The sequence below is a fragment of the Micromonospora sp. SD12 genome, assembly GCF_052068495.1.
Lineage (GTDB): Bacteria > Actinomycetota > Actinomycetes > Mycobacteriales > Micromonosporaceae > Micromonospora > Micromonospora echinofusca.
Window position 1 is genome coordinate 1 of the sequence record NZ_JBQHDF010000011.1, and the last position, 55689, is coordinate 55689.

Here is a 55689-nt window from a genome sequence, read left to right on the forward strand (position 1 = left end):
AACCCGGAAGCTAAGCCCTCCAGCGCCGATGGTACTGCACTCGGGAGGGTGTGGGAGAGTAGGACACCGCCGGACAATCTTTCGGTTCAGGGTCACCCCGCAGGGGGTGGCCCTGAACTGCGTTACGGGCCTTTTCGCGGCTCACGGGCAAGCCGAGAGAAGAGGAAACCGACCACCACGAGGAAACCGACCACCGCCAAGAAACGGAACGCGTAGACCTGTCGACCAGCGACAAGGACGCGTGGCCGTCTCGGGGAGGGCGCTGTGCGGACCGTCGTGGAACCCATGAAGGCCCGGCCCCGGCCCGACGACCAGATGCAGCGGCTGTTCTCCGGTGGCTGGCCGGCCTTCATCGGCGCCGACCGGCAGGCGAGTCGTCATCTCGGTCGCGTACGGGAGGTGTTCGCCGACCTGGAGCCGGTGCTGCTCGACGGCGACGAGCTGGTGGCCGCGGGGTGGGGTGTGCCGATCCGCTGGGACGGCGACCCGGCGCATCTGCCCGAGGGATACACCGACTCGCTGCGGCCCCTCTCGGCAGCCACGACCGGGACCGTCGCCGAGTGGGCAGGCGTAGGGACCGGCGGTCACACCACCGGGGCCGCGAGGCGGTGCGCGTACGACAGGAGGAAGCCCCGCCGGCGACTGGCCGGCGGGGCTTCTCCGAGCGTGAGTCGGGCGGCCGTCAGGACGGCTCGGGACCGCAGATGAAGCGCGGCTCGGCGGAGTAGCGCCAGGTGAACTTCTCCCGCTTCACGACCTTGCCGTCCTTCTTGAACACCCGGAAGGCGTCCTGGGTGAAGCCCTGGCTGCCGCTCGCCGGGATGCAGGTGGGGCCGGGTTCCAGGTAGACCGTCTTCGGCTGGGTGATGTTGCGGCGCGGGGTGTACTCGGTCTTCACGCTGTCCCAGATCTTGGTGCTCCAGATCGACACGGTGATCGAATTCGACGTGTAGGAGGTGTCGATCAGTACGCCGTGCTCGGTGTTGTTGCGGAACTTGAAGTCCAGGTCCGGCCAGAAGATGGTCGACTCGATGACCGCCGGGTACCGGCTGAACCAGTACGAGTGCGGCTTGTGCTCGACGTCCTCCAGCCCGGCGTAGTACGTCGCGTTGAACAGCGTGGTGGTGAACTGCGAGGTGCCGCCGCCCACCCCGGGGACCAGCTTGCCGTCGAGGATGACCGGGGCGTCCCGGTAGCCCTGGGCGTAGCCGCGCTCGCCGGTGTGCCCGTTGAGGGAGAACGTCTCGCCGGGCAGCACCACCGTGCCGTCCACGTCCTTCGCGATCGTGACGATGTTCTGGCTGCGCGGCGAGGAGAGCCCACCGGTGAACCGCGTGGTGAAGGTGGAAACCCGCTCCTTGATGCCCAGCCCGGCCAGCTTCGCCGCGGTCAGCTCCGGCTCCGCCGGCTTCAGCTCGCCGGTGACCTTCCGGTCGTCCGCCTTCGGCAGGACGGCGAGCAGGTCGCGGCCGAGCGCCTCGCTGTCGAGCTGCTGACCGGGCTTGCCCTCGACGACCTTCGGCTTGCCGCCGGAGATGGTCATCCGCGCGTCCTTCGGCGGCACCTCGATGGCGGCCAGCTCGCCGCCGAGCGCGGCGCGCAGCCGCTTCACGTCGACCTGCGGGGTCAGCTTGCCGGCCTTGTCGGCCGTGAACCGCAGGCTCTTCGCGATCGCCTTCGGCGGGACCTGCACCGAGCCCTTGCCGGTGGTCAGCGTGACGGGGGCGGCCACGGCCGGCTTCGCCAGCTCGGCCACGAGCCGGTCCACCTCCTCGGCGCTGGTCGCCGGGTGCGTCTCGACCAGCGGCACGGTCACCGGCTGCCCGGCGAGCCAGCCCTCCCGCACCACCTGCGCGGAGCGTTCCGGATCGAGCGCGAGGCTCGGCTTCGGGTGCACCGCCTTCGGCGTCGTGCCCTTCCAGGTGATCGCCGGCATGGTCATCTTCCGGCCCTGGTCGCCGACGACCTTCTCGAGGGCGGCGTCGAGGCGGGCCGTGTCCACGGCCACCACGGGCTGCACCGCCCGGGACCCCACGAGCCGGTCGACCGCGTGCGCCTCGGCCTCTGCCGCCGCCGCCACCGTGGCGTCGACGTCGATCGCCAGGCCGACGGCGGCCGGGTCGATCGTGGCGGTCCGCTCACCGACGCGTACCGACAGCGGGGCGTTCAGGGCGGCGGCGCGGCGTTCGAGCTCCGCCCGCAACTCCCGGGCGGCGTCCGCGCGGCTCCGGCCGCCGAGCTCCGCGCCGAGCACCGTCGTCCCGCGCGGCACGTCACCGGCGTACGCGTAGGCGCCCGCCCCGGCCAGGGAACCCAGCACCGCCGTGGCGACCCCGGCGGCCAGCAGCAGCCGGAACCGGCGGGACCGTGAGCCGCCCGGCCCGGCTGCCGGCGCGACCGGCTCCGGCTCGTCACCGGGCCAGGTCACGGCTGTCACCTGCACGGTGGGCCGGTCGTCGGCGGGTGGGGGCTTCTCGCCGTACAGCGTCACGGTCACCTCGATCGGACGTACCACAACGGGGGAGCACACCTCCGCCCGGAAGACACCTACGGTAACCGGCGCCCCGGCGGGGCGGCAGCCTCCGCCCGTACCGTCGCGTACGGCGTGTCGTCCGGCGTGTCGGGGAACACCGGCCGGCCGCCGGCCGGGCCGGCGGGCATGGCACGGTAGGGGCATGAAAGCGGACGAGGCGGTCCTCGCGTACGGGGGCGGTTGGCTGGACCGGGCGGGGGAACTGCGTACCGACCAGCAACGGCTCGCCGCACTGCTGGCGGACCCGGCGAGCACCCTGCTGCCGCTCTGGCGGGACCGCTGCCTGGTCGCGGGGGACGCGCCGGTGCGGCTGAACGGGGAACGGGCGGCCGGGGCGCTCGCCGTCGCCGACGAGACGGTCTTCCTCGGCATGGACGAGGGCTCGGCCGTCTTCGCCGTGGACCTCTCCGGGCTGCCCGAGGCCGCCGCCGTCGAGGTGGCGGGGGCGGAGGCGGCCGTGGACGTCCGGGCGCTCGTCGGCCGGCTCGACCCGGCCGGGGCAGCAGTCCAGGCGTACGCGCGGGGCCTGCTGCACTGGCACCGGCAGCAGCGCTTCTGCGGCACGTGCGGGGCGTCGACCGTGGCCCGGGGCGGTGGACACGTGCGCTCGTGCGCGCGGGCGGACTGCGGCCGGCTCCTCTTTCCCCGGATCGAACCGGCGGTCATCGTGCTGATCGAGGCGCCCGGCGCCCCCGACCGCTGCCTGCTGGCCCGGCACGCGGGCGCACCCGAGGGGTCGTACTCGACGCTCGCCGGCTTCGTCGAGGTGGGCGAGAGCCTGGAGGACGCCGTCCGGCGGGAGATGGCCGAGGAGGCCGGCGTGACGGTGACCGACGTGACGTACGTGGGATCTCAGGCGTGGCCGTTCCCGGCCGGCCTGATGGTCGGCTTCCGCGCCACCGCCGCCTCCGAGCAGGTGCGGGTCGACGGCGAGGAACTGCTGGAGGCGCGCTGGTTCACCCGGGACGAGCTGCGCGAGCGGGCGGCCGCCGGACGGCCCCTGGGCCGCGTCGACTCGATCGACCACCACCTGCTGCACTCCTGGCTCGCCGCCGGAACCTGACCGCCGCGGCCGGCATCTCAGGAGCCGCCGGGTGGGGCAGGGCCGGCCGAGGGGCGGCGGAAGGCCAGCCAGGCCATCAGGGTGGCCGTGGCGACGGCGGTGGCGAGCGCGCAGACCAGGACGCCCTCGACCGTGCGCGGCGCGACAAGCAGGGCCGTCCCGGCGAGGACGGCGGTGGCCGCCCAGAGCGGCGCGGCGGGCCACCGGGCACCCGTCGCCACCTGGTCGTTGACAAGCATGAAGACCACCGCGTAGAGGGCGCCAACGGCGGCGAAGAGCGGTGCCGCGCCGGCCAGGTGCAGGTAGTCCGCCCCACCGGCGAGGCGGAACGCCAGCTCGCCGGCGAACGCGGAGGCGCCGACCAGGACCGCGCCGCAGGCCAGGATCAGCCCCAGCGCGGCGACCCGGGCCCGTCGGTCGCCCCGGGCGAGGCGGGGCAGCACCAGCACGGTGACCACCTGCGGCGCCCAGAGCGCGCCCTTGGTGAGCACCGACCCGACCGCGTACCCGCCGGAGGCGTCGTCGGGCAGCAGCTGGCGGGCGAGGATCAGGTCGGCGTACGAGATGGTGAGCATCGCCAACGACGCGCCGCACGCCGTCATGACGTGCCTGGCGGTCAGCCGGCGGTCCACCACGGCGGCCGGGGTGCCCGTGCGCGGGGCCGGCCGCACCGGGCGGGCGAGACGGGCCAGCAGGGGCAGGACGGCCAGCCCGGTGAGCGTGGCGAGCAGCAGGCAGGCGACCGGCCCCCGGCCGAGGGCCAGCCCGAGCACGAGCCCGCCGTAGCGGCCGGCGGCGAGTACGGTCATCGCGGCGGCAAGGTGCAGGAACCGCTGGTCGCCCTGGAGTTCACCGAGCCACCGGCCGGCCAGCACGGTGGCGAACGTGGTCGCCGCGAGCAGCAGGGTCAGCGCCACCGGCAGGCGCAGTGCCGCGCTGAGCACCGGGGCGGCCAGCGCGGTGACGCCGGCGGTGAGCGCGGCGGTGCGCAGCGCGAGGCGGGCGACGCTGGTGGCGCCCCACCGGGCGCGGTGCGCGGCCACCGCGATCTGGAGCCCGAAGCCGGGCACGGCCGCGATGGCGGCGAGGGCGAGCGCGGTGGCCAGCGCGCCCAGCTCGGCGGCGGCCAGCCGGCGGGCCCCGAGGACCGGGACCAGGTAGGCCAGCGCGTTGGTCAGCATGGTGGCGACGATGACGGCGGTGCCCGCCGCGCCGAGCCGGACGGCTCCGGCCTCGCTGCCCGTCGTCCGGGTCATGTCACCCCATGTCGCGCTGCTGTCCGGCGCGGGCGGTGCGCGTCGCGGCCGGCGGAGCGGCCGGAACGGGCCCGACCCCGGGTGACGGTACCGGTCAGTAGGGTCTTGCGTCAGCCCCCTGCCCAACGGGCCGGGAGGCGTCTAGTGTGCTGGCCCATGGCGTCGACGCACGTGGCCTCCGCAGCCACCTCCGGTTTGGCCTCGGTCCTTCCCGAACGGTTCGTCGCGGCCGCGATCCGGCGGGTCTACCCCCGGGTGGAGCCGGAGCTGGCCCGGTTGGCCGGTTTCGTCCCGCGCGGTGGCACGGCCGTGGACGTCGGTGCCTGGTACGGCCCGTGGACGGCGCGACTGCTCAGGCGCGCCGACCGGGTGGTCGCGGTGGAGCCCACCCCGCCGCTGGCCCGACAGTTGCGGGCGGCGTTCCCGGCCGTCGAGGTGGTCGAGGCGGCCGTGTCGGACCACGAGGGCACCGCGTCGCTCTACCTGCCCGAGGGCGGGGCGATCGTCGGCACCTCCTCGCTGGAGGACCCGCGGCAGGGCGACCCGGTGCAGGTCCGGCGGATCACGCTCGACTCGCTCGGCCTGACCGACGTGCGCTTCGTGAAGCTGGACATCGAGGGACACGAGCTGCCGGCGCTGCGGGGCGCCGCGGAGACGGTCCGCCGGGACCGGCCGGTGCTGCTCATCGAGGTGGAAGAGCGCATCCAGCCGGTCGGCCCGCTGCTGGAACTGCTCGCCGGCTGGGGCTACCGGGGGTACGTGCTGCCGGGGCGGGACTGGGTGCCCCTGGCCGACTTCGACCTCGGCGGGCACCAGCGCGCGGCGATCGCCCGGGTCGGGCAGAGCTTCGCCCGCCGGGTGCTCTGGCCCCGCCCCCGCTACGTCAACTCGGTGCTGTTCCGTCCCGAGTGACCGTGCCCGGCAGGCTCACTGCTGCGGCACCGCAGTGCCGACGACGACCTCGTTGGTGCAGATCGTCACGCCGTGGCGCGGGACGGTCAGCTCGACGGTGTCGCCGCCGCCGGTGAACTCGAAGAAGTACTGGTGCAGGCCCTGCTTGACGGGGAACTCCCGGGCGCTGCTGCCGAGCCGGAAGACGGCGGTGGAGTCGGCGGAGCTGAGGTAGCCGACCCGGACCACCCAGAACCAGTCGTCGCGCGGTGCGCTGAGCGGCAGCCGTATCGTCTGCCCCCCGAGGATCTTGTAACCGCAGCCCTCGTCGGGGCCGGGCGGGACGGCGGGACCGTCGACCCGGACCGGGGTGATGCGTCCCTGGTCGTCGAAGATCGCCGGCTCCTCCGCCCCGGTGACGAAGACCGGGCCGTCCTCCAGCGCCTGGAAGAACTTCGACTGCCGGTTGTACGGCGCGGACAGGTTGGGCACCACGCCTTCGGGGACGGGCCGGTCGAGGAAGACCGTGCCGGGCGGGGCCGCGGCCAGCTCGGCACGCGCGGTCTTCAGGTAGGCCAGGCCCCGCTTCACGGCCCACTCGTCGCCGTACCGTGCGGTGCTCCAGGCCGTGCCCAGACCCCCGGCGAGCAGCACGACGACGATCAGGGTGCTGGCCGTCTCGCGGTACCGGGTCAGCCACTCCGGCCGCCGGTCGCCCGCCTCTCGCTCCCCGTCCGCGGGGTGCCCCGTCGTACCGTCCGCCGGCCCCGTGACCGGGGCAGCCAGGCCGAGCAGCGCGACGCCGACGCAGAGCGCGGCCACCACGACCACGTCGGTGACGTACCGGGGCACGGAACCGGCCACGTCGCTGTAGACCGAGCCGAGCCGGGTCGCGCCCAGCAGGGCCACCACGAGGGCCAGGTACGCCCCGAGCAGCACCCAGGCGCGCCCGGCGGTGCGCCGCAGGCGTACGGTCAGCACGACCAGGGCCAGGAAGACGGCCCAGGACAGCCATCGGCCCAGCTCCGGTGGCGCGGTCACCGGGGCGCCGTCGCCCGCCGCCATCCATGCCCACGGCCCGCCGAGCAGGCCCGGGACGACGGTCGAGCCGAGCATCTGCCACAGAAACGAGAACACCTCGTTCAGCGAGTCCGGCTGGCGCAGCGAAGATTCCGAGCGGGTCAGGTAGAGCCCGGCGAAGCTCAGCGAGACGGCGGTGAGCACCGCCCACGACGGCCAGTAGCGGCGCACCGTGTCCCACACCGCCCGTACCGGCGGGCCGTCGACGAGCAGGCACGCGGTGAACAGGAAGACCAGCGGCACCACCAGCAGGGCCTTCTCGAAGAAGATCAGCCCGAACACCACCGCCAGGGCCAGACCGACCAGGTGCCGGCGGCGACCGGTGCGGACATAGCGCAGCTGGGCGCCGATCGCCAGCACCATGGCGAGCTGCATGGGAACCATGTTCACGCCCACCGCCCACCAGGTGCCGGCCTCCAGGGTGAGCGGACTGAACAGGAAGATCGCGAGCGGCACCAGCAGTGCCAGGCCGGGCCGGACGAGCGTGCGGAGCAGCCGGAAGAAAGCCACCGCCAGTACCGCCTGGCCGGCGGTCATCAGCAGCACGTACGGCCAGTAGGCGAGGCCGACCACCCGGGTCACCACCCAGGTGAGCAGCAGGGCGGCCGGCATGAAGTGGTTGTTGTAGAGGGTGAGCAGGAAGCCCGGCGTGAGGTCGGCCTCCGCCGCCCGGGAGACCAGCACCCAGTCGTCGACCGCGAGGTGGCCCCGGGAGGCGAGCTGCGCCCGCCACACCAGACTGGCCACGATCATGGCGACGCCGATGGCCCGTACCGGGTCGGCGCGTACCCAGCCGCCGATCAGTCCGCTCTCGTCAGGCTGGGCGGCCCTTTCGGACCCGGTCGATGCCATGGCGGGAAGACTGCCACACCGCCGAGCGCTGTTCCCATCAGGCCAACGGATGGTTCGGTCCCCGCGCGCAGATCCGCGTACAGTGGCCGCCACCAGCGCGGCGGTCGTCGCGCCCGGGCAGTGGTGAGGTCAGGGATGCGCGAACGGCTGGTGCCGCACGGCGTGGCCGCCGCCGTGACGGTGGTGGTGCTCGCTCCGCTGGCCCTGCCCGGCTACGTGCTCCGCTACGACATGGTCTTCGTGCCCCGGCAGGCGCTGAGCTGGGAGGCGATCGCCCCGGCCACCGCGCTGCCCCGGGCCGTCCCACAGGACGCGGTGGTCGCGCTGGCCAGCCAGGTGGTGCCCGGCTGGCTGCTGCAACGGCTGGTGCTGTGCGCGATCGTGTACCTGGCCGCGCTGGGCGCCGCCCGGCTGGTGCCGACCGGCCGGGTCGCGGTACGGGTCGTGGCCGCCGTCGGGTACGCCTGGACGCCGTACCTCGCCGAGCGGCTGCTCATCGGGCAGTGGGGGCTGCTGGTCGCGTACGCCGCGCTGCCCTGGCTGGTGCGGGCGGCGCTCGACGTGCGGGCGGGCCGCGGCGGGCTGCGCCGGCTGCTGCTCGCGGCGTCGGCGTCGGCGATCACGCCCACCGGCGGGGTGCTCGCCCTGGCCGCGGTCGCGGTGCTGCTGCCCGGGCGCTACCCGGCGGCCGCCCGGTCGACGGCGCTGGGCGTGGGGTTGACGATGCTGCTCAACGCGCCGTGGCTGGTCGCCGGGTTCGTCACCGCCGACGCCGGTCGGTCCGATCCCGCCGGGGTGGTGGCGTTCGCCGCGCGCGCGGAGAACTGGGCCGGCCCGCTGGCGGCCCTGGCGGGCACCGGCGGCATCTGGAACGGGCAGAGCACCCCCGCCTCCCGGGCGGTCGTGCTGGTGCCGCTGGCCACGGTGCTGCTGCTGGCCGTCGTCGGGTACGGCGTCGCGCTGCTGTGCCGGCGCTGGCCGCCGTCGGCCGTCGGCCGGTTCGGCCTGCTCGCCGCCGGTTCGTGGCTGGCGGCGGCGCTCGGGGTGCTGCCCGGCGGCGCGGACCTGCTCGGCTGGCTGGTCGCCAACGTGCCCGGCGCCGGCCTGTTCCGCGACGGTCAGAAGCTGCTGGTGCCGTACGCGCTGGCGCTGGCGGTGTCCGGCGCGCTCGGCGCGGAACGGATCGCGGACCGGCTGGCGGCCCGCTTCGACGCGACGACCGCCGCGGTGACGCTGGTCGGCGCGGCGCTGCTGCCGGTGGCGCTCCTGCCCGACCTGGCCTTCGGCGGCGTCGGCCGGCTCCACCCGGTGGCCTGGCCGGCGGACTGGGCGACGGTGGCGCGGCTGACCGCGCAGCGGCCGGGCGAGGTGATCTCGCTGCCGTTCCAGGAGTACCAGAGCCATCCGTGGAACCACGGGCAGGTGGTGATCGATCCGGCGCCTCGGTACCTCGCCGTGCCGGTGCTCATCGACGACACGCTGCGGGTCGGCGACCTGGCGGTGGCCGGCGAGGACCGCCGCGCCGCCCGGGTACGCGAGGTGCTCGCCGCCGGTGCGCCCCTGTCGAGCACCGGCTCCCGGTGGGTGCTGGTGCAGCGGGCGGCCGGCCCGCCCCCGGCCCCGGCGGTGCTGGTCGGGCTGCGGACCGTCCACTCGGGACCGGAGCTGACCCTCTACGAGAACCCGGACTGGACGCCGCCGCCAGCCCCGGCCCGGCCCGGCCCGGTGGGGTGGGCGCACCTCTTGACTGGAACGGTGGTGGTGGGGATCGTTTTTTCGGGCGCTGCGCGGGCAGGCTACCGCGTGGTAGCGTCCCGGCACGCGAGTCCCGCGGAAGGAGAAGGTGGATGAGGAACCTGCCCGCGTTCGTCGCCGTCGGGGTACTCGGGGTCGTGCTCGGCCTGCTCGGGAGCGTCGGACTGGCGAATGCGCTCAGCCCGTCCGCCAAGGAGGCCGCCAACACCAAGGTGAGTGAGCAGGGAACCGAGGCTCCGCTGTACGGCACGCGCTGAACCAACGCACGAAGGGCGCCCGCGTCAGCGGGCGCCCTTCGTCGTCTCCGGCGTCGGCCGGGGAGCGCGCTCAGGGGCGGGCGGTCACCTGCGTCACCAGGTGGGCGAACCGCGCCCCGGTGGCCGTCCAGTTGAAGCGGGACGCGTGCAGCAGCGCGGCCTCACCCATCGCCTTGCGCCGCACGTCGTCGGCGAGCAGTTCGCGCACGACGGCGGTGAACTCCGGCTCGTCGTCGACGAGGAGCCCGGTCTCGGTGTCGACCATCGCCTCGGCGACGCCGCCCGCGTAGCGGAACGCGACGGTGGGGGTGCTCCGGGCGGCGGCCTCCACGATGGTCAGGCCCCAGCCCTCCTTGAGCGAGGGGGTCAGCGCGAGCCAGGCCGACGAGAGCACCGCGTGCTTTTCGTCCTCGCTGATGAAACCGGTGAACCGGACATGACTCGCGATGCCGAGCGACTCGGACAGCTCCCGCAGCGGCTGCGTCCACCAGCCCTGGCCGGCCACCACCAGCTCCAGGTCGGGCAGTTCGGTGACCAGTTCGGCCACCGTACGCAGGGCGATCTCCACCCGCTTGTGGGGCACCAGCCGGCCGAGCACCAGCAGCGACGGGTGCGGCGTGCGGGGCAGCGGCGGGCCGGTCACCGGAGGCGTCCCGTTGGGCACGACGTCGATCCGGTCCGCGTCCACCCCGAGGGCCGCCAGCTCCGCGCGGCTCGCCTCCGACACCGTCACGTACCGGCAGCGGCGGTAGAGCCGGACCGCCAGCCGCGACTCGATCCACCAGCCCAGCCGGGCCATCACCGGACCGAAGACCACCGGCCACTGCTCCCGGTGCACGTGGTGCACCAGGGCGAGCACCGGCCGACCGGCGTAGAGCGGGGCGAAGAACGGCACCCCGTTGCAGACGTCGACGACCAAGTCCGGCCGGCCGAGACCACGCCGGCTCAGGGGGCCGAAGCCGAACCGGCCCGCCAGGCAGGTCAGCGCCGCCCGGGTGTAGACCGTCATCCGGGAGCCGCGCCGCAGCACGCGTACGCCCTCGGGCGTGGTGGTGGCCGGGCCGGCGTTGTCGTGCGCGGCGCAGAGCAGGGTGACCCGGTGCCCGGCGGCGACGAGTTCGGCGGCGATGCGCTCGACGTAGACCTCAGAGCCGCCGCCCTCGGGGTTGGCGGTGTCGCGCCAGTTGAGGAACAGCACGTGGCGCACGGGGGTGTCGGAGTTGTCCACGCTACTCCTACCGGCGGGTAATGAAGCTCGATTCGCGCCACACTAGGGCGACCTGGGTCACATCCGCAATGGGGTCGGCGCGACGGCGACGGTTCGGTCACGGCCGGTCGCCAGGGGTTTGCCGGCGACGGGAAACCTTGGCAGGGTGTGCAGCGCGACTGCGTACGGTGGCGGGCGTCGCTCCGCGCCACGCGGCGCGACCTGCGGGCGGACGTGCCTTTCGTTCCGGCGACGACGAGGAGGTGACCGGGCGTGCGCGACGGTCCGGTAGCGGTACGGGGCCTCTTCCAGCGGTCGCCGGTGGTGCTGCTCAGCGCCGCGCTCGCGCTGCTGCTGGCCGGCTGGGCGACGGTGGCGTACGTGCGGTCCGACCGCAGCGTCCCGGAGTGCGTGGAGCGGGTCCAGCTCCGCGTCGCCGCGGCCCCGGTGATCGCGCCAGCCCTGGACCGGATCGTCCGGGCCAGCGTCGGCACGCAGCCCTGCGTCACGATCTCCGTGCAGGCCCAGGAGTCCGGCGCCGTCGCCGCGCAGGTGGCCGAGGGCGTGGACGTCGCCGACGCGTGGGTGCCGGAGTCGACGTTCTGGCTGCTCCGGGCCCGCGCGGCCGGCGCCTTCGAGGTGCCGGCGCAGGGCACGTCGGTGGCGAGCACGCCGGTCGTGCTCGCGGTAGCCGATTCGGCCGCGCGCCGGCTGGGGTGGCCGGCGAGGCAGCTGACCTGGCGCTCCACCGTCGGTCCGAAGGCCCCCGCCGTCAAGGTGGGGCTGCCCGACCCGGCCGTCGACCCGGTCGGGGTCGGGGTCGTGCTCGGGGTGCGCGGCCTGGCCGCCGGGGAGGACGACCCGGCCGGGACGGTCGCTGCGGTGCTGCGCCGGCTCGCCGACCGGACGTTCACTCCCCCCGCGGGCGGGACGCTGCCGGTCGGGTCGGCCCTGCCGGGCAAGGCCGACGCCGTGGCCACCAGCGAGCAGGCCATGCTCGTGCACAACGCGCTGGCCGGCGACGACAAGCTGGTCGCGGCGTACCCGGAGGTGGCAGTCCCCGCGCTGGACCTGCCGTACGTGGTGCTGCCCGCCGCCCTCGGTCCGGTCCGGGACGCCGCCGCGCGCTTCCTGACCAACCTGCACACCGTCGAGGCGCGGGACCTGCTCAGCGGGTACGGCTTCCGCACCGCAGCCGGTTTCCCGCCGGCGATCCCCCGCGACGGCCGGCTGTCGCCGGAGGTACGCCAACCGGTGCCGCTGCCCGCCGACGAGGTCGTCACCGAGGCGCTGACCGGGTGGAGCGGCGTGCAGCGCAGTGCCCGCATCCTCACCGTGCTGGACATCTCCGGCTCGATGGCCGCCCAGGTGCCCGGCTCGGACGAGACCCGGCTCGAGGCCACGCTCAAGGCGGCCCGGGAGGGCTCCGGCCTGCTGCTCGACAACAGCGAACTCGGCGTGTGGGTCTTCTCCACGAAGGTCGACGGCGACCGGGACCACCAGGAGATCCTGCCGGTCGCGCCGTTGGACCCGACGCAGCGGGAGCGGCTGGTCGAACGGCTGGGCGCCGTCCGCGTGAAGCCCCGGGGCGGCACCGGGCTGTACGACACGACGCTGGCCGCGTACCGGGACGCACGGCGGCACTGGACACCCGGGCGGATCAACCTCGTGCTGATCATGACCGACGGGCGCGACGAGGACGGGGAGAGCATCGGCCGGGCCCGGTTCCTCACCGAGCTTGCCGAGTTGCAGGATCCGCGCCAGCCGCTGCCGATCGTCTTCATCGGGCTGGGTAAGGACATCGACGCCGATGACCTCAAGTCGATCGTCAAGGTCACCGGCGGGCAGGTCTTCAGCACCGACGAGCCCAGCGGCATCCGCCAGATCTTCTTCTCCGCGCTCGCGGACCTGAGCTGCCTTCCCCCGGAGTGCCGACGGTGAACCCGCACCCTCCCCGGCCCCGGCACCCCGGCGGCCCGGTGCGCCGGGTCGTCCGATCCGTCCGCGGGGCGCCGGGCACGGCCCTGTCGCTGCTGCTGCTCACCGTGCTCGCGTTCGTGCAGCGACCCGGTCAGGTCACCTTCGACACCAAGCTCGACCTCGCCGCGAACCCGGTGCACTTCATGGCCCGGGCGCTGCACATGTGGAACCCGGAGGCCACCTCGGGGGAGCTGCAGAACCAGGCGTACGGCTACCTGTTCCCGATGGGGCCGTTCTTCGCCGGGGGGCAGTTGCTGGGCGTACCGCCGTGGATCACCCAGCGGCTGTGGACGGCGCTGCTCCTCGCCGCCGCGTTCTACGGCCTGCTGTGGCTGGCCCGGGCGCTGGGGGTCGGCACCGAACCGACCCGGTACGCGGCCGCCCTCGGCTACGCGCTGGCGCCCCGAATCCTCACCGAGATCGGCGCGCTCTCCTCCGAGACACTCTCCGCCGCGATGCTGCCCTGGGTGCTGCTGCCGCTGGTCCTGGTACGGCGGATCGGGTCCCCGCGACGGGCCGCCGCGCTCTCCGCGCTGGCCGTGCTCGGCATGGGCGGGATCAACGCGGCGGTGGTGCTGCTCGCCCTGCTGCTGCCCGGGGTCTGGCTGCTCACCCGCCGCTGGGACCGCGAGCACCTGCGGCTGGTGGGCTGGTGGTGCCTCTGCGTCGTCGGGGTCTGCCTCTGGTGGATCGTGCCGCTGCTGCTGCTCGGCGAGTACAGCCTGCCGTTCCTCGACTACATCGAGTCGTCCACCACGACGACCGCCGTCGCCTCGCTGTTCCAGGCGGTGCGCGGCACCAACCAGTGGGTCGCGTACATCGTGCAGGGCGACCCGTGGTGGCCGGCGGGCTGGCTACTGATCGACAACCCGACGCTGATGACGCTCACCGCCGTGGTGGCGCTGGTCGGCCTGGCCGGGCTGGCCGGCAACCTGCTGCCCGAGCGCCGGTTCCTGGTGCTGGGCTTCCTCACCGGGCTGACCCTGCTCACCATGGGCTACGTCGGTAGCCTGGACAGCCCGCTCTCGGCGCCGGTGCGGGATCTGCTGGACGGTCCGCTGGCGCCGTTCCGCAACGTGCACAAGCTGGACCCGGTGCTGCGGCTGCCGCTGATGCTCGGCTTCGCGCACGGCGTCGACGCGTGGGTCACCCGGCTGCACCGGGCCGCCGGCCGACGCCACCCCTCCGGCCGCCTCTCCCCCCGGCTGCGCTCGCTGCTGTTCGTACCGGTGCTGCTGCTGGTGCTGGGGGCCGCCGCGCCGGCCTGGCTTGGGCAGTTGCGGCCCGGGCCGGGCTGGTCGGACCTGCCGCCGCACTGGCGGGCGGCGGCGACCTGGCTGGCCGAGCGCGACGCGTTGGCCCGCACCCTGATGGTGCCGGGCTCCGGCTTCGGCCAGTACGAGTGGGGACGTTCCGTCGACGAGCCACTCCAGGCCCTGGCCGGGGCACCCTGGGCGGTGCGCCACCAGATCCCGCTCGGCTCGGCGGGCAACACCCGGATGATGGACACCGTCGAGTCCGTCCTGGCCCACGGCCGTGGTTCGGCCGGCCTGGCCGACTTCCTGGCCCGCTCGGGGTTCCGGCATCTGCTGCTGCGCAACGACATCGACCGCACGCAGGTGGACGCGCCGCCGGTGGCGGCGCTGCGCCAGGCGCTCGCCGGGTCGCCGGGGATCACGCGGGTGGCGACCTTCGGCAGTACCACCACCTTCGGCCGTACGCCGGGCAGCCCGGTCGACGAGGCCGCCGGCCCGCTGCCGGCCGTCGAGGTGTACGAGGTGCGACGCCCGGTGTCGGCCGCCTCGGCGGTGCTCGCCGCCGACGTGCCGACGGTCAGCGGCGGGCCGGAGTCGCTGCTGCCGCTGCTCGAGCAGGGGCTGGTGGAGCGGGACAGACCGGTGGTGCTGGCCGGGGACCGGGCCGGCTTCCGCGACGGCGGTGACGAGTCGTGGATCGTGACCGACGGGCTGCGCCGCCGCGAGCGTGACATCGGCCGGGTCCGCGACAACCTCAGCCAGACGTTGACCGCGGCCGAGGCGAGCCGGCAGGGCCGCGTCGCCCTGGACCTGCTGCCGTTCCCGGGCGACCAGCACCAGACGGTCGCCACCTACCAGGGCGTACGCGAGGTCAACGCCTCCAGCGCGATCAGCTTCGTGGACAGCTTCGCCCCCGCCGACCCGTCTCACCTGCCCTTCGCGGCCGTCGACGGCGACGAGCGCACCGCCTGGCACTCGGCGCCCCTGGCCGGGCCCGTCGGCCAGTGGCTGGAGGTGGACCTGGACACGCCGCGCGAGGTCGACCGCGTCACGCTCAACTTCGTCGACGACCTCGGGGTGGGGTGGCCGGTAACCCGGTTCCGGCTCACCACGGACCGGGGCTCGGTGGACCACGAGGTCGCCCGCGCGCTGGGGGCGCACTCGTACTACACGCTTCCCGGCTCCACGAGCCGCGTACGCGTCACGGTGCTGGCGGTCGCCGGTGGGCGGCTCGACGGCGGGGTCGGCATCCGCGACCTCGTCATCCCCGGCACCGCCCCGCGACGGGCGCTGCGCACCCCGGCCGACATCCCGACCGGCTTCGTCGGACCGGTCGCCTGGTCGTTCAGCCGGGGGCCGGCCGACCGCCCCGCCTGCTTCCCGGTCGCCGCCGCAGGCTCGGACGCCGCGCCGTCGACCGGTTCCGGCCTCCGGCCCGCCGGGACGGTGATCCGGTGCGACCGGTTCCTGGCCCGGACCGGCGAGGAGCCGCTCGGGGTGGACCGGGTGTTCCAGAGCGCGGTCCCCGGGACGTTCCGGCTGGACATGACCGCCGTGCCCCGGCCCGGCGGGCAGTGGACGCTGTCCGGGGTGCCGGTGCGGGCCACCGCCTCCTCCCACCTGGCCGGCGACGCGGCCGTGGTCGCGTACGCGGCGATCGACGGCGACCCGGGCACGGCCTGGCTGGCCGACAGCGACGACCTGCGTCCCACCCTGCGGCTGAGCTGGTCGGAGCCGCGCCGGATCGCCGAGGTGCGGCTGCGTCCGGCGGAGCTGCCGGTCGGCTCACTGCCGGAATCGGTCGAGGTGCGCACCCCGGGTGCCAACCGGGTGCTGCGGGTCGGCGCGGACGGCGTGGTGCGCTTCCCGGCGGTACGGACGGACCGGATCGAGATCGTGGTGCGGGATTCCGCCGAGCGGGTGGCCGACCGGCGGGGCAACGGCTGGACGGCGACCGTGGGGATCGCCGAGGTGCAGATCCCCGGCCTGGAAGACCTGCTCCGCCCGATCGCCGGGGCGACGCGCGTCGTCGAGCGGTGCGGGTCGGGGCCCGCAGTCGAGCTGGACGGACTCCGCTACGACACGTCAGTCGCCGGAACCCTCGCCGACGTGCTCGACGGCCGGCCGCTGCCGGTCACCGTCTGCGGCGCCACCGGCGCGGTGGTGGACCTCCGGGCGGGCGGGCACCGCTTGGCGACCTCCCCGTCGAACGGGTTCATCGTGCAGGACGCCGCGCTGCGTCCGGAGGCGGCGCAGGCCGCGCCCCGGCACCGCGAGGTGACCGTGCTCGACTGGAACCCGACGGACCGGCGGGTGCGGGTGGCGGCCGGCGACACGGCGCTGCTGGTGGTGCCGGAGAACGCGAACGCAGGCTGGACGGCCACCGTGGACGGTCGGCCGCTGACCGCCACCCGGGTCGACGGCTGGCAGCAGGCGTGGGTGCTGCCCGCCGGTGAAGCCGGGGAGGTCCACCTGACGTTCGCCCCGGACCGGACGTACCGGGGTGGGCTGGTGGCGGGGGCGGTGACGGCGTTCGGGGTGCTGCTGCTGGCGCTGCTCCCGGTGCGGCGACGTGCGGTGGCCGACGCCCTGCCACCCCCGTCGGTGACGGTTCCGGCGGAGGGGCCCGCCTGGGTGACCGCCGTCCTGCTGGTGGTGCTGCTCGCCGCGCTGGGCGGCGTACTGCCGGTGGCCATCGTGCTGGCCGCGATGCTGCTGCGGCAGCTCACCCGCCGGGCTCTTCCGGTGGTGGTGTTCGGCGCGCTGAGCTTCGCCACGGTGACCACGGTGGCCGGCCGGCTGCAGGGCCACGGGCAGGAGTGGGCGTACGGCCCGTGGGTGCAGGGGGCGATGCTCGTCGCCGTCGGGGCGGTGGTCGCCGCGGTGCTTCCCGTGCCCGGCGTCGCGCCGGAGGGCGCGGCTCAGCCGGCGGAGGTCCCCCGCGCGAGGACGGGTACGGCCGATGCGGATGATGTGACGCCGGGCGCCAGGGACGGACGGCCGGCCGGAGCCACGGATCGGGACGAGGACGGGACGGTGGCGTGATGAGCGCAGCGCATGACGGAACGGGGCGGGCGGCGCGTCGCCGGTTCGCCACGCTGGGCAGGTCGGTGGCCCTGTTCCGGGCCTTCCTGGTCGAGCAGAGCGACCCGGACCACTTCTACGGCCTGCTCGCTCAGGACTCCGTACGCCAGGTGTCCGGCTACGTTCCGCTCGCCGGCCGGACGGTGCTCGACGTCGGCGGCGGCCCCGGCTACTTCGCGGCGGCCTTCCGGGCCGCCGGTGCCCGCTACATGGGGCTCGACCCCGACGTGGGCGACTTCTCGGCGGCCGGGGACTCGGTCGCCGGCATGCTGCGGGGCAGCGGTACGGCCCTGCCGGTGCGCTCCGGCGGCGTGGACGTGACGTTCTCGTCGAACGTGCTGGAGCACGTCGCGGAGCCGACCCGGATGCTCGACGAGATGGTCCGGGTGACCCGGCCGGGCGGGGTGCTCTTCGTGTCGTTCACCCCCTGGTTGTCGCCCTGGGGCGGGCACGAGACGGCGCCCTGGCACTATCTCGGCGGCGACCGGGCACGGCGGCGCTACGAGCGCCGCAACGGCCGCCCTCCGAAGAACCGGTTCCGGGAGACGCTCCACCCGACCTCGATCGCCCAGACGCTGCGCTGGGCACGGGGCAACGCCGAGGTGGAGCTGCTCGACGCACTGCCGCGCTACCACCCGTGGTGGGGGCGGTGGGTCATCCGGATTCCCGGCGTCCGGGAGGTCGCCGCGTGGAACCTCCTGCTCGTCCTGCGTCGGACCGGTGCGGAACCGGGCGACGCGGCGGAAAAAACTGAGCTGGCCGGGGGTCGCGTCGCTATGTGACTTGGTAGTAACCTCGCGGCCAACTCTCATCGACAGCGGCGAAAATTAGGTCCTCCGGGGAGGAAACATGAAGCACCGCGCCATAGGTGCCGTGCTGTTCGGCAGCGGCATACTGCTCCTGGCGCTTGCCGCCGGGCTTGTGTTCGTGGTCAAGCCGGCGATGTCCAAGCTGCCCTACGATCTGGAGGCGTCGACTTCGGTCGCCGAGGCGAGGAGTGCCACCTTCCTCCAGATCACCAACGGCAAGATCGCGATCAACCGCGCCGACCTCAAGTCCACCGTCCGCGTCTCGCCCGACGCGAAGACGACCGGCGAACTCTCCGGTGACCTCGACGGCAAGGCCGTCGTCTGGCAGGTCGGGCAGACCGTGGAGCGGACGGATTCCAAGGAGCTGGTCAGCGCGTACGGCCTGGCGCTGGCCCTGGACCGGGTCTCCGGTTCCGCGCTCGACTGGAACAACCAGTACCTGGACGACACCGGTACGCGGGAGAAGGTGCAGTTCTCCGGCCAGATGTACAAGTTCCCGTTTGGCGCGGAGAAGAAGACCTACCAGATCTACGACCGTGACCTGCGGGACGTGCGGCCGGCGGAGTTCAAGGGCACCGAGGACATCAAGGGTATCGAGTCCTACCGCTACGAGCAGGTGATCACCGACGAGCAGCTGAACCTGGCGGCCGAGCGGGTCAAGCTGCTGCTCGGCACGCTCGCGCCGGGTGCGACCAGCGGCAAGGTCGTCTACAGCAACACCCGTAGCGTCTGGATCGACCCGGTGACCGGCTCGTTCCTCAAGGTGCGCGAGGTGCAGCGCAAGACCCTGGTACCGGACATCGGCGCGCCGGCCACGCTGCTGGACGCCGACTTCTCGTACAACGAGGAGACCGTCGCCGCCTCGGTCAAGCGGGCGGAGGACAGCCGGCAGAAGCTCACCCTTCTCGGCGTGTGGGCGCCGATCGGCCTGGTGCTGCTGGGCCTGATCCTGGCGGTCGCCGGTGTGCTGGTGGTCCGGCGGGGCGCGGCCCAGCCGGCCGCGGAGCCGCGTCACCGGGCGGACGTGACCGCCGAGCAGCCCGCCGTCCCGAGTCCCTGAGCGACTGAGGATCCCCGGTGTCGACGAAGTGGCGTGATCCGGTGGTGCCGGGTCTGACGCCAGCAGCGGGTGAGGATGAGGTTGACCAGCGCTGACCATGCGCTGAGCGTCGTGCGGAGGGGTGGACCGGGGCGGTCCGCCCCTTCGCCGTCTGCGGTGCGCGACGGCCTCGTTACTAAATCGTGATGCATCGATTGATCACCACTCATGGTGATCGTCCCATGCGGCATATGTCTGGCATGGTCGCTTCGTCTGGGCGTCAGCGGGTCGACGTCCTCCACTTTGGGTCACCGGGGCGCCTCCTCGTGTGGAGCGGGAGCCGCCCGCGGGTGGCCGGGGTCTTGTGGGCCGTGGCGCGCAGGAGCAGCATCATCGGCACACTCGTTACCCGCTGGTAACAGGGGCGAGGGCAGGTGCGGGGCCGCCACGTCGCCGACCGGCCGTCTGCGCGACATCGCCGAGGAGGAGACCCGTGCAGGATCGGTTCGACAACCAGGGCCGTACCCGGTGGCAGCGCTTCGCGGCGATGCTCCCAGCCGGTTCCGCCAGGATGCCGGACGCCGGTCCCGTCCCGTCTCCCCGGTCCGACGCTCCACCCGCCGAGCCGGCACCGGTCGACGGGCCCTCCCGGTCGGGCGGCGGGCGGCGCGGCCACAGCTCGTACGCGGTGCTTCCGGTGTTGCTCGGCCTGGCGGCCGCCGTGGCCCTCACCGCCCCCGGCCCGACGCCGGTGGGTGCGGCCGCGCTGTTGGCTCCCGCCTGCCCGACCACGACTCCCGGTCCGGGCGGGACGCCGCCGGCCCCGACCGGCACGTTGAGCGCGTCGGCCGCCGCCCCGGTCGGTCCCAGCCCGTCGCCCTCGCGAGGCGGTGGTGTCGTCCACCTTCTGGACGGCGTCGGGCAGCTCTTCGACGGCGGTCGGGACGACGACGAGAAGGCAGCCGCAGGGGCGACGCCGTCGGCCACGCCGAGCCTCGGCCCCACGCCGACCGCCGGCCCCACCCCGACCGCCGGCCCGAGCGTCGGCCCCACCCCGACCGCCGGCCCGAGCGTCGGCCCCACCCCGACCGGACAGCCCGGCGAGCACCCGACCGACCCCGACCATGGGTGCGTCCCGGCCGGTCCGAAGCCGAGCCCGATCGGGGAGACGCCGCCGGGCGAGCCCCTGCCGCGGATCGCCCCCGATCCCGGGCAGCCGGTGGTGGCGGCGGTTCCGTCGAAGCTCACCGGCTCGAAGGTGACGATGTACGGGCTGCGGTTCGAGGGCATCGTCGACCTGCCCACGGCCGACGGCAGCCTGCGGGCCTTGAAGTTCACCATGGACCGGGCGGTCACCGACGACTTCCTGCTCCGCGCGCCCGGGCCGGCTGGCCGGACGATGCGCTTCGCCACGGACGAGCTGACGGTGCGGGGCGACGTCGCCTTCTACGCCACCCGCTTCGCCGGGCGGCTGCTCGGCGTCGAGATCACCCTGACGCCGGACCTGCCGCTCCCCGACGGCCTGCCGGTCACGTCACCGGTGCCGATCACCTTCACCGACCCGGCCATGGACCTGGCGTACGTCAGCAGCGACACGCTGACCGCCCAGCCGGCGTTGAAGCTGACCCTTCCCTGACCCCACTCCCCACCACCCGGTGCGGGGCCGGTGTCCCTCCGGCCCCGCACCGCCCACCTCAGAGGCGGGCGAGCGCCTTGCGCAACGGGTCGAGCCCCAGCGAGCCGAGGTCGAGCGCCTGGCGGTGGAACTCCCTGAGGTCGAAGTCGGCGCCCTTGCGGGCCTTCGCCTCGTCGCGGGCCTGGAGCCAGATCCGCTCGCCCACCTTGTAGGAGGGAGCCTGCCCCGGCCAGCCGAGGTAGCGGTTCAGCTCGAAGCGCAGGTTCTCGTCCGGCACCCGGCAGTGCGCCCGCATGAACTCCCAGCCCAGCTCCGGCGTCCAGCGCTCGCCCGGGTGGAAGTCGAACGGGTTGTCCTTCGGGATCTCCAGCTCCAGGTGCATGCCGATGTCGACGATGACCCGGGCGGCCCGGAACGCCTGGCCGTCGAGCATGCCGAGCTTGTCGCCCGGGTCCTCCAGGTAGCCCAGCTCGTCCATCAGCCGCTCCGCGTAGAGCGCCCAGCCCTCGCCGTGCCCGGAGACCCAGCAGAGCAGCCGCTGCCACCGGTTGAGCAGCTCGGCCCGTACGGCGGTCTGGGCGACCTGGAGGTGGTGACCCGGTACGCCCTCGTGGAAGACGGTGGTCACCTCGCGCCAGGTGGAGAAGTCGGTGATGCCCTGCGGCACCGCCCACCACATCCGGCCGGGGCGGGAGAAGTCCTCGCTCGGGCCGGTGTAGTAGATCGCGCCGTCGCTCGTCGGGGCCAGGCAGCACTCGATGCGGCGGACCTGCTCGGGGATGTCGAAGTGGGTGCCGTTCAGCTCGTCGATGGCCTTGTCGGCGAGGGCCTGCATCCAGTCCCGGAAGGCCTCCTTGCCCCGGATCGTCCGGGCCGGGTCGGCGTCCAGCGCCGCGACCGCCTCGTCGATGGTGGCACCGGGGCCGACGATCCGGCCGGACACCGTCCGCATGTCGGCCTCGAGCCGGGCCAGCTCCTCGAAGCCCCAGGCGTACGTCTCGTCGAGGTCGACCCTGGCGCCGAGGAAGTACTGCGAGGCCAGCTCGTAGCGCTCGCGGCCCGCGGCCTGTTTCTCCCGGCCGAGCGGGGCCAGCTCGGTGCGGAGGAACTGGCCGAACTCGGCCGTCGCCGCGGTCGCCGCCGCCGCGCCCCGACGCAGCTCGGCGCCGAGGGTGCCGTCCGCGCCCAGCCGCTCGACCAGACCGTGGAAGAAGTTGTCGCCGTCCGGGTCGACCCACACGTCGCACTGCTTGGCGACCTCGACGAGCTGCACCCGGGCGCTGACGTGGCCGGCGGCGGCCGCCTCGCGCAGCGTCGTCTTGTAGCCCTCCAGGGTGCTGGCGAAGCGGTTGAGCCGGGCCGCCACGTTGGCCTTCGCGTCGTCGCTCTCGGTCGGCATCAGGTCGAAGACCATGCGGACCTCGTGCAGACCACTGGAGATCACGTTGACCTCGCTGCTCGCCTCTCCGGCGTCGTAGCGGGCGAGGTCGAGGCCGAGGCGTTCCTGCATGGCCTCCTTGGCGGTGCGCTCCGCCTCCGACTCCGGCTCGGTCACGTCCAGGTCGGCCAGCGTCTGCCGGATCAGCTCCGCCCGGGCCGTGTAGCCGTCGGGTGACAGGTCGTCGAGCTGGTCGTCGTAGCCGGCGATGCCGACGTAGGTGGCGCCGATCGGGCTCAGCGGCGCCCAGTCGGCCACGTAGCGGTTCGCGAGGTCATCGATTCGTCCCACGCTGCGACCCTACGTGAGGGCACCGCCGGGTTGTCGAACGCGTTCTGCGTGTTCAGGGCAGCAGGTCGGCGGGGTCGAAGTCGATCGGGAACGGCAGGTCGGCCGAGAGCCGCCGACCGCCGACCGCCCTGGCGACGGTGTCGTAACCGCCGAACTTGCCGAGGGTGAAGAACTCCGCCGCCATCGTGCAGAGGTGGGCCGGGATCCACCGGTCCTCCTCGTCGGTCTTCGGCAGCGCGTGCAGGACGGTGACGTCGGGCTGGATCCAGCGCCGCGGCGAGAAGGTCAGGTTCACCTGCCCGAACACGTAGAACCCGTGGGTCTCCGCGGCGGGTGACAGCAGACGGGGCGAGCTTTATCTCGCCGTAGCTGTTCGTGCCGACCTCGGCGGGCGTCATGACCAACTTCGCGTCGACGCACTCGTAGCGCGCATCGGGCAGCTCCGGCAACGGGAGGTACCGGTCGGCGAACTGGGTCGTCCACCTGCCGTCGAGGTCGACGAGCGGGTCGAAACGCATCGGCATCGCCACGGCGTGCACCCTCCTCGGGGTGGTCAACGCGTCACCAGCGTAGGCGGTTTCTGTGGTGGTCGACACGGCGTCCGAAAGTCGCAGGACTTCGTCGTACGGCTGCGGCAGAGTGTCAGGGGTGACAGTGGATTCCACTCCTGACCGGGCGGCGCTGCGGAGCTGGCTGCCCGGGTTTCTCGCACTGGCCGCCATCTGGGGCTCCAGCTTCCTGTTCATCAAGATCGGCATCGGCGAGCTGCACCCGCTGCACCTCACCCTCTACCGGGTCGGCGCCGGCGCGGTGACCCTGCTGGTGGTGCTCGTCGTGCTCCGCGACCGGCTGCCCGCCGAGCCCCGCGTCTGGGCGCACCTGACCGTGGTCGCCGCGTTCGGCGTCGCCGTGCCGTTCACCCTCTTCGGCTACGGCGAGCAGCGCGTCGAGTCGTTGCTCGCGGGCATCTGGAACGCCACCACCCCGCTCATCGTGCTGCCGCTCGCCGTGCTGGTGTTCCGCACCGAGCGGCTGACCGCACGCCGGGCGGTCGGGATGACGCTGGGCTTCGCGGGGGTGCTGGTGGTGCTCGGGGTCTGGCAGGGGGTGGGCGGGGCGCACTTCACCGGGCAGCTCATGTGCCTGGGCGCGGCCGCCTGCTACGGGGTCGCCATCCCGTACCAGAAGAAGTACGTCGCGGGCAGCGCGCACTCCGGGCTCTCGCTCTCGGCGGCGCAGCTGCTGGTCGCGACCGCCCAGCTCGCGGTCGTTGCGCCGCTGGTGGCGGGGGCGCCCCCGACGCCGACAAGCCTCTCGGCCGAGGTGCTCGCCAGCGTGCTCGCGCTCGGGGCGCTCGGCACCGGCCTGGCCTTCGTCATCAACCTGCGCAACATCCGGCTCGCCGGGGCGAGCACCGCCTCCACCGTGACCTACCTGGTGCCGGTGTTCGCGGTGCTGATCGGCGCCCTGGCCCTCGACGAGCGGCTGACCTGGCACCAGCCGGTGGGCGCGCTCGTCGTGCTGTTCGGCGTCGCCGTCTCCCAGGGCCTGATCGGCCGCCGGCCCGCACCCGCCGACGTCGCCGGGCCGGCGGGCCGCCGCGAGAGCACCGTCCAGAAGGTGCGGCGGCAGGCGGGTCAGCCGGTGGCGTGAGCGCGGGCCCAGTCCACCAGCCGGTCGGCGTCCCACGTGTTGACGACCCGGTCGGCGGGCACCCCGCACAGGGCGGCGCGCTCGCAGCCGAACCGCTGCCAGTCGAGCTGCCCGGGGGCGTGCGCGTCGGTGTCGATGGCGAAGTCGCAGCCCGCCTCCAGCGCCCGGCGGATCAGCCGCTTCGGCGGGTCCTGCCGCTCCGGCCGAGAGTTGATCTCGACGGCCACGCCGTGCTCGGCGCAGGCGGCGAAGACGGCGTCGGCGTCGAAGTCGCTCTCCGCCCGGGTACGCGGCCGGTGCGCCCGGTCGCCGGGCCCCTTCACCCCGGCGGGCCGGGACGACACCATCCGCCCGGTGCAGTGGCCGAGGATGTCCAGGTGCGGGTTGGCGATGGCGGTCAGCATCCGCCGCGTCATCTTCGCCCGCTCGTCGTTCAGGCCGCTGTGCACCGAGCCGACCACCACGTCGAGGCGGGCCAGCAGCTCCTCGTCCTGGTCGAGCGACCCGTCCGCGAGGATGTCCACCTCGATGCCGGTCAGGATGCGGAAGCCTTCCGGCAGCGCCTCGTTGACCTTCGCCACGTGGTCGAGCTGCCGGCGCAGCCGGTCGGCGGTCAGGCCCCGCGCCACCTTCAGCCGGGGGGAGTGGTCGGTCAGCACCACGTACTCGTGGCCGAGTTCGACCGCCGCGAGCGCCATCTCCTCGATGGGTGAGCCTCCGTCGGACCAGTCCGAGTGGGTGTGGCAGTCGCCGCGCAGCGCGGTGCGCAGCGCGGTGGCCGCCGCGTCCAGGTCGGTGCCCTCCGTGGCGAGCAGCCGGCGCAGGTAGACCGGCTCCTCGCCGGCGAGCGACTCGGCCACGCAGCGGGCGGTGACGTCGCCGACGCCGGACAGCTCCGTGAGCTTGCCGGTGCGGGCCCGCTCGGCCACCTCGCTGCCCGGCAGCGCGGCGAGGGCCGTGGCCGCCGACCGGAACGCCCGGACCCGGTAGGTCGCCTCGTTGGCGCGTTCGAGGAGGAAGGCGATGCGGCGCAGGTCGGCGATGGGGTCCCGGGCGCTCATGCATGGAAAATACGCCTCCGCGCCGCCGGTCGTCGGACGACCGGCGGCGCGGAGGGTCTCGGGATCAGGAGTGCGGGAGCTTCACCAGCGACCTGTCGCCGATGCCGACGGTGGTCGGGTTGTTGCCGATCGCCGACCAGACCTCCACCCGTACGGTGCCGTTCGACAGGTTGCCGAGGGCGCCGGTGGCGGAGTGCAGGCCGCTCTGCTGGGTGTAGCGCTCGTAGCCGGGTACCGGGTCGGTGGCGAAGTACCGGTAGGTCTCCACCCGCTCCCAGCTGCCGTTGCCGGTCAGGTCGTAGGAGACGCGTACCTGCACCCCGTTGCCGACGGCGGTGCCGGCGTCGAGGAAGAGGTCGAACGTGGTCTGGCCGCCGGCGTACGCCAGGTCCAGGCCCGTCGCGGTGAAGACCTGCGGGTTGGTGGGCGTGCCGTCGCGGTTCGCGCCGCCCGCGCCGGCCACCGTGGCGGTCGCCGGGCCGCCGGCCGCGGCCAGTCCGCCGTTCGGCAGCAGGTACCGGGTGGGGAAGTCCGCCGGCGGCGGGGTGGTGGGCGGCGGGGTCGTCGGCGGAGCCGTGGTGGGCGGGGCCGTCGTCGGCGGGGCCGTGGTGGGCGGGGTGGTCGTGGGCGGCGTCGTGCCGCTGACCCCGCCGGTCGCGGTGCCACCGCTCCAGGTGTACGCCCCGCTGGTCGCCGTCTTTCCGGCGGGCACGTCGAGCCGGGTGCCGTCGGAGAACGTGACCGTCAGCGGTGCGGCGGTGATGTTGCTCGCCACGTAGGTGCGCGCGCCGTTGCGCTGGAACACCGCCGCCAGCGGGTGGTTGGCCGTGACCGGGGTGTGCACCGTCCCGAGGGCGGCGAGGTTGCGGATCCAGTGGAAGGTGTGCGCCCGGCTCTCGCCCTCCTCCGGCGTGTACCCGGGGTTCGCGCGGAGCTTCGCCAGCGCCGCGTCCGGGTCGCCGAGCGCCAGGAACTGCCAGAGGATGTCCTGCCACACCGTCGGTTCGCCACCGTTGTTGCGCACCAGCTCCTGGTAGTTCGTCCGGTTGGACGCCGGGTACTGGCCGAGGTAGAGGTGCCCGCCGGTGACCGGGAGCATGTTGATGCCCTGGATCATCTCCGGGTCGGCGCTGAACCAGGTGGCGTACGCGCCGCCGTCACCCCAGACCATGCCGACCGTGGAGTGCCCGAACGCCGCCGGGTAGTTCTCGTTCGTCACGTCGAACCAGTACTCGTGGATCGCCGCGGCCTGCGTGGTGTGGATGAAGATGCCGGCGTCGCGTACGGCGGTGTTGCCGGTGGCCTGTCCCCACTGGATGAGGGCGTTGGCGAAGTTCATCCCCTCGGACGAGGACTCCTGGTTGTTGCCGGCGTGGAACGAGCCGTGCCCGGCCGCCCAGTCGTGCCCGGCGTAGATGTCGAAGTCGCGCAGGTACGGGAAGCGGTTGTCGCTGCGGTCGTAGTTGTTCGCGTCCCGGATCAGCAGGTCGATCATGCCGCCGTACTGGTCCTGCCGGGCCCAGGCCGGGTCGAACTTGGCCAGCGTGGCGGCGGCGGCGATGTAGTAGCCGTAGTGGAAGTGGTGGTCGTTGAGCTCCTGGTCGGAGCCGTACGACGCCGGGTAGCCGATCAGGGTTCCCCAGTTGCGGTCGTAGTGGAAGAGCTTCGCGGTCTCCCCGGGCGTCGCGGTGAGCCAGTCGGTGAGCGTGCTCCGGATGGCGTTCAGCGCGGCGGTACGGGTCTCGGCGTCGCCGACCTGGTCGGCGATCTCGGCGATGCGGGCGGCCCGGCCCAGGCCCTTGCCCGTCCAGTAGGTGTCGCCGCCGCGCTGGTCCATCGGGTTGCCCCGGACCGCCGCCAGGTGGCTGCGCAGCGTGCTCAGGTCCGCGCCGTTGCCGGTCGCGACGGCCGGCACCTCCGGCAGCACCCCGTTGAACTTCATCGAGGTGCGGAACGCGTCCACGCCGGTGAGCACCTTCATCCGGCCGCGCGCCGACGGGTAGGTGAGCGCCAGCGGGGTGGCACCGGTCAGCGACCGCCACTGGTGCGGGTAGAGGCTGACGACCGTCCGGTTGGCGGTGCCCTCGCGGGCGGTCGTGGTGAACGCGTACGTGGTGTTGACGGTGCTGGTCGCCTGGTCGTACGCGTACGAGACGCGGGTGCCGGTGACGTGGGCGTGGGCGTACCGGCCGTAGGTGGTGGCCAGTTCGGCGCGGGACGCGGCGTCGGTGCTCGGCGTGGTGGGCAGCAGGGCGACCGAGAAGTAGCCCTTCCCGGCCAGGTTGGAGGTGATCCGGCCGCCGTTGACGGACCAGGTGGCGCCGGTGGGCGCGTACGCGACGTAGTCGTGTCCCCGGACGGTGAAGCCGATGGTGGCGCCGCTGTTCGACCAGACCGTGGCGGCGCCCCCGGTGGCGTTGATCAGCGCGTCGCCGCCGCTGGCGCGGAAGTACGCGAACGGCAGGCCGTGGCCGATGGTGGCGCGCATGGTCCGGGCGCCGTCGTTCCAGTACGGGGTGACCGTCCAGTCGGTCCAGCCGTCGACCTTGACGACGGGGGCGCCGAGCGCGGCGAGGCCGACGCGGATGTCCTCGGAGTACGTGTACTTGAACTCGCCGACCCCGGTGGCGGTGCCGGTGATCGTGGGGGTGGAGGTGGCCGAGAGGCCGAGGCCGTCGCCGAAGGGCTGGTAGGAGACGGGGTGCGCGTGCAGCGGCTCGCTGTAGGAGCAGTTCGTCCGCTTCCACAGCAGCGACGACCACCAGTCGTTGGTGGGGATCGGCCCGCCGGGCGCGTCGGCGGTGGCGAACTGCCGGGGGTTGGTGGTCATGTCTCCGCAGCCGGTGGGCAGGGGGCCCACCCGGTCGGTGGTGTAGCTGCCGGCGCCGACGGTGGCGGCCTGGGCGGGGGTGGTGGTCACGACGGCGAGGCCGCCGAGGACGAGGGCGAGGGCGGAGGTGGCCGCCACGGCCCAGGTACGGCGTGTCGCAGGAGGTGTCACAGTGCCTCCGGTCGGGTGGCGCCGGTCGGGGACGGGCGCGTTCTGCGGGCGAATTGTGCGGAAAGCTACTTGAGAGAGCGCTCTCTTGAAGCGGGACGCTAGCTCAGCGCCGAGACTCCCGTCAATGTTTCCGCCCGATGAAGCGCTGATGACGACAAACGGAGTGCTCCGTCAGCCGGCGGGCGGCGCCTTCGGGCAGCCGTTGCGGCGGTGCCAGGCGGCCACCTCGGCGGCCGGTTCCTTGTTGCCCTTGCGCCGCCACGAGTTCAGGTAGGGCGCCGGCCAGACCACGCCCCGGCGGATCCACCAGCCGTCCCGCCCGGTGCACGGCGGGGAGATGCCGAAGTGCAGGTGGCAGACGTTGTTCGCGTTCCCGGTCCGGCCCACCTCGCCGAGCCGCTGCCCGGCGCGCACCCGCACCCCGGCGTCGATCCCGTCGGCGATGCGGCGCAGGTGCGAGCCGTAGTAGCGCACCCCGTCGTCGCCGAGCAGCGACACCGACAGCCCACCGTTGTGCGGCCCCCGTGGCCCGCGCCGGTCGAACCGGTCGACCCGGCTGACCTCCAGCAGCACGCCGTCGGTCACCGCCACGACCGGCTCGCCGCAGTCGGCGAAGATGTCCGTCCCCGGGTAGGCCGAGTGGGTCGGGTGGTAGGCGACGTTCGCCGCGCGTACCGGAAAGACGTGCGGCAGCCCGGCGCGACTCGGCGCGGCCGACGGGCCGGTCGGGGCGGCGGCCGTCGGGGTGCCGGCCGGAGTCGGGGTCGCGGCCGGGGCCGGCGGCTGCCCGGCCGTCGCCGGCAGGCTCGGGCGCGGTGCCCCGGGCGTCGTCCCGGGCCGGGTCGTCGCGCAGCCGGCGGCCAGGACCGGCACGAGCACCAGCAGGACCGGGTACGCCGGGCGCACGCGGCGTCCGATCGTCGGCGAGGGCATCCGGTCATCCTGGCAGAGTCGGTACGGTGGGACGAGGTCCACGGCAGAGGGGAGGGGTCGGTGACGACCGGAGGGTACGCCTTCCCGCCCGAGCCGGGCGCCGGGTTCCGGCCGGCGCCACGGGTGCCCTCGGGGCTCTTCCCGTCCGGGCCGCCGACGCAGCCCACCTACCGCGAACCGCACCCGGTCACCGGCGGCGGCGTCGCGTCCGGTGCCGCCGTGACGACCGTGTGGCTGCTCCTGTTCGGCCTGCTCGGTCGCGGCGTCTCCGGCTACGCCTGGTGGACGCTGCTGGCCGGCGGGCTGGCCTGGCTCGTCGCGCTGCTGCTGGTCCGCGCGGGTGACCGTGGGGTGGCCACCGGGGTCGCGATCGTCACCGCCGGCGGGTGGAGCATCGCCGCCGCCATCGTGGTGGCGCGGTGGGCGTCGAGCGGGGACTGGCCGCTCTGGTGAACCGGGGCCGGCCCCTCCGCGACCGGCTCCCGCCCCTCCCCGGGCCCGCTCCGGCAGGCCCGCGGCTGCGCTGCGTCGCGGGCCGGCTGCGCAGCGAATCCCGTCTTGACGTGGCCGCCGGAACTCGGCACCCTCGGCGGTATGGCCTGGACCACTCCGCGGCTCGATCCCGAGCGCAGCCGCCGTCGCCAGCAGCTCCTCGCCGAGTTGGCGGGCGCCCGGGCGGTACGCCAGCGCGTACGGCCGCAACGGGTGCGCACCGATCGCCTGCGGGAGCTGATCGCCACCCGCCGCCGGGTCGCCGGCTGACGACCGGCAGACTTTCCCCAGGATCGACCGGCCCTTCGGGGCGTTGACCGGTCGCCTGCCGACCCGACCGGCTAACGTGCACGCGTAACGGGTCGGCCTGTCGAGGCTCTTTTGGGGGAACCGTGTCGTACTTCGCTGCGGCCGTCGTGCGTGACGACAGCGGTTGGACGGCCGCCGAGGTGAACCTGCGGGGGGCCACCGACATCGAGGACGTCGCCGACCGGCTGCGCGACGTCGACCAGGACGCCGACCTGTCGCTGCTCTTCGTCGAGGCCGACGACGCGTACCTGGTGATCATGCGCCTGGACGAGGGCGAGGACCTGCGGGTCTTCGGCTCCGACTCGGCCTACGCGGAGGAGTCCCGGCTGGGCGCCCTGCTGGTCGGGGACCTGAAGACCTCGGTGACCGGGCTCGACGACACCGAGGAACCGCGCCCGTCCGGCGGCGACGAGGACACCGAGCAGCCCGCCGTCGACCCCGAGGCCGACCCGGTCGGCGAGGCCGATCTCCTGGCCGACCTGGGCGTCTCCGCGCAGAAGCTGCTCAACCTCTGCGCGCAGGAGGGCACGATGCCCGCCGACGTCACCGCCGAGGTGTGCCAGGTGCTCGGCTGCGCCGACGAGGTCGAGGAACTGCGTGAGGTCTGAGCCGGCCGGTCCGGGCCGGGCCGGGGCGGGCGGCGCCGAGCCGGCCGACGCCACCGACCCGGCGCTGGGCACCGTACGCCCCGGGCAGCCGACCCCGGGCGCGGCGGGCCGGGTCGGACCCGGCGCCCACGAGGGGCTGGCCGATCCCGACGGCGCCGGCCGCCGGCAGCGGCACGAGCTGTGGATGCGCCGCGCCCTGGAAGTGGCGGTGACCGGCCCGGACGGCGACGCCGCCGACGACATCCCGGTCGGCGCCGTGCTCTACGGGCCGGACGGCACCGAGCTGGCGATCGGACGCAACGAGCGGGAACTGACCGGCGACCCGACCGCACACGCCGAGGTGCTGGCGTTGCGTCGGGCCGCCGAGCGGCTGGGCCGCTGGCGGCTCGACGGCTGCACCCTGGTCGTCACCCTGGAGCCCTGCACGATGTGCGCGGGCGCGCTGGTGCTGGCCCGGGTGTCCACGGTGGTCTTCGGCGCCTGGGAGCCGAAGACCGGGGCGGCCGGATCGCTGTGGGACGTGCTGCGCGACCGCCGGCTCAACCACCGGCCGGAGGTGTACGGCGGCGTCCTGGAGGCGGAGAGCGCCGCCGTCCTGCGCGCCTTCTTCCGCTGACCTTCAGGCGCTGGTGGGGGCGGGCCGGAGCAGGGTCGCGGCCACCGCGCGGGCGGTGTCGGTCCACGGGGTGGGGCGCAGGGTCGCCGGGTCGAGCCGGACGATCGCCCGCGCGCCCTCCGCGTGCACCGTGCCGCCGTCCAGCGCCTGGAACCGGTACGCGTACCGGGCGCTGCTGGTGCCGAAGTGGTCGAGCCAGAAGTGCACCGCCACGGGGCCGGTCCCGGTGACCGGCGTCCGGTAGCTGATGGTGAACTCGCGTACGGCGTGGAACACGTCCGGCGCGCTGTGCCGCCCGCCCTGGAACGAGACGCCGTGCTCCGCCCAGTAGCCGGTCAGGGCCCGTTCGAGCAGCACCGCGTACCGGGCGTTGTGCAGCAGGCCGAACGCGTCGAGGTCGTCGAAGTGCACCGCGACGTGCGCGACGTGGCCGAACTCGACGGCGGGCTGGTCGACGATGGCGTGGCTCATGAGATGCCTTCCGGTAGCAGGGTCGGATCGGGGCACAGCGCCCGTAGTCGGTTCAGCAGGCCCTGGCGGGCGTGCCGGTAGGCGGTGTCGGGGTCCAGCAGGCGGGAGCGCATCGCGGCGGTGATCCCGAGCGCGTCGATCTCGTACGCCAGCTGCGCGACGTCCACGTCGGCGCCAAGCTCGCCGGCGGCGACCGCCTCGCGGACGAGCTGTTCGAGGAACGCGGTCCAGCGGCCGAAGGCCTCGGCGAGCCGGTCCCGGACGGGCCCGGGACGCGCGTTGTACTCGAAGTCGGCGCTGGCGAAGAAGCAGCCGCCGGGGAGCACCCGGGCGGCGAAGAAGTCGATCCGGGCCTGGTGCAGCGCCCAGAGCCGCCGTACGCCCCGGGGCGCGCGCAGAGCCGGCTCGATGACCCGTTCCCGCTGCTGCTCGACGGCCCGGTCGATCGTGGCGAGCTGGAGCGCCTCCTTGGAGCCCCAGTGCGCGAAGAGGCCGGACTTGCTGACGCCGAGCGCGTCGCCGAGCTGGGCGAGGGAGAGCCCGTGCAGGCCGACCTCGGTGGCGAGGACCACGGCGGCGTCCAGCGCGGCGGTGCGGGTCCGGTCGCCCCGCGCGACGCGTCCGTCGGGTGCGGGCGTCGGTCGGCCCGGCCGGTGAGCTGTCATGGGCAGAGGCTAATGAATAAGCACGACCGTTCGTATAGTTTCCGGAAGTGAGCGTGGTCACGAAACCGCCCCGCCGTCCGGGAGGACGACGGGGCGGCGGCCGGACGAAACTCAGGCGACGATCGTGTCCAGGGCGATCTCGACCATCTGGCTGAAGGTCTGCTCACGCTCCTCGGAGGTGGTCTTCTCGCCGGTCTTGATGTGGTCGCTGACCGTCAGCAGGGTCAGCGCGCGGGCCTTGAACCGCGCGGCGATCGTGTAGAGCGCCGCCGACTCCATCTCCACCGCCAGCACGCCGTAGTCGGCGAGGCTGTCGTAGAGGTCCGGGCGGTCGGTGTAGAAGGCGTCCGCCGCCAGGATCGGCCCGACCCGCATCGCGATGCCGCGCCGCTCGGCCACCTCCACCGACGTACGCAGCAGCCCGAAGTCGGCCACCGGGGCGTAGTCGATCAGCCCGTCGAAGCGCATCCGGTTCATGTTCGAGTCGGTGGACGAGCCGATGGCTGCGATCACGTCGCGCAGCCGCAGGTCCTCGGTCAGGGCCCCACAGGAGCCGACCCGGATCAGGCTCTTCACGCCGTACTCGTTGACCAGCTCGTGGGCGTAGATCGAGGCGGAGGGCATGCCCATGCCGGAGCCCTGGACGGAGACCTCGACGCCGTTCCAGCGGCCGGTGAAGCCCAGCATGCCCCGGACCGTCGAGTAGCACTGCGCGCCCTCGAGGTAGGTCTCCGCGATCCACTTGGCCCGCAGCGGGTCGCCCGGCATCAGGACCCGCTCGGCGATCTCTCCCGGCTTCGCGCCGATGTGCGTACTCATGGCAAGGATCCTGCCAGGCCGCCCCGTGGCATACCGGTTCGGCGTCCGAACCTGGGGTCATGTACCCTTCTCGGCGGTGGCGTGTCCGAGTGGCCTAAGGAGCACGCCTCGAAAGCGTGTGAGGGTTTACGCCCTCCGCGGGTTCAAATCCCGCCGCCACCGCTCGTGAACAGCGAAAACGCCCGGCAGGTCCGCAAGGATCGGCCGGGCGTTTTCGCTTGTGGTCTCGGTTGGCTCCGAAGGTCGGTGGCACTTGCCCCGTCGGGACCGCTCTCTGTACTTGATGCTGAGGTACCGGGCCCAGCAGGAAGTGATACGGCGGCACGGCAGGTCGGGTCAGGCGGCTTCCGGCGAAGAACATTGCGTGAAGCCGATGCGCCGGTGTTCGACGACCGGTCCGGTGCACGTCTGCCGGGTGATGTGCGGGACGCCGAACCTGTCCTGTCGGCTATCGATCGTGACCTGTACGGCACCGTCGGCCTCGGCAACGTAGACGGTGTGGATCGGGTCGCCCTCAATCGTCGGCCAGGTCTCGGCGAGGCGGGCGGGCCGGCGTGCCCCCACCGCGTCGAGAAAGCAGGCGATCGCCGTGTCCGGCAGGCGTTCGGACTGGCGCAGCACGTGGCTGCCGCAGTCCACCACGACTGCCGCCGTCACCGCCGCGCTCGCACCGATGGCTGGCGGGGGCGGGTTCGTCCCGCGCTCGGCTGTGGGCGAGACGGCAGCGAACACCCCGGCGACGGCCAGGACGGTGGCCGCCGCCACGCCGCCGGCCGCACGCCGCCGGCGCAGAGTCTCTCCGCGGGCACGCACCTGCGCTGGTGGCGCCAGCCTCAGGGCGGCGGTGTCGTGATCGAGGGCCGCGATGGCCTCACGGATGCGCGCTGACATCGGATTCCTTCCGTTCGTCGTCGGTGCCGAGCAGACAGGCGAGCGCCGTCCGCGCGCGGGCGAGGTAGACCTTGACTGTGCCGGCGGGCATGCGGGTGGCCTCGGCGATCTCGGCGACCGGAAGGTCACAGAGGTAGTGCAGAACCACGACCCGCCGTTGCGCTTCCGGCAGACGGTGTAGCGCCGTCATCACCGCGACCCGGTCCGGCGTCGGTCCGGCGGCCGTCAGGGGCGGGCCGAGCCTGGCCCGCGCGGCCAGCCAGCGCCGGGCGCTGCGCCATCGGTTGGCCGCCAACCGCCACGCGACGGTCCGTACCCACGCCTCAGGGTCGTCGTAGCCCGACAGCCGCGACCACCGTATCCAGGCGCGGGCGTACGCCTCCTGCACGGCGTCCTGAGCTTCGCCGAGATCCCCGCAGACGGCATACACCTGGTGCACGACGCGCGCTGAAGTCGCCGTGTAGAAGGCGTCGAAGTTGTCGGTCGTATCCATCCGCGCCGTCCCTCTCCGTGGCCGTCACAGGTACACACACCGCTGAGGGCGCGCGGGTTACAGTCGCCGACGGTTCGGTGGCGCGTACGCCTGGCCGGTTGATCGAAGCCAGTCCCTTGGCCTGCCGCTGCGTCGCAAGCTGTGGCCGTGCGCCAGGCAGGTCTTACCAGGGTGGGGGGCGGTCAGCGGCGGGTCAGTTCCTTTTCCAGGCGGGTGATGAGGGTCTTGCGGGACTTGCCGTCGCGTTCGCGGCGCAGTGCCGACTTCAGTTGGCCCTTGTCGAGGTCGCGGACGAGCTTGGCCGCCTCGGCGACCGGCAGCTCCGACAACTGCTCGGCCGACGTGGCGTTGCGGCGCGCGCGTTTGGCCGGTCCGGTGTTGGCGACGTACTGCCTGCCGGACTTCGACTCCTTCCGCTTCTTGGCGTCGGTCGCCCGCCTCTCCTTCTCGGAGAGCTCCTTCCAGGCCTGTTCGGGCAGGTAGCGACTGGTCTCGTCGCCGTGCCGCGCCCGGGTGTCGCCTTCCTTGGTCTGCCAGTGCTCGCCGCCCCAGCGCTGTAGGGACTTCTGCCGCTCGTCCTTCGGGCCGACGAAGCCCCCGCCGCGCCTCTTGTACTCCTGGGTGACCAGCTGCGACTTGCGTGCCGACCACTGTCCCGGCCGGCCGCCCTTGTCGGAGGCCTTGACCTCTTCCTTGATCTGCTCCCGGAGTTCGGGCTTCGTGTACCGCGCCATGCCGGCGGTTACCCCACCTCACGGCCCCCATGCGTCAGGCCTGCGCGGAGGGCTCAGCAGGGGCTGTGGCCCTCGTCGAAGAGGCGCTGGGCCCAGTCGGCGTACCCGGCGATGATCTTCTTCACCGCCCGCCCGTCGTGCAGGAAGAGGTACGCCCGGTCGCCCTGCCGGGCGAGCAGCCCGTCGAGCCGGTACGTCCCCTGTGGAGCGTCCAGCTCCCGGGCGGACGGGTAGCGGGTGCGGACCTCCTCGACCGGCATGCCGGCGGTGACTCCCTGCGGGGTGCGGGTCGCCTCACCGAGCCAGAGCAGCACCAGCCGGTCGTCGACGAAGATGGGGCTGGTCGTGTCGTACCCGGCCAGCGCCGGGCCGCAGGCGTCGACGTCGGAGCGCAGGATGCCCCGCCGGGTCAGCTCGTCCTCGGTGTCGCCGAACTCGATGTCGCGCAGGCCGTTGAGGTCGACCACCTCGACGGCCCCGACGGGCCGGCCGTCCAACTCGCGCAACGGCGGGTGCGCGCCACTGCCCGAAACCCAGGCAGCCGTCATCAGTGCGGCGATAAAGCCAAATTGTCGCAATTTCATGGAATCCCCCAGTCCCCAACGGGACCGGGGCGTTCAGGTTGCTGCCCGCCCGCAGATTGCCGGTTTTCCCACTCCTCGGCCAGCTCGTCCCAGTAGTCGGCGCTCAGTCGTCGGCGTCCGTGCGCCAGCCAGCCGGCGGTGCTCCGCTCGACGTGCAGGCCCAGCTCGGCGAACGGGTCGATCCACGCGCCGGGCTCCACCCCGATCCTGGTGAGCGCCGCGTTCAGCGGCCACTCGGCGCGGGGCCTGTCGAAGACGTGGTCGAACGCCGGGCCCCAGCTCACCCGGCCGCCGAGCCACACCACCGTCGACTGGTAGCCGGCGCCGCCGGCGAACTCCGCCTCCGCGTACGCCATCGGTCCCGACCGTGACCACCGCGCGAGAACCTCGGCGAGGGGAGCGGAGAGCGTCAGGTGGAAGGGCTCCTCGGGCGAGCGTGCCGCCACGGAGAAGTCGGGCAGCGCGCCGGTCAGCTCCTCGACCAGTTGCGGGGTGACCGGCAGCAGCGCGAAGTCCTGCCGCAACTCGCCGAGGACCGCGTGGTCGAGGTCGGCGGTGTGCTCGCGGAGCAGCTCGGCGTCCGCGACGACCGCGCTGAGCTGGTAAGCCATCGGAGCCCTCCGCCGTCCACAGCCTGTGGATGGAACATGTGTACGACGAATTCCTCCTCCGCCGCTTTCGCACCGTACCCAATCGCCCCCTGCCGGCACCGCCCCGTGATCTCGCGCTTCCGGTCCTCCGTCGGGGCGCGACGCGGCCTTCGGCGAGGGTCAGTCGGGCAGGGCGGAGAGGTAACGGGCCGCGACCGGGTCGTGCAGCGGACCCGTGCCGGGGGGGCGTCTGCCGTGGACGGGCTCGGGTCAGGGGCGCTCGGCCATGGTGGCGACGAACGCGCGCCACGCCGCCGGTGCGAAGACGAGCGCCGGGCCGGCCGGGTCCTTCGAGTCCCGCACCGCGACGACGCCGGGCAGGTTGTCGGCGACCTCGACGCAGTCGCCGCCGTTGCCGCTGCTGCGGCTGCTCTTGCGCCACCGCGCGCCGTTCAGCTCCATGTCTCCGCCACTTCCGTGATGAGATCGACCGACTGCCAGTGGGACAGCGCCTCGCCGCGCACGTTCTCCCACGCAGCCATCATGGCCGCGATGTCCGCGGGATCGCTAACCAGTTGGCCCTGGAGTTGGTTGTCGAGGTAGCCGGCGACCCGGTGGTCGTGGCTGCTGGCGATCACGAACGGCCCGTTCAGGCCCGCGTAGGCGCCGACCGACGACGGCACGACGTGCACCCGCACGTGCGGCTCGGCGCAGGCGGTGACGACGGCCCGGAGCTGCTCACGCATGGTGGCCCGCCCGCCGACCGGGCGGCGCAGCACCGCCTCGTCGATCACGGCCGTGAACTGCGGCGGTTCGTCCTGCCGCAGGATGCCCTGGCGGGCGAGCCGGGCGGCCAGGTGCCGCTCGACGTCGCCCCGGGGGAACAGGCCGCCGCCGGTCAGCACGGCCCGCGCGTACGCCTCGGTCTGGAGCAGGCCCGGCAACACCATCGATTGGTACGACCGCAGCGACACCGCCTCGCGCTCGATCTCCTGCCACGGACGAAACCAGATCGGGTCGCGACGTCTCGAAGTGTCCGGCCAGATGTCCGACACGTCCCTGCGGAGGGCCTCCGCCGCCGTCAACCGGTGCCTGGCATGCGGGATGCGATCCTCGGTCAGCCATCGCCCGACCGTCTTCGGATCGACGCCGACGGTCTCGGCGAGGGATTCGATCGTGTGCCCGGTGTCGCTGAGCGCCACCCGGAGCGCATCGTTCACGGGCTCCTCCCATCGGATGTCCCAAATATCTGGCGACCATAGCGCTACGGGGTGTATCTGTCTGCACACGCGCGGCAAGTTGGGGTGACGAAGACGGCGCGGCCGGTGGAGGCGAGCGAGCCCGGCGGTCGGCGTCAGTCGTGGGGCCGCCCCGGCGGGGAGGGCGGGGCGGCCCCGCTCCAGCCCTACGGCCCGCCCCTTTCCTGGAATGCCTGGGGCGAGTCCCGCTTGACTCCACCAAGGAGGTCCTGCCCGTGCCAGCCCGCCGCGCCCCCACCTCTGAGCGTCGGGGCAATCCCCGCTTCCCGGTCGATCGCCACGATCCGCCCCCGCCCGCCGCTCCCGCCCGGGGCCGGCCGACGCCCTGGCCCGCCGGTACGACCATCCGCGTCCCCGACGACGCCTACCGCTTCGGCGAGGGCCCGCTGACGCTGCGGATCACCGAGGTGCTGAGCGTCGGCCCGTTCGAGGACCGGCTCTGGGCCGAGGTACGCGGCCACCAGGTGGACTCCGACGGCACCGTCCGCCCCCGGGAGCGGTTCGCCTCGATCCGTGTCGACCGCGCCCGGGTGCTCGCCACCGACGCTCCCGGTGCTGGTGCTTCCCCCGCCGATGCGCCCGGAGGTTCGCGGGCCGGGGCACCCGGGGCTTCCCGCGCCGATGCGTCCGGGGCTTCCCGGGCTGATGCGTCCGGGGCTTCGCGGGCCGGGGCGGGCCGAGTCGGCTCGGCCGGGTCGGCGGCGCGGTGAGGCGCCGCCGGGAGCACGTTCCGACCCGGCCCACGTGGCGGTGCCGGGCGTGCGGCATCGCCTGGCCCTGCTCGGCGGCGAAGCTGCGGCTGCTCGGCGAGTACCGCCACGACCGCGCCGCGCTCACCGTCTACCTGGCGACCCTCCAGGCCGAGGCCGCCACGCAACTCGCCACGCTCGACGCCGACGTGAGCCCGGCCCGGCTCGCCGACCGCTTTCTCTCCTGGGCCCGCCCGCGCGGCTGAGCGCACAGTCAGAGCAGCAGGTTGACCAGGGCGGCAAGCCCGACCAGCACGATGATGGCGCGCAGCGCCACCGGCGGGAGCCGGCGTCCCCACCGGCCGCCGATCAGGCCGCCCGCCACAGAGCCGACCGCGATCAGCAGCGCCGGCTGCCACGCCACGTTTCCCACGACCACGAACAGGACCGCCGCGACCGCGTTGACCAGGCCGGCGAGCACGTTCTTCACCCCGTTGACCCAGCGCAGGTCGGTGGAGAGCAGCACCCCGAGCAGCCCCAGCAGCAGCACTCCCTGGGCGGCACCGAAGTAGCCGCCGTACACCCCGGTGGCGAAGACGCCGAGCAGCAGCAGCGGCCCCGCTCGCCGTACCGTCCGACCGCCCGCCGACGACGCGGCCGCGTCGTCCGCGACCGGCCGCCGGCGGTCCAACGCCCGCGCCAGTCGCGGCTGCACCACCACGAGCACCAACGCCAGGACGATCAGCACCGGCACGATGGCCCGGAAGGCACCGGGCGGCAGGAGCAGCAGCAGTACGCCGCCGGTGACCCCGCCGAGCACGGCGGCGACCCCCAGGCGGGCCAGCAGGCCGCCGTGCCCGGCCAGCTCCCGGCGATAGGCGTACGCCGCGGTGAACGACCCCGGCACCAGCCCGACGGTGTTGGACACGTTCGCCACCACGGGCGGAAAGCCGAGGGAGAGCAGGACCGGGAAGGTCACCAGCGTGCCCGAGCCCACCACCGCGTTGATGGCGCCCGCCGCGACCCCGGCGGCCAGCACCGCCAGCCCTTCGGCGACGTTCAGTGTTGCGTCCACCTGTGTCCGCGCTCTCCCCGGGCCGGTCGTCGCCCGCAGGTCGCCACCGCCCGGTTGTCGCTGTCGAATGCGGCTGTCAGCGTAGGACGGGAGTCGTGCCCTTTGATCGACGTGCGGCAGGGATCACGCCGTGACCGGTAGTTTCGTCGGCGGCGTTCACCTCCGCAGCCGGCGCGGTCGCCAGGGCCCGGCGTGGCGGCGGCGCAGCCAGCGGGGCAGGCGGTGCCGGGGCACGAACACGCCGATGTCGTCCGCCGCGTCGTCGGCGTAGCCGCGCAGTTGGCAGCCGCCGAGCGTGGTGCGATCGCGCAGCGCGCCCCGGAGCAGCGCCAGCGACTCGACGTCGACGTAGCGGTGCAGGCGCCCGAAGTGACCCAGCGACTGCAATGCGTTCGCCCTGGTCTGCGCGTCCCGCGACCGGAGCCCGCGCTTGATCCGGGGAAGGACGACGGCAGGCGGGTGGAACTCGTCCAGCACCAGCCAGAGAAGTGCCGGTCCGGCCCCGGCCTCCGTACGCTCCAGGGCCGCGTCGACCTTCTCCGGGCAGTCGCACGCGGCGTACTCCGGGGCGGTCGCCTGCTCGCTCACCCGGGATCTTCTACCTTTCTTCGGCGTTGCCGCTGTCGCGGCCGATGATCAGCGCGGCGACACAGTACAGCGCCATTCCGGCCGCCCCGCAGCCCACGATGATCTCCAGCGGTCGGTCGAACCCGGACCCCACCTGGGAGAGAAGGACGCAGGACATCGCGACCAGTTGCGTCCAGAGCAGCCAGCGCGGATTCCTGCCCAAGCGGATCGCCCCTTCCGGCGTCACCCGTCGAGAGGCGCAACCGCCACCGACCGATCGTCGACGAGGCATCGACACATGTCGGAGGAGCGTAACCAGTGGGCCGTCGTGGCGCCCGGCAGAAACGGTACGAGGGCCGCCCCCCGATGGGGTCGGCCCTCGCGTTCGTGCTGCTCAGCGAGCGGAGGATACGAGATTCGAACTCGTGAGGGTGTTAACCCAACACGCTTTCCAAGCGTGCGCCCTAGGCCTCTAGGCGAATCCTCCGCAGACGAGGATACAGGTCCCCGGCGGGTGGGCCACCCCACCACCCCCTGAAGATCGACGCGGCGTCGGGTAGGGTTGGCGGTACCTCCCGTGCGGCGGTATCTCGTGAACCTCCCCAGGGCCGGAAGGCAGCAAGGATAAGCGGGCTCTGCCGGGTGCACGGGAGGCCTTTTTGTCTCCGGGTCCCGGTAACGTCCCTGCGGGTCAGGTCACGGGGTGGTGGGTGGTCACCCGCGCCCGACCGGCGCAGAATGGCTCGGTCGAGAGGAGGCGGGACGAGTGGCACTGGCGCTCTACCGCAAGTACCGGCCGCGCACCTTCGCCGAGGTCATCGGGCAGGAGCACGTCACCGAGCCGCTGTCGCAGGCGCTGCGCAGCGGGCGGCTCAACCATGCCTACCTCTTCTCCGGCCCACGCGGCTGCGGCAAGACCTCCAGCGCCCGGATCCTGGCCCGCTCGCTCAACTGTGAGCAGGGGCCCACCCCGGAGCCGTGCGGGCAGTGCGAGTCGTGCCGCGAGCTGGCCACCGACGGCGGCTCGATCGACGTACTGGAGATCGACGCGGCCAGCCACGGCGGCGTCGACGACGCCCGCGAGCTGCGCGAGAAGGCGATCTTCGCGCCGGCCAAGAGCCGCTTCAAGATCTACGTCATCGACGAGGCGCACATGGTCTCGTCGGCCGGCTTCAACGCCCTGCTCAAGCTGGTCGAGGAGCCGCCGGAGTACGTCAAGTTCATCTTCGCGACCACCGAGCCGGAGAAGGTCCTCGGCACGATCAAGTCGCGGACCCACCACTACCCGTTCCGGCTGATCCCGCCGAAGGTGCTCCGGCCCTACCTGGAGCAGCTCTGCGAGGCCGAGGGCGTCGCCGTCGAGCCGGCGGTCTTCCCGCTGGTGGTGCGCGCCGGCGGCGGCAGCGCCCGGGACAGCCTCTCCGTGCTCGACCAGCTCATCGCCGGGGCCGGGGCGGAGGGGGTCACCTACTCCCGGGCCGCCGCCCTGCTCGGCGTCACCGACGCCGCCCTCATCGACGAGATGTGCGACGCGCTGGCCGCCGGCGACGGCGCGACGGCGTACGCGACCGTCGACCGGGTCGCCGAGGCCGGGCACGACGCGCGCCGGTTCGCCTCCGACCTGCTGGAGCGGCTGCGTGACCTGATCGTGCTCCAGCAGGTGCCCGACGCCGCCGCCAAGGGCCTGATCGACGGCCCGGCCGACCAGATCGAGCGGATGGCCGCCCAGGCCCAGCGGCTCGGTCCGGCGACGCTGTCCCGCTGCGCCGACATCGTGCACAACGGCCTGGTGGAGATGCGCGGCACCACCGCGCCCCGGCTGCTGCTGGAGCTGATCTGCGCCCGGATGCTGCTGCCCGGCGCCGACGACAGCACCGGTGGCCTGCTCCAGCGCCTCGAACGCATGGAGCGCCGGCTCACCCTCGTCGGCACCGACGCGCCGCCGGTCGCCGCCGGTCCCGCGCCGGTCGCCGCTCCTCCTCCCGTACGCCCCGACACTCCCGCCCCGACCGCGGCTGCCGCCGCGCCCGACCCGTCGCCCGCCGGCCCGCCGGCGGCTGCCGGTGCCCCGTCCGGGGCCGCGGCCGCCCGCGCCGCGGCTCTGGCCGCCACCGGTTCCCGTACGGCGCAGGCAGCCCCGGGCGCCACGGAGCCGGTGGGCGCGCCCGCCGATGCTCCCGCCCGCCGCCCGGTGCCGGCCTCGGCGGTGATGCCCGACCCGGCAACCCCCGCCCCGCCCCGCCCCGGCGCGGCTCCGGCCGGCCCCTTGGACGCCGTCGCGGTGCGCCGGGTCTGGCCGGACATCGTCGCGAAGGTCAACCGGATCAAGAAGCCGGCGGCTGCGCTGATGCGCGACGCGGTGGTCCGCGACGTGGACGGCGACACCCTGGTGCTGACCGTCAAGTCGCCGGTGCTCGCGCAGATGATGGGCAACCACACGTCGGTGCTGGCCGAGGTGCTGTACGAGGAGTTCGGCGGCCGCTGGCAGATCCGCTGCGAGGTGGCCGGCGAGCGGGGCGGCGCGTCGCCCGGTGGCTCGTCCCGTTCCGCCGCCCCGGCCCGCCCGGCGTCCCCGCCGTCGGCGGCCCCTGTTCACCAGGACCGAGCCGCTGCCGGCCCGTCCGGCAGCGGCATGCCGGGCGGCCCAGTCGGCGCGGACGGCCCAGTCGGCGCGGACAGCCCAGCCGGCACGGGCGGCCATGTCGGCTCGGGCGGTCCGGCCGGCACGAACGGTCCGAGCGGTCCAGGCGGTCCGAGCGGCTCAGCCGGTTCGAGCGGCCCAGGAGATCAGGGCGGTCCGAGCGGACGGGCGGGCACGAACGGTCCGAGCGGTCCAGGTGGTCTGAACGGTTCGGCCGGCACGGGTGGCCCCGGTGGTGCGGCCGGCGGGTCCGGTGGCGCCAGCGGTCCGCGTGCAGATGCGGGCGGCCAGGGGCAGGTGACCCGGCCCGCCTCCGGCGCTGGTGCGTCGGGGCCTGGCGGTGCTCCCGCCGCCGACGAGGCCGAGGACTGGCCCGAGCCGGCCCGCCCGGGTGGCGCGGCCGGAGGCGCGGACGACTGGCCGGAACCGGCTCGGCCGGGCGGCACGCCCACCGCCACCTCGACGGCCGGCGCGGCGACGGGCAGCGCATCGGCTTCCGCACCGACGGCTGGTGCGGTGTCGGCCGTACCGAAGCCGGCCGCCCCCTCTGCGGCTCCGCAGCAGGCCGCGCCCGCCGGCCCCCCGGTGAGCAGCGCGATCGCGGCGGCACGGGCGGCTGCGGCGGGACGTGGTCCGCGTACCGGGCAGGCTGCCCGGAAGACCGCGGACGCCGACTGGGCCGGTGAGCCGCCGTACGACCCGGACTTCGACGGCCCGCTGCGCGGCGGCACGGGACGCCCCGGCGGCGCCGCGCCGGCGGCCCCGAACTTCGAGGGCTTCGACCCGGGCGACGAGCCGCTGGACGAGGTCATCGACGAGAAGACCGCGCGCGAGTCCAGCGAGGAACAGGCGGTACGGCTGCTCCGCGAGGCGTTCGGCGCCGAAAAGATCGACGAGGTCGACGCCCGCTAGCCGACCCGCCGCTGCCGCAGCCGGGGGCACGCCTCCCCGGCCCCGTAAAAGCGAATCGCGGCAGATCTTGGTACGGAACGGCCCCTCCAGGGGCGCTCAGGTACCAAGATCTCCAGCGATGGCGTACCGGGCGCGGTGGGCACGGCTCGGTGGGTCGTCAGGTGGGCCAGGCCGGGAGGCCGTGGGGGTGTGCCTCCGCCAGCAGTCGTTCCGGCCCACTGCCGAGCCGGGCGCGCAGCTGGAAGTCGTTGCGGGCCTCCCGGGGGTGGGGCTCGAAGGACAGGTGGGCCACCGGCGCGTCGGCGCTGCCGGCGGCGGCCAGCCGGTCCAGTTCGGTGGTGACCCGCGCCCACTCCTCGGCCGGCACGTACTGCCGCATCACCGAGTGCCACACGACGGTCAGCGTGCCGGGACGCGGGGTGATGCCGGCGAGGAAGTCGGCCGCCCCCGCCGCGACGACCCGCGCCGGCAGCCGCCGGGCCAGCTCCAGCGCGCCGGTCAGCCGGGCCGCGCGGGCGGTGTGCTGCGGCCAGACGTACGCCCGCAGCGCGAGCGCGTCGTCGGGGTCGCCCGGGTCGAGCGGGGTGAGGTCGCAGCCGATGCGCTCCACGACGGTCAGCTCGGGGTACGTGCCGGCCGCCTCCCGCAGCCAGTCGGGCGCTCCGCCCCGCCAGGCGTCCGGCAGGCGCACCGGGGAGTCGGCCGGGCCCCAGGCGAAGCCGGCGGCCTCGACGCGGAACTCGTCGGCGCGCAGGTTCAGCCCACCGCTGGCGCCCAGCTCGACCAGGCGTACCGGCAGCCCGCCCGTCTCGTGCACGGCGTGCAGCAGCCCGGCGAGCAGCAGGTTGGCCCGGCCCACCTCGTTGGTCTGGGGCGGGCGGCGCAGCCAGCCGCGCAACGTTTCGTGCTCGGCCTCGACGACCGTCCGGAACGCGGTCCAGCAGGCGGGGGCGTCCGCCGGCCGGTACGCCCCGCCGGCGCTGGGATAGAACCGGGCCAGCTCCGGCGCCCGGCCGGAGAGCACCAGCGCGTGCACGCCGCCGAGCAGGCGCAGCGACACTACGTCGTCGGCGGGCGCGTCCTCGTACCCCGTGATGGCGGTGGCGCACGGACCGCCGGCCCGGACGTCTGCGGCGGCGCGCGTCAGCAGGTCGGCGTAGAGCCCGGCGTCCATGGCCGCGCAGGCCCGCGCCTGCCGTTCGATGGCCGCCGCGGCCTGTTCCCGGGACATCCACCACCTCCGTCCGGTCGGTCCCGTGATCGTGCGCCCGGACCCGCCGCGGGGGAAGCACCGGGCGGGGCGAGGCTGCTCACAGCCGATAGGCTGAGCGGCGGCCGAGCAGACGAGTGCGAGAAGGAGCCATCCGTGCGCCCAGGTGGACAGCCGAACATGCAGCAGATGCTGAAGCAGGCGCAGAAGATGCAGCAGCAGATCGCCAAGGCGCAGGCCGAGCTGGCCGAGGCGGAGCTGACCGGCACCGCCGGCGGTGGCCTGGTGACCGCGACCGTCGCCGGCACCGGCGAGCTGAAGTCGATCAAGATCGACCCGAAGGCGGTCGACCCGGAGGACGTGGAGACCCTGGAGGACCTGGTGGTCGCGGCCATGCACAACGCGGCCGAGGCGGCGCGGCAGCTGACCGAGCAGAAGATGGGTCCGGTCACCGGCGGCATGGGCGGCCTCGGCCTGCCCGGTTTCTGAGCGGCAGATGTACGAGGGCGCCATCCAGGACCTGATCGACGAGTTGGGGCGGCTGCCGGGCGTGGGCCCGAAGAGCGCACAGCGGATCGCGTTCCACGTCCTGTCCGCCGACCCGGCCGACGTCAACCGGCTGGCCGGGGCGTTGCGCAAGGTCAAGGAGCTGGTGCGGTTCTGCACCAGCTGCTACAACGTGGCCGAGTCCGACCGGTGCCGGATCTGCCGGGACCCGCGCCGCACCGACGAGGTGCTCTGCGTGGTCGAGGAGCCCAAGGACGTGGTGGCGATCGAGCGCACCGGCGAGTTCCGGGGCCGTTACCACGTGCTCGGCGGAGCGATCAATCCGCTGGAGGGGATCGGGCCGGACAATCTGCGCATCCGCGAGCTTATGGCCCGGCTCAGTGACGGCACGGTGCGGGAGCTGATCCTGGCCACGGACCCGAACACCGAGGGCGAGGCGACCGCGACGTACCTGGCGTTGATGGTCAAGCCGATGGGCATCTCGGTGACCCGGTTGGCGAGCGGCCTGCCGGTCGGCGGCGACCTGGAGTACGCCGACGAGATCACGCTCGGTCGGGCCTTCGAGGGCCGTCGCGCCGTCTGAGTTCCTGTCATGGCCGGCACCGGATCGCGGTGCCGGCCATCGTCGTACGGTGCCCGCGCGTCCACTGTGGGTTCTGACATGAGGGCGATGCAGGCGACGATCGATGTAACAAATCTGCATCGGTCAAACCGGGCATTGCGCCCCTATGATGGCGGTCCGGAACGGCCCCTGCGGCGGGCCGCATCGGTTAAGACACGATCCGGTACCAACCGGTTCCGCGTAGGTTTCCCGTCGGTCCGAACGACGGCTAAGGTCACGGCGATCGGTGACCCCTGTCACCACGATTGTCCGTAACCCCAAGGACGAGGTGAAGCACCCATGCGTGCATCCAGGCCGAAGGTCGCGCTCGCGGCCGTCGCGGTCGCGGCCCTCGCGGTAGCAGGCTGCGCCGAGAGCGACCGCGATGACAGTTCCGGCGGTAGCAAGAAGGACACCCTCGTCTTCGGCGTAGCCGGAGACCCGAAGGTGCTCGACCCGAGCTTCGCCAGCGACGGTGAGTCGCTGCGCGTGGCGCGTCAGGTCTTCGAGACGCTGGTCCGTCCGGAGGAGGGTGGCACCAAGGTCACCCCCGGCCTGGCCGAGTCCTGGACCCCGGACGCCGCGGGCACCACCTGGACCTTCAAGCTGCGCTCCGGCGTGAAGTTCCACGACGGCACCGAATTCAACGCCGAGGCGGTCTGCAAGAACTTCGACCGCTGGTACAACGCCAAGGGCCTCATGCAGAGCCCGGACGTGACCGCCTACTGGCAGGACGTCATGGGCGGCTTCGCCAAGAACGAGAGCCCGGAGCTGCCGCCGAGCCTCTTCAAGTCCTGCACCGCCAAGGACGCCACCACGGTCGACCTGGCCTTCACCCGGGTCTCCAGCAAGATCCCGGCCGCACTGATGCTGCCGTCGTTCTCGATGCACAGCCCGACCGCGCTGGAGAAGTACGACGCCAGCAACGTGGGCGGCACCGCCGAGGACATCAAGTACCCGGCCTACGCGACCGCGCACCCGACCGGCACCGGTCCGTTCAAGTTCAAGTCGTGGGACGTCGCGAACAAGACGCTGACCATGGAGCGCAACGAGGACTACGCCGGCACCAAGGCCAAGCTGAAGACCCTGATCTACAAGACGATCTCGGACGAGAACGCGCGCAAGCAGGCGCTGCGCTCCGGCGACATCCAGGGCTACGACCTGGTCGGCCCGGCCGACGTCGAGCCGCTGAAGGGTGAGGGCTTCAACGTCCTGACCCGCCCGGCGTTCAACGTCCTCTACCTGGGCATCAACCAGAAGGGGAACCCGAAGCTCGCCGACGTGAAGGTCCGCCAGGCCATCGCGCACGCGCTGAACCGGCAGGCTCTCGTCGACTCGAAGCTGCCCCCGGGCGCCAAGGTCGCCGAGAACTTCATGCCGGACACCGTCGACGGCTGGAACGGCGAGGTCACCAAGTATGACTACAACCCGGAGAAGGCCAAGCAGCTCCTGGCCGAGGCCGGTGCGACGAACCTGACCCTGCGGTTCCACTACCCGACCGAGGTCACTCGGCCGTACATGCCGAACCCGAAGGACATCTTCGAGCTGCTCTCGGCGGACCTCAAGGCGGTCGGCATCACCGTCCAGGCCATCCCGCTGAAGTGGAGCCCGGACTACCTGAACGCCACCACCTCGGGTAACAAGCACGACCTGCACTTCCTGGGTTGGAGCGGTGACTACGGCGACGCCTACAACTTCATCGGCACCTTCTTCGACCGGCCGAAGGCCGAGTGGGGCTTCACCAACCCCGCCCTCTTCGCCCAGTTCAAGGACGCTGACACCACCGTCGACGCGGCGGCCCGGACCGAGAAGTACAAGGCCCTGAACAAGGCCATCATGGACTTCCTGCCCGGTGTTCCGGTGTCGCACTCGCCGCCGGCGATCGTGTTCGGCAAGGACGTGACCGGGGTCAAGGCGAGCCCGCTCACCGACGAGCGGTTCTCCACCGCCGAGTTCAAGTCCTGATCTGACGCTCCGAGTCGTGGGCGGGCGCTGTTTCGGCAGCGCCCGCCCACGACCCTCCGTACCCCTTTCGAGGCCGCCGTGTTCCGGTTCATCGTCAGACGCCTGCTCCAGCTGATACCCACGCTGTTCGGGCTCTCCCTCCTGCTGTTCATCTGGCTCCGCCGACTGCCCGGCGGTCCCGAGACCGCCATCCTCGGTGAGCGTGGGACGCCCGAGATGCGCGCCCAGATCCGGCGCAACATGGGCCTCGACGAGCCGATCCTGGTGCAGTACGGCCGGTTCGTGCGGCGGCTGATCCGCCTGGATCTGGGCACCTCGACCTCCACCAAGCGCACCGTCGTCACCGAGTTCGTCGAGCGGTTCCCCGGCACGGTCGAGCTCTCCATCACGGCGATGCTGATCGCGGTCGGCGTCGGCATCCCGCTGGGCTACCTGGCGGCCCGCCGCCGCGGCCGGATGCTGGACCACCTCTCCGTGGGCGGCTCCCTGATCGGCATCTGCATCCCGGTATTCTTCCTCGCGTACGTGCTCAAGGCGATCTTCGCGGAGAACCTCGGCTGGTTCCCGGCGAGCGGCCGGCAGGACCCGACGCTCGGGGCGACGCGGGTCACCAACTTCTTCGTCCTCGACGGTCTGATGACCCGGGAGTGGGACGCCGCCGCCGACGCGCTCTGGCACCTGGTGCTGCCGGGCGTCGCGCTGGCCAGCATCCCCCTGGCGATCATCGTCCGGATCACCCGGGCCAGCGTGCTGGAGGTCCTCAACGAGGACTTCGTACGCACCGCCGAGGCGAAGGGACTCACCGAGAGCACGGTCCGGCGCCGGCACGTGCTGCGCAACTCCATGCTGCCGGTGGTCACCTCGATCGGCCTGCTCACCGGCGGCCTGCTCTCCGGCGCGGTGCTGACCGAGACCGTCTTCGCCTTCAGCGGCATCGGAGCCTTCATCTACGAGGCGATCAGCCAGCGTGACTATCCGGTCCTGATGGGCTTCATCCTGATCATCGCGGTGGTGTACGTGCTGGTGAACCTCCTGGTCGACCTCTCCTACAGCCTGATCGACCCGAGGGTGAGGGTCCGATGACGATCACCAGCGGCAAGAAGAAGGAAAAGATCGACCGGCTCGCCGAGCTGGCGGCCCGGGAGGACGAGCGCGGCGTCAGCCTCTGGAAGGAGGCGTTCCGCCGGCTGCGGCGCAACCCGGCGGCGATCGTCGGCGCGGTGATCCTCAGCCTGTTCCTGCTGGTCGCCATCCTCGGGCCGTTCTTCGTCCCGTACGCCCCCGACGCCCAGCTCTGGAAGAGCGAGATCCGCCTCGGCGAATTCCCCGGATTCCGGGGCGAGAACTGGTTCGGCGTCGACCACATCGGTCGCGACGAGTTCAGCCGCATGATCGTCGGCGCCCGGCAGACCCTGCTGGTCGGCGTGGTCTCCACCCTGATCGGCCTCGCGGTCGGCTCGCTGATCGGCGGGATCGCCGGTGCCGCCGCCGGCCTCGGCGGCCGGTGGGGCCGGGCGGTCGACAACGTGCTGATGCGGTTCGTCGACATGCTGCTGGCCATGCCGAGCCTGCTGCTGGCGATCAGCATCGCGGCCCTGCTCGGCGCCGGGCTGACCACGGTCATGATCGCGGTCGGCGTGGTGTCGGTGCCGGTCTTCGCCCGGCTGCTGCGCGGCTCGATGATCTCCCAGGCGAACAGCGACTACGTCCTGGCCGCCGTCTCGCTGGGCGTCAAGAAGCCGAAGATCGCGCTGACCCACGTGGTGCCGAACTCGCTCGCCCCGGTCATCGTGCAGGCCACCCTCACCCTGGCCACCGCGATCATCGAGGCTGCGGCGCTCTCCTTCCTCGGCCTCGGCAACAACGACGCCTCCATCCCCGAGTGGGGTGTGATGCTCGCCGACGCGCAGCAGTACCTCGACTCCGCGCCCCGGCTGGCGATCCTGCCCGCCCTCGCCATCATCGTCACCGCGCTGGGCTTCACCCTGCTCGGCGAGGCGATGCGCGAGGCACTCGACCCGAAACTGCGGAAGTAGGGCCGGTGAGCGCGAGGAGTGCGCTGACGAGCCCCGCAGTCGCGAACGAAAGGCGGGCCCGACATGGCTCTGCTTGATGTCGAAGATCTCTCCGTCACCTTCGCCCGGCGCGGTCAGCGCACCGTGCACGCCGTCGACGGGGTCTCCTTCTCCGTCGACGCCGGCGAGGTGGTCGGCCTGGTCGGCGAGTCCGGCTGCGGCAAGAGCGTCACCTCGCTGGCGATCATGGGTCTGCTGCCCAAGCAGCCGGGCCTGCGCGTCGGCGGCAAGGCGGTCTTCGACGGCACGGACCTGCTCCAGCTCGACGACCGGTCCCGGCGGGACATCCGTGGCCGGGACGTCGCGATGATCTTCCAGGACCCGCTCTCGTCCCTGAACCCGGTGATCCCGATCGGGTTGCAGGTCACCGAGGTGCTCACGCGGCACCGGGGGATGAAGGGCGCGGCGGCGGAGAAGGAGGCGGCGGCCCTGCTGGACCAGGTCGGCATCCCCGACCCGAAGCGGCGGCTCAAGGAGTACCCGCACCAGCTCTCCGGCGGCATGCGGCAGCGTGCCCTGATCGCGATGGCCGTGGCCTGCAAGCCCCGGCTGCTGATCGCCGACGAGCCGACCACGGCGCTGGACGTCACCATCCAGGCGCAGATCCTGGAGCTGCTCAAGGAGCTGGTCCGGGACTCCGGCACCGCCCTGGTGATGATCACCCACGACCTGGGCGTGGTCGCCGGGATGTGCGACACGATCAACGTGCTCTACGGCGGCCGGGTGGTGGAGACGGCCCGCCGTCGCCCGCTGTTCCGCGAGCCCCGGCACCCGTACACCGTGGGGCTGCTCGGCTCGGTGCCGCGCCTGGACGCCGGGCGCGGCGAGCGGCTGAACCCGATCCCGGGCTCGGTCCGCGACCTCCTGCCCTGGCCGGACGGCTGCGCCTTCGCGCCGCGCTGCGCGCGGCGGGTCGACGAGTGCGTGGGGGAGCCGCCCGCGCTGGTGCTCGCCCACGACGGGCGCAGCTACCGTTGCGTCAACCCGGCGCCGGTGCCCGGCACCCTGCCCCCGACGGCCGGCACCGGCACCGCCCCGGCAGAGCCGGCCGCCCCGGCCACCGACGCCCCGGCCACCACCCCGGCACCGGCGACCGACGCCCCGGCCACGGTCGCCACCGCACCGGCGGCGGACGCGTCCGCGACGGAGGCGACCGCGGGCCCGGTGCCCGCACCGCGCGAGGAGGAGAAGCCGTGACCGAGAGCGAATTCCTCGTCGAGGTTCGCGACCTGAAGGTGCACTTCCCGATCCGACGGGGCGTGATCTTCGACCGTACGGTCGGCCACGTGAAGGCCGTCGACGGCGTCGACCTGAGCATCCCGCGCGGCAAGACGTACGGGCTGGTCGGCGAGTCGGGCTGCGGCAAGTCGACGCTGGGTCGGGCGCTGCTCCAGCTCACCCCGCCCACCGGCGGCGAGGTCAGGTTCGACGGCGTCGAGCTGACGACGCTGCCGTCGGGCAAGCTGCGGTCGATGCGTCGCCGGATGCAGATGATCTTCCAGGACCCGATGTCGAGCCTGGACCCCCGGCAGAACGTCGAGTCGATCCTCACCGAGGGGTTGCAGGCCCACGGCATCGGCGGCGACCGGGACGAGCGCCGGAAGATCATCGGCGAGACGCTGGACAAGGTCGGCCTGCCCCGCTGGGCGCTCTCCCGCTACCCGCACGAGTTCTCCGGCGGCCAGCGGCAGCGCATCGGCATCGCCCGGGCGCTGGTGCTCGGGCCCGACCTGATCGTCGCCGACGAGCCGGTCTCCGCGCTCGACGTGTCGATCCAGGCCCAGGTCGTGAACCTGCTCGACGATCTCCAGGACACCCTCGGCCTGACGTACCTGGTGATCGCGCACGACCTCGCGGTGGTGCGACACATCTCCGACACGGTCGGCGTCATGTACCTGGGCGCGCTGGTCGAGGAGGCGCCGAGCGACCGGCTCTACACAGAGCCGCTGCACCCGTACACGCGGGCGCTGATGTCGGCGGTGCCGGTGCCGGACCCGGACGTGGAGGACCGCCGGGAGCGCATCCTGCTCGCCGGCGACCTGCCCTCACCGGCCAACCCGCCGGCGGGCTGCCGGTTCCACACCCGCTGCCCGTGGGCGCAGCCGACCCGCTGCGCCGACGAGCGGCCCGCGCTGCGGGACATCGGCGGCAGCCGGGTCGCCTGCCACTTCGCCGAGCGGATCGCCAGCGGGGAGCTGCGCCCGCACAAGGTCAGCGTGCAGCTCACCCGACCGGCCGGCGAGGGCGAGGAGCCGCACACCGTCTCCGCCCCCAGCGAGCCGGGCTCGTACGTCTGATCCGCGTCGCGGACGCGGCCCCTCGACCGGAGGGCCGCGTCCGGGCGGGCGGCCGGTGGGGTCAGCCCTCGGGGCGGTGCAGCAGCGCGACCGCGATGCCGTGCACCGCGTCCAGCCCGGCCGGGTCGGCCAGCGCGACCCTGCCGCCGGTGACCGTGTACCACTCGTCGGCGTCCTTGTACTGCACCGTCAGCGTCACCTGGCCGTCCGCGTACCCGGTGCGCAGGGTCAGTTCGCCGGTGACCACACCGACCTCGTCGGTCATCACCCCGCCCGGGCCGGGCACGACGTCGGCCGTACGCTCCGTCGCGGCGGTCGAGGTGCCCTCGGCGTCGGCGGCCATGCCGGCCCCCGGCACCCCGGTGGTCGTGCCCGCCGCGCCGTCCGCCGTCATGCCGGCCGTGGTCGGTCCGGCCGGCGCGCTGCCGGTGGCCGCCGCCGCGTCCTCCCCGGTGGCGTCTGGCGTCTGCTCCGGGGCGGGGGTGCCCCCGGCTCCGGTCACGGCTTGCTCGCCCATGTGCAGCCCTCCAGCATGTCGGTCAGGGCGGCCTTCTCGGCACTGGTCACCGTCAGCCGCCAGTGGTGCTTCACCGTCACCCAGTTGTCGGCGTACTGGCACCAGAACGACCGGTTCGCCGGCTTCCACTGGGACGGGTCCTGGTCACCCTTTGCCCGGTTGGAGGACGCGGAAACCGCGATGAGCTGCGGCCGGTCCAGATCGTTGGCGAACTCGCCACGCTTCGCGTCGTCCCACTCGTCGGCACCCGAGCGCCACGCGTTCGCCAACGGCACGGTGTGGTCGATGTCCACGTCGGACGGGTCGGTGAACGCGCGGCCGTCGTAGACGCTCTCCCAGTGGCCGCCCACCACGTTGCAGCCGGAGAGCTTGATGTCCTCCCCGTCGCGTTTCAGCACGCTGTCGCGTACGTCGCAGTTCTTGCCGGTGTCCCGCCAGTGCGGGAAGCGGCTGCGGCTGTAGCCCTTCATCGACCCGGCGGTGGCCACGGTGAGCTGGGTCAGCTTCTGCGCGGCGTTTCCGCCGCTGCCACCGCTGCTCGGCGCGACGTCCGGCTCGTCGGCGGCGACGCAACCGGCCGCGCCGAGCGCCAGCGCCGCGGCGAGCGCGGCCGTCACTGCGGCGCGCGGTCCTGATCTGGTACGCACAGACGACACCTCTCCAGCTTGCGGGCTCCCGGCGATCCCGCACAGTACCCGGGCCGGGTTTCGGCGATTCGTGGCGTCTCTCATATCCCCCGGGGCAGATTGGACGCCATGACCGAAACCGCGCCCGCGCTCCGGCTGGGCACCGCGCACGGGCGGGGCACCCTGCTCGCCGCCGTCCTCGCCTCCGGCATGGTCTTCCTGGACACCACCGTGGTCAACGTGGCGCTGCCCCACCTCGGTGCGGACCTCGACGCCACCGTCGCCGGTCTCCAGTGGACGGTCAACGGCTACCTGCTGATGCTGGCCGCCTTCGTCCTGCTCGGCGGCGCGCTCGGCGACCGGTTCGGGCGGCGGCGGGTCTTCCTGGTCGGGGTGGTCTGGTTCACCCTCGCCTCGCTGCTGTGCGGCCTGGCCCAGGGCACCGAGTGGCTGATCGCGGCCCGGTTCCTCCAGGGCGCCGGGGGCGCGCTGCTCACCCCGGGCTCGCTGTCGGTGCTCCAGGCCAGCTTCCACCCGGACGACCGGGGTCGCGCCATCGGCGCCTGGTCGGGACTGTCCGGCGTATCCACCGCGCTCGGCCCGTTCCTCGGCGGCTGGCTGATCGACGCGCTCTCCTGGCGGTGGATCTTCTTCCTCAACCTGCCGCTGGCCGTGCTCGTGCTGCTGGCGACCCTGCGCTGGGTGCCGGAGAGCCGGGACGAGGCCGCGTCCCGCACCGGGGCGGCGGGGCGGGGCCGCCGCCGGTTCGACGTGGCGGGCGCCCTGCTCGGCGCGCTGGCCCTGGCCGGCGTCACGTACGCGCTGATCGACGCCCCCGTCCGGGGCTTCGACTCGGTGCCGGTGCTCGCCGCCGCGCTGGCGGGCGTGGCCGGCGCGGTGGCCTTCGTGCTGGTCGAGCGGCGACGGGGGGACGCCGCGATGCTGCCCACCGGCCTGTTCGGCAGCCGGCTCTTCTCCGTGCTGAACGTCTTCACCGTGCTCGTCTACGCGGCGCTCGGCGGCTTCACCTTCTTCCTCGCCGTCTACCTGCAGAACGTGGTCGGCTGGTCGGCGCTGCTCACCGGGGTCGCGCTGCTGCCGATGACGGTGCTGCTGCTGGTCGGCTCGGCCAGGGCGGGCGCGCTGTCGGCGCGGATCGGGCCGAGGCTGCCGCTGACCGTCGGGCCGGTGGTCGCCGCCGCCGGGCTGGTGCTGCTGCGTCGCGTCGATCCGGACGCGTCGTACTGGCGGGACGTGCTGCCCGGGGTGGTGCTCTTCGGGATCGGGCTGACGCTGGTGGTGGCGCCGCTGACCGCCTCCGTGCTGGCCGCGGTCGACGACCGCTTCGCCGGCGTGGCGAGCGGCTTCAACAACGCCGCGTCCCGGGCGGGCGGGCTGCTGGCGGTGGCCGCCCTGCCGCTGCTGGTCGGGCTCTCCGGCGCCGGCTACGCGCAGCCGGCCGCGCTCACCGACGCGTACCGGGGCGCGATGCTCTGGTGCGCCGGCCTGCTGCTGGCGGGGGCGGCGATGGCCGTCCTGCTCGTGCACCGCCCGCCCCGCGAGTGAGGAAGGGCACCCCTGCCTTAGCGGGGTGCCCTTCCTCGTCCGTCAGGCGCGGGCGCGGTTGACGGCGCTCGTCACGGCCTTCACGGAGGCGGTGACGATGTTGGCGTCGGTGCCGACGCCCCAGACCGTACGACCGTCGACCTCGCACTCCACGTACGCGGCGGCCTGCGCGTCCCCGCCGGAGGAGAGCGCGTGCTCGTGGTAGTCGAGCACCCGTACCGCCACACCCACCGACTGGAGCGCGTTGACGTACGCGTCGATCGGGCCGTTGCCGACCGCGGTCAGCGAGCGGGGCTCCCCGCCCAGGCCGACGCGGGCCTCGATCTCGACCTTGCCCTCGGCGGTGCCGATGGCGTAGCCGTCCAGGGCCAGCGCCGGGTCGACCTGGTGGTCGAGCAGGTAGTGCGTGGCGAAGATCTCCCACATGGTGCCCGGGTCGACCTCGCCGCCGTCGTGGTCGGTGACCTGCTGGACCACGCCGGAGAACTCGATCTGGAGTCGGCGCGGCAGGTCGAGCTGGTGCTCGCTCTTCATGATGTACGCGACGCCGCCCTTGCCGGACTGCGAGTTGACCCGGATGACCGCCTCGTAGGTGCGGCCCAGGTCCTTCGGGTCGATCGGCAGGTAGGGCACCGCCCAGGTGTGCTGGTCGATCGGCACCCCGGCCGCCGCCGCGTCCTTGGCGAGCGCGTCGAAGCCCTTCTTGATCGCGTCCTGGTGGGAGCCGGAGAAGGCGGTGTAGACGAGGTCGCCGGCGTACGGGTGGCGCTCGTGCACCGGGAGCTGGTTGCAGTACTCGACGGCCCGCCGCACCTCGTCGATGTTCGAGAAGTCG

At 73.5% G+C, this 55689-nt stretch carries 52 protein-coding genes, 2 tRNA genes, 1 rRNA gene and 1 other RNA gene (1 of these 56 only partly in view); 29 read left to right on the forward strand and 27 right to left on the reverse strand.

The genetic code is table 11. The features are described from left to right. Positions 1-75, forward strand: a 5S ribosomal RNA gene (rrf, locus tag ACTMS2_RS20330); the annotation flags it as partial. 189 nt (positions 76-264) lie between these two features. Next, the gene (locus ACTMS2_RS20335) at positions 265-708 is read left to right on the forward strand and encodes a hypothetical protein (protein WP_441176828.1); all 444 of its coding nucleotides are present in this window, start codon (positions 265-267) and stop codon (positions 706-708) included. Here the strand turns inward: ACTMS2_RS20335 and ACTMS2_RS20340 are convergent. Next, complete coding sequence (locus ACTMS2_RS20340) at positions 683-2497, reverse strand: VanW family protein (RefSeq protein WP_441176829.1); 1815 nt, start codon at positions 2495-2497, stop codon at positions 683-685. The genes ACTMS2_RS20335 and ACTMS2_RS20340 overlap by 26 nt on opposite strands. Before the next feature lie 178 nt (positions 2498-2675). Here ACTMS2_RS20340 and nudC point away from each other — a divergent pair, with 178 nt between their 5' ends. Further along, positions 2676-3596: an NAD(+) diphosphatase gene (nudC, locus tag ACTMS2_RS20345; RefSeq protein ID WP_441176830.1), complete on the forward strand. Its 921-nt coding sequence runs from the start codon at positions 2676-2678 to the stop codon at positions 3594-3596. 17 nt (positions 3597-3613) lie between these two features. On the opposite strand, the gene ACTMS2_RS20350 is transcribed toward nudC, so the two are convergent. Further along, the gene (locus ACTMS2_RS20350) at positions 3614-4852 is read right to left on the reverse strand and encodes a polysaccharide biosynthesis protein (protein ID WP_441176831.1); all 1239 of its coding nucleotides are present in this window, start codon (positions 4850-4852) and stop codon (positions 3614-3616) included. Between the two features lie 156 nt (positions 4853-5008). On the opposite strand from ACTMS2_RS20350, the gene ACTMS2_RS20355 reads away from it, so the two are divergent. Then, a complete protein-coding gene (locus ACTMS2_RS20355; RefSeq protein WP_089002986.1) occupies positions 5009-5764 on the forward strand; it encodes an FkbM family methyltransferase in 756 nt (251 codons plus the stop codon). A gap of 15 nt (positions 5765-5779) precedes the next feature. Here the strand turns inward: ACTMS2_RS20355 and ACTMS2_RS20360 are convergent, their stop codons facing one another. Further along, the gene (locus ACTMS2_RS20360; protein WP_441176832.1) at positions 5780-7675 is read right to left on the reverse strand and encodes a hypothetical protein; all 1896 of its coding nucleotides are present in this window, start codon (positions 7673-7675) and stop codon (positions 5780-5782) included. A gap of 135 nt (positions 7676-7810) precedes the next feature. On the opposite strand from ACTMS2_RS20360, the gene ACTMS2_RS20365 reads away from it, so the two are divergent. Together ACTMS2_RS20365 and ACTMS2_RS20370 are read left to right on the forward strand one after the other, a co-directional pair. After that, positions 7811-9526 carry a hypothetical protein gene (locus ACTMS2_RS20365; protein ID WP_441176833.1) on the forward strand — a complete coding sequence of 572 codons (1716 nt, stop codon included), beginning with the start codon at positions 7811-7813 and terminating at the stop codon, positions 9524-9526. Beyond that, the gene (locus tag ACTMS2_RS20370; protein WP_157747273.1) at positions 9523-9687 is read left to right on the forward strand and encodes a hypothetical protein; all 165 of its coding nucleotides are present in this window, start codon (positions 9523-9525) and stop codon (positions 9685-9687) included. Before ACTMS2_RS20365 ends, ACTMS2_RS20370 begins: the two co-directional genes overlap by 4 nt. A gap of 70 nt (positions 9688-9757) precedes the next feature. Here the strand turns inward: ACTMS2_RS20370 and ACTMS2_RS20375 are convergent, their stop codons facing one another. Further along, complete coding sequence (locus tag ACTMS2_RS20375; RefSeq protein WP_441176834.1) at positions 9758-10915, reverse strand: glycosyltransferase family 4 protein; 1158 nt, start codon at positions 10913-10915, stop codon at positions 9758-9760. A 252-nt stretch (positions 10916-11167) separates the two neighbouring features. Between ACTMS2_RS20375 and ACTMS2_RS20380 the strand changes: the two genes are divergently transcribed. From ACTMS2_RS20380 to ACTMS2_RS20400, 5 genes are all read left to right on the forward strand, one after another. Then, the gene (locus ACTMS2_RS20380; protein WP_250102479.1) at positions 11168-12835 is read left to right on the forward strand and encodes a substrate-binding and VWA domain-containing protein; all 1668 of its coding nucleotides are present in this window, start codon (positions 11168-11170) and stop codon (positions 12833-12835) included. Then, positions 12832-17175, forward strand: a complete 4344-nt coding sequence (locus tag ACTMS2_RS20385; protein ID WP_441176835.1) for an alpha-(1->3)-arabinofuranosyltransferase domain-containing protein — start codon at positions 12832-12834, stop codon at positions 17173-17175. The genes ACTMS2_RS20380 and ACTMS2_RS20385 overlap by 4 nt, the downstream gene beginning before the upstream one ends. Further along, a complete protein-coding gene (locus ACTMS2_RS20390; protein WP_441176836.1) occupies positions 17175-17996 on the forward strand; it encodes a class I SAM-dependent methyltransferase in 822 nt (273 codons plus the stop codon). The genes ACTMS2_RS20385 and ACTMS2_RS20390 overlap by 1 nt, the downstream gene beginning before the upstream one ends. 67 nt (positions 17997-18063) lie before the next feature. Next, complete coding sequence (locus tag ACTMS2_RS20395; RefSeq protein ID WP_441176837.1) at positions 18064-19083, forward strand: DUF3068 domain-containing protein; 1020 nt, start codon at positions 18064-18066, stop codon at positions 19081-19083. Between the two features lie 472 nt (positions 19084-19555). Then, positions 19556-20698: a hypothetical protein gene (locus ACTMS2_RS20400; RefSeq protein WP_441176838.1), complete on the forward strand. Its 1143-nt coding sequence runs from the start codon at positions 19556-19558 to the stop codon at positions 20696-20698. 58 nt (positions 20699-20756) lie between these two features. On the opposite strand, the gene ACTMS2_RS20405 is transcribed toward ACTMS2_RS20400, so the two are convergent. Both ACTMS2_RS20405 and ACTMS2_RS20410 read right to left on the reverse strand, forming a co-directional pair. Then, positions 20757-22427 carry a DUF885 domain-containing protein gene (locus ACTMS2_RS20405; protein WP_441176839.1) on the reverse strand — a complete coding sequence of 557 codons (1671 nt, stop codon included), beginning with the start codon at positions 22425-22427 and terminating at the stop codon, positions 20757-20759. 52 nt (positions 22428-22479) lie between these two features. Beyond that, positions 22480-22734 (reverse strand): hypothetical protein, encoded by a 255-nt coding sequence (locus tag ACTMS2_RS20410; RefSeq protein ID WP_441176840.1) that lies wholly within the window; start codon positions 22732-22734, stop codon positions 22480-22482. A 341-nt stretch (positions 22735-23075) separates the two neighbouring features. Here ACTMS2_RS20410 and ACTMS2_RS20415 point away from each other — a divergent pair, with 341 nt between their 5' ends. Then, positions 23076-24080: a DMT family transporter gene (locus ACTMS2_RS20415; protein ID WP_441176841.1), complete on the forward strand. Its 1005-nt coding sequence runs from the start codon at positions 23076-23078 to the stop codon at positions 24078-24080. On the opposite strand, the gene ACTMS2_RS20420 is transcribed toward ACTMS2_RS20415, so the two are convergent. The 3 genes from ACTMS2_RS20420 to ACTMS2_RS20430 form a co-directional block, all read right to left on the reverse strand. Further along, entirely contained in the window at positions 24065-25141 is a 1077-nt protein-coding gene (locus ACTMS2_RS20420; RefSeq protein ID WP_357722319.1) for a PHP domain-containing protein, read from the reverse strand. The two genes, ACTMS2_RS20415 and ACTMS2_RS20420, sit on opposite strands and share 16 nt — an antisense overlap. Before the next feature lie 64 nt (positions 25142-25205). Beyond that, on the reverse strand, positions 25206-28142 hold the full coding sequence (locus ACTMS2_RS20425) for a glycosyl hydrolase (protein WP_441176842.1): 2937 nt from the start codon (positions 28140-28142) through the stop codon (positions 25206-25208). 171 nt (positions 28143-28313) lie between these two features. Next, the gene (locus tag ACTMS2_RS20430; RefSeq protein ID WP_441176843.1) at positions 28314-29075 is read right to left on the reverse strand and encodes a M23 family metallopeptidase; all 762 of its coding nucleotides are present in this window, start codon (positions 29073-29075) and stop codon (positions 28314-28316) included. Positions 29076-29135: 60 nt separating this feature from the next. Between ACTMS2_RS20430 and ACTMS2_RS20435 the strand changes: the two genes are divergently transcribed. The 4 genes from ACTMS2_RS20435 (at position 29136) to ACTMS2_RS20450 (ending at position 31100) form a co-directional block, all read left to right on the forward strand. Further along, complete coding sequence (locus ACTMS2_RS20435; protein WP_441176844.1) at positions 29136-29528, forward strand: hypothetical protein; 393 nt, start codon at positions 29136-29138, stop codon at positions 29526-29528. A 141-nt stretch (positions 29529-29669) separates the two neighbouring features. Next, complete coding sequence (locus ACTMS2_RS20440) at positions 29670-29837, forward strand: hypothetical protein (protein WP_172896616.1); 168 nt, start codon at positions 29670-29672, stop codon at positions 29835-29837. Positions 29838-29959: 122 nt separating this feature from the next. After that, on the forward strand, positions 29960-30484 hold the full coding sequence (locus tag ACTMS2_RS20445) for a tRNA adenosine deaminase-associated protein (protein ID WP_363625583.1): 525 nt from the start codon (positions 29960-29962) through the stop codon (positions 30482-30484). Between the two features lie 136 nt (positions 30485-30620). Then, positions 30621-31100, forward strand: a complete 480-nt coding sequence (locus ACTMS2_RS20450; protein WP_441176933.1) for a nucleoside deaminase — start codon at positions 30621-30623, stop codon at positions 31098-31100. A 3-nt stretch (positions 31101-31103) separates the two neighbouring features. On the opposite strand, the gene ACTMS2_RS20455 is transcribed toward ACTMS2_RS20450, so the two are convergent. The 3 genes from ACTMS2_RS20455 to deoD form a co-directional block, all read right to left on the reverse strand. Further along, the gene (locus ACTMS2_RS20455; protein ID WP_357722326.1) at positions 31104-31571 is read right to left on the reverse strand and encodes an acyl-CoA thioesterase; all 468 of its coding nucleotides are present in this window, start codon (positions 31569-31571) and stop codon (positions 31104-31106) included. Then, on the reverse strand, positions 31568-32236 hold the full coding sequence (locus tag ACTMS2_RS20460; protein ID WP_441176845.1) for a TetR/AcrR family transcriptional regulator: 669 nt from the start codon (positions 32234-32236) through the stop codon (positions 31568-31570). The genes ACTMS2_RS20455 and ACTMS2_RS20460 overlap by 4 nt, the downstream gene beginning before the upstream one ends. Before the next feature lie 111 nt (positions 32237-32347). Continuing rightward, positions 32348-33055, reverse strand: a complete 708-nt coding sequence (gene deoD, locus ACTMS2_RS20465) for a purine-nucleoside phosphorylase (protein ID WP_089003001.1) — start codon at positions 33053-33055, stop codon at positions 32348-32350. Between the two features lie 75 nt (positions 33056-33130). Here deoD and ACTMS2_RS20470 point away from each other — a divergent pair. Continuing rightward, positions 33131-33217: transfer RNA gene (locus ACTMS2_RS20470), tRNA-Ser, on the forward strand. Positions 33218-33391: 174 nt separating this feature from the next. Here ACTMS2_RS20470 and ACTMS2_RS20475 read toward each other — a convergent pair. The 7 genes from ACTMS2_RS20475 to ACTMS2_RS20505 form a co-directional block, all read right to left on the reverse strand. Further along, complete coding sequence (locus ACTMS2_RS20475; protein WP_441176846.1) at positions 33392-33946, reverse strand: DUF4362 domain-containing protein; 555 nt, start codon at positions 33944-33946, stop codon at positions 33392-33394. Beyond that, positions 33927-34439, reverse strand: coding sequence for a SigE family RNA polymerase sigma factor (locus ACTMS2_RS20480; protein ID WP_357722348.1), 513 nt, complete (start codon positions 34437-34439; stop codon positions 33927-33929). Before ACTMS2_RS20480 ends, ACTMS2_RS20475 begins: the two co-directional genes overlap by 20 nt. Before the next feature lie 182 nt (positions 34440-34621). Then, positions 34622-35173 carry a DUF5872 domain-containing protein gene (locus tag ACTMS2_RS20485; protein WP_441176847.1) on the reverse strand — a complete coding sequence of 184 codons (552 nt, stop codon included), beginning with the start codon at positions 35171-35173 and terminating at the stop codon, positions 34622-34624. Between the two features lie 53 nt (positions 35174-35226). Next, positions 35227-35721 (reverse strand): hypothetical protein, encoded by a 495-nt coding sequence (locus ACTMS2_RS20490; protein WP_441176848.1) that lies wholly within the window; start codon positions 35719-35721, stop codon positions 35227-35229. A gap of 32 nt (positions 35722-35753) precedes the next feature. Beyond that, positions 35754-36368: a hypothetical protein gene (locus ACTMS2_RS20495; protein WP_441176849.1), complete on the reverse strand. Its 615-nt coding sequence runs from the start codon at positions 36366-36368 to the stop codon at positions 35754-35756. A gap of 249 nt (positions 36369-36617) precedes the next feature. After that, on the reverse strand, positions 36618-36809 hold the full coding sequence (locus tag ACTMS2_RS20500) for a DUF397 domain-containing protein (RefSeq protein WP_089003008.1): 192 nt from the start codon (positions 36807-36809) through the stop codon (positions 36618-36620). Beyond that, a complete protein-coding gene (locus tag ACTMS2_RS20505; protein ID WP_441176850.1) occupies positions 36800-37567 on the reverse strand; it encodes a Scr1 family TA system antitoxin-like transcriptional regulator in 768 nt (255 codons plus the stop codon). The genes ACTMS2_RS20500 and ACTMS2_RS20505 overlap by 10 nt, the downstream gene beginning before the upstream one ends. 254 nt (positions 37568-37821) lie before the next feature. Between ACTMS2_RS20505 and ACTMS2_RS20510 the strand changes: the two genes are divergently transcribed. Both ACTMS2_RS20510 and ACTMS2_RS20515 read left to right on the forward strand, forming a co-directional pair. Continuing rightward, positions 37822-38316: a hypothetical protein gene (locus ACTMS2_RS20510; protein ID WP_441176851.1), complete on the forward strand. Its 495-nt coding sequence runs from the start codon at positions 37822-37824 to the stop codon at positions 38314-38316. After that, positions 38313-38561, forward strand: a complete 249-nt coding sequence (locus tag ACTMS2_RS20515) for a flavin reductase (RefSeq protein ID WP_363625561.1) — start codon at positions 38313-38315, stop codon at positions 38559-38561. The genes ACTMS2_RS20510 and ACTMS2_RS20515 overlap by 4 nt, the downstream gene beginning before the upstream one ends. Positions 38562-38569: 8 nt before the next feature. On the opposite strand, the gene ACTMS2_RS20520 is transcribed toward ACTMS2_RS20515, so the two are convergent. From ACTMS2_RS20520 to ACTMS2_RS20535, 4 genes are all read right to left on the reverse strand, one after another. Further along, a complete protein-coding gene (locus ACTMS2_RS20520; RefSeq protein ID WP_441176852.1) occupies positions 38570-39370 on the reverse strand; it encodes a sulfite exporter TauE/SafE family protein in 801 nt (266 codons plus the stop codon). A gap of 156 nt (positions 39371-39526) precedes the next feature. After that, the gene (locus ACTMS2_RS20525) at positions 39527-39958 is read right to left on the reverse strand and encodes a hypothetical protein (protein ID WP_441176853.1); all 432 of its coding nucleotides are present in this window, start codon (positions 39956-39958) and stop codon (positions 39527-39529) included. A 10-nt stretch (positions 39959-39968) separates the two neighbouring features. Beyond that, positions 39969-40160 (reverse strand): hypothetical protein, encoded by a 192-nt coding sequence (locus ACTMS2_RS20530; protein WP_441176854.1) that lies wholly within the window; start codon positions 40158-40160, stop codon positions 39969-39971. A 179-nt stretch (positions 40161-40339) separates the two neighbouring features. Next, positions 40340-40424 (reverse strand) — tRNA-Ser (locus tag ACTMS2_RS20535). Between the two features lie 82 nt (positions 40425-40506). On the opposite strand from ACTMS2_RS20535, the gene ffs reads away from it, so the two are divergent. Then, positions 40507-40596, forward strand: an RNA gene (gene ffs / locus ACTMS2_RS20540) — signal recognition particle sRNA small type. 107 nt (positions 40597-40703) lie between these two features. After that, a complete protein-coding gene (locus ACTMS2_RS20545; RefSeq protein WP_441176855.1) occupies positions 40704-43490 on the forward strand; it encodes a DNA polymerase III subunit gamma and tau in 2787 nt (928 codons plus the stop codon). Positions 43491-43647: 157 nt separating this feature from the next. Here the strand turns inward: ACTMS2_RS20545 and ACTMS2_RS20550 are convergent, their stop codons facing one another. Then, positions 43648-44721 carry a DUF2332 domain-containing protein gene (locus ACTMS2_RS20550; protein WP_441176856.1) on the reverse strand — a complete coding sequence of 358 codons (1074 nt, stop codon included), beginning with the start codon at positions 44719-44721 and terminating at the stop codon, positions 43648-43650. Between the two features lie 159 nt (positions 44722-44880). Between ACTMS2_RS20550 and ACTMS2_RS20555 the strand changes: the two genes are divergently transcribed. From ACTMS2_RS20555 to ACTMS2_RS20585, 7 genes are all read left to right on the forward strand, one after another. Continuing rightward, entirely contained in the window at positions 44881-45189 is a 309-nt protein-coding gene (locus ACTMS2_RS20555) for a YbaB/EbfC family nucleoid-associated protein (protein WP_441176934.1), read from the forward strand. 7 nt (positions 45190-45196) lie between these two features. Next, positions 45197-45790, forward strand: a complete 594-nt coding sequence (recR, locus tag ACTMS2_RS20560) for a recombination mediator RecR (RefSeq protein ID WP_089003014.1) — start codon at positions 45197-45199, stop codon at positions 45788-45790. Positions 45791-46108: 318 nt separating this feature from the next. Then, positions 46109-47773, forward strand: coding sequence for an ABC transporter substrate-binding protein (locus ACTMS2_RS20565; RefSeq protein WP_441176857.1), 1665 nt, complete (start codon positions 46109-46111; stop codon positions 47771-47773). 78 nt (positions 47774-47851) lie between these two features. Then, a complete protein-coding gene (locus tag ACTMS2_RS20570) occupies positions 47852-48856 on the forward strand; it encodes an ABC transporter permease (protein ID WP_441176858.1) in 1005 nt (334 codons plus the stop codon). Beyond that, positions 48853-49809, forward strand: a complete 957-nt coding sequence (locus tag ACTMS2_RS20575) for an ABC transporter permease (protein WP_441176859.1) — start codon at positions 48853-48855, stop codon at positions 49807-49809. The genes ACTMS2_RS20570 and ACTMS2_RS20575 overlap by 4 nt, the downstream gene beginning before the upstream one ends. 63 nt (positions 49810-49872) lie before the next feature. Beyond that, positions 49873-51045: an ABC transporter ATP-binding protein gene (locus tag ACTMS2_RS20580; protein WP_441176860.1), complete on the forward strand. Its 1173-nt coding sequence runs from the start codon at positions 49873-49875 to the stop codon at positions 51043-51045. Then, on the forward strand, positions 51042-52145 hold the full coding sequence (locus ACTMS2_RS20585; RefSeq protein ID WP_441176861.1) for an ABC transporter ATP-binding protein: 1104 nt from the start codon (positions 51042-51044) through the stop codon (positions 52143-52145). Before ACTMS2_RS20580 ends, ACTMS2_RS20585 begins: the two co-directional genes overlap by 4 nt. 61 nt (positions 52146-52206) lie before the next feature. Here the strand turns inward: ACTMS2_RS20585 and ACTMS2_RS20590 are convergent, their stop codons facing one another. Then, positions 52207-52662, reverse strand: coding sequence for a hypothetical protein (locus ACTMS2_RS20590; protein ID WP_441176862.1), 456 nt, complete (start codon positions 52660-52662; stop codon positions 52207-52209). After that, positions 52644-53309 (reverse strand): HNH endonuclease family protein, encoded by a 666-nt coding sequence (locus ACTMS2_RS20595; RefSeq protein ID WP_089003021.1) that lies wholly within the window; start codon positions 53307-53309, stop codon positions 52644-52646. Before ACTMS2_RS20595 ends, ACTMS2_RS20590 begins: the two co-directional genes overlap by 19 nt. Positions 53310-53417: 108 nt before the next feature. Between ACTMS2_RS20595 and ACTMS2_RS20600 the strand changes: the two genes are divergently transcribed. Continuing rightward, entirely contained in the window at positions 53418-54854 is a 1437-nt protein-coding gene (locus ACTMS2_RS20600) for an MFS transporter (protein ID WP_441176863.1), read from the forward strand. 42 nt (positions 54855-54896) lie between these two features. Here ACTMS2_RS20600 and leuA read toward each other — a convergent pair whose 3' ends face one another. Then, a protein-coding gene (leuA, locus tag ACTMS2_RS20605) for a 2-isopropylmalate synthase (protein WP_441176864.1) crosses the window boundary here: on the reverse strand, positions 54897-55689 show its 3' portion. It continues 959 nt past the right edge of the window; the window shows 793 of its 1752 coding nt (coding positions 960-1752); its start codon lies off the right edge, out of view — the gene reads right to left on this strand; the stop codon is at positions 54897-54899.

What these genes read in the sequence shown, in the direction of transcription:
- ACTMS2_RS20590 (WP_441176862.1), bottom strand. Translation starts at nt 52,662, where the DNA reads ATGGGCGAGCAAGCCGTGACCGGAGCCGGGGGCACCCCCGCCCCGGAG.
- ACTMS2_RS20365 (WP_441176833.1), top strand. Translation starts at nt 7,811, where the DNA reads ATGCGCGAACGGCTGGTGCCGCACGGCGTGGCCGCCGCCGTGACGGTG.
- ACTMS2_RS20360 (WP_441176832.1), bottom strand. Translation starts at nt 7,675, where the DNA reads ATGGCATCGACCGGGTCCGAAAGGGCCGCCCAGCCTGACGAGAGCGGA.
- ACTMS2_RS20370 (WP_157747273.1), top strand. Translation starts at nt 9,523, where the DNA reads ATGAGGAACCTGCCCGCGTTCGTCGCCGTCGGGGTACTCGGGGTCGTG.
- ACTMS2_RS20550 (WP_441176856.1), bottom strand. Translation starts at nt 44,721, where the DNA reads ATGTCCCGGGAACAGGCCGCGGCGGCCATCGAACGGCAGGCGCGGGCC.
- ACTMS2_RS20580 (WP_441176860.1), top strand. Translation starts at nt 49,873, where the DNA reads ATGGCTCTGCTTGATGTCGAAGATCTCTCCGTCACCTTCGCCCGGCGC.
- ACTMS2_RS20390 (WP_441176836.1), top strand. Translation starts at nt 17,175, where the DNA reads ATGAGCGCAGCGCATGACGGAACGGGGCGGGCGGCGCGTCGCCGGTTC.
- nudC (WP_441176830.1), top strand. Translation starts at nt 2,676, where the DNA reads ATGAAAGCGGACGAGGCGGTCCTCGCGTACGGGGGCGGTTGGCTGGAC.
- ACTMS2_RS20480 (WP_357722348.1), bottom strand. Translation starts at nt 34,439, where the DNA reads ATGGATACGACCGACAACTTCGACGCCTTCTACACGGCGACTTCAGCG.
- ACTMS2_RS20555 (WP_441176934.1), top strand. Translation starts at nt 44,881, where the DNA reads ATGCAGCAGATGCTGAAGCAGGCGCAGAAGATGCAGCAGCAGATCGCC.
- ACTMS2_RS20430 (WP_441176843.1), bottom strand. Translation starts at nt 29,075, where the DNA reads ATGCCCTCGCCGACGATCGGACGCCGCGTGCGCCCGGCGTACCCGGTC.
- ACTMS2_RS20475 (WP_441176846.1), bottom strand. Translation starts at nt 33,946, where the DNA reads ATGTCAGCGCGCATCCGTGAGGCCATCGCGGCCCTCGATCACGACACC.
- ACTMS2_RS20395 (WP_441176837.1), top strand. Translation starts at nt 18,064, where the DNA reads ATGAAGCACCGCGCCATAGGTGCCGTGCTGTTCGGCAGCGGCATACTG.
- deoD (WP_089003001.1), bottom strand. Translation starts at nt 33,055, where the DNA reads ATGAGTACGCACATCGGCGCGAAGCCGGGAGAGATCGCCGAGCGGGTC.
- ACTMS2_RS20575 (WP_441176859.1), top strand. Translation starts at nt 48,853, where the DNA reads ATGACGATCACCAGCGGCAAGAAGAAGGAAAAGATCGACCGGCTCGCC.
- recR (WP_089003014.1), top strand. Translation starts at nt 45,197, where the DNA reads ATGTACGAGGGCGCCATCCAGGACCTGATCGACGAGTTGGGGCGGCTG.
- ACTMS2_RS20490 (WP_441176848.1), bottom strand. Translation starts at nt 35,721, where the DNA reads ATGACGGCTGCCTGGGTTTCGGGCAGTGGCGCGCACCCGCCGTTGCGC.
- ACTMS2_RS20495 (WP_441176849.1), bottom strand. Translation starts at nt 36,368, where the DNA reads ATGGCTTACCAGCTCAGCGCGGTCGTCGCGGACGCCGAGCTGCTCCGC.
- ACTMS2_RS20485 (WP_441176847.1), bottom strand. Translation starts at nt 35,173, where the DNA reads ATGGCGCGGTACACGAAGCCCGAACTCCGGGAGCAGATCAAGGAAGAG.
- ACTMS2_RS20565 (WP_441176857.1), top strand. Translation starts at nt 46,109, where the DNA reads ATGCGTGCATCCAGGCCGAAGGTCGCGCTCGCGGCCGTCGCGGTCGCG.
- ACTMS2_RS20460 (WP_441176845.1), bottom strand. Translation starts at nt 32,236, where the DNA reads ATGACAGCTCACCGGCCGGGCCGACCGACGCCCGCACCCGACGGACGC.
- ACTMS2_RS20350 (WP_441176831.1), bottom strand. Translation starts at nt 4,852, where the DNA reads ATGACCCGGACGACGGGCAGCGAGGCCGGAGCCGTCCGGCTCGGCGCG.
- ACTMS2_RS20600 (WP_441176863.1), top strand. Translation starts at nt 53,418, where the DNA reads ATGACCGAAACCGCGCCCGCGCTCCGGCTGGGCACCGCGCACGGGCGG.
- ACTMS2_RS20440 (WP_172896616.1), top strand. Translation starts at nt 29,670, where the DNA reads ATGGCCTGGACCACTCCGCGGCTCGATCCCGAGCGCAGCCGCCGTCGC.
- ACTMS2_RS20420 (WP_357722319.1), bottom strand. Translation starts at nt 25,141, where the DNA reads ATGAGCGCCCGGGACCCCATCGCCGACCTGCGCCGCATCGCCTTCCTC.
- ACTMS2_RS20455 (WP_357722326.1), bottom strand. Translation starts at nt 31,571, where the DNA reads ATGAGCCACGCCATCGTCGACCAGCCCGCCGTCGAGTTCGGCCACGTC.
- ACTMS2_RS20500 (WP_089003008.1), bottom strand. Translation starts at nt 36,809, where the DNA reads ATGGAGCTGAACGGCGCGCGGTGGCGCAAGAGCAGCCGCAGCAGCGGC.
- ACTMS2_RS20355 (WP_089002986.1), top strand. Translation starts at nt 5,009, where the DNA reads ATGGCGTCGACGCACGTGGCCTCCGCAGCCACCTCCGGTTTGGCCTCG.